At 54.2% G+C, this 41,282-nt stretch carries 13 protein-coding genes, 2 tRNA genes and 1 rRNA gene; 8 read left to right on the top strand and 8 right to left on the bottom strand.

The window, feature by feature from the left end:
- Positions 1–1,752: 1,752 nt before the first annotated feature.
- Both MXE39_RS10450 and MXE39_RS10445 read left to right on the top strand, forming a co-directional pair.
- Positions 1,753–2,967, top strand: a complete 1,215-nt coding sequence (locus MXE39_RS10450; RefSeq protein WP_246978593.1) for an o-succinylbenzoate synthase — start codon at positions 1,753–1,755, stop codon at positions 2,965–2,967.
- Between the two features lie 549 nt (positions 2,968–3,516).
- Positions 3,517–4,689: an AMP-binding protein gene (locus MXE39_RS10445; RefSeq protein WP_246978592.1), complete on the top strand. Its 1,173-nt coding sequence runs from the start codon at positions 3,517–3,519 to the stop codon at positions 4,687–4,689.
- A 286-nt stretch (positions 4,690–4,975) separates the two neighbouring features.
- On the opposite strand, the gene menB is transcribed toward MXE39_RS10445, so the two are convergent.
- From menB to MXE39_RS10425, 4 genes are all read right to left on the bottom strand, one after another.
- Entirely contained in the window at positions 4,976–5,800 is an 825-nt protein-coding gene (gene menB / locus MXE39_RS10440) for a 1,4-dihydroxy-2-naphthoyl-CoA synthase (RefSeq protein WP_246978591.1), read from the bottom strand.
- A 426-nt stretch (positions 5,801–6,226) separates the two neighbouring features.
- Positions 6,227–8,359 carry a 2-succinyl-5-enolpyruvyl-6-hydroxy-3-cyclohexene-1-carboxylate synthase gene (locus tag MXE39_RS10435; RefSeq protein WP_246978590.1) on the bottom strand — a complete coding sequence of 711 codons (2,133 nt, stop codon included), beginning with the start codon at positions 8,357–8,359 and terminating at the stop codon, positions 6,227–6,229.
- Complete coding sequence (locus MXE39_RS10430) at positions 8,360–9,655, bottom strand: chorismate-binding protein (protein ID WP_246978588.1); 1,296 nt, start codon at positions 9,653–9,655, stop codon at positions 8,360–8,362.
- A 467-nt stretch (positions 9,656–10,122) separates the two neighbouring features.
- The gene (locus MXE39_RS10425) at positions 10,123–10,692 is read right to left on the bottom strand and encodes a PaaI family thioesterase (protein ID WP_246978587.1); all 570 of its coding nucleotides are present in this window, start codon (positions 10,690–10,692) and stop codon (positions 10,123–10,125) included.
- A gap of 1,577 nt (positions 10,693–12,269) precedes the next feature.
- Here MXE39_RS10425 and MXE39_RS10420 point away from each other — a divergent pair.
- From MXE39_RS10420 to MXE39_RS10395, 6 genes are all read left to right on the top strand, one after another.
- Positions 12,270–15,104 carry a hypothetical protein gene (locus MXE39_RS10420; RefSeq protein ID WP_246978585.1) on the top strand — a complete coding sequence of 945 codons (2,835 nt, stop codon included), beginning with the start codon at positions 12,270–12,272 and terminating at the stop codon, positions 15,102–15,104.
- Between the two features lie 595 nt (positions 15,105–15,699).
- Positions 15,700–18,120 carry a hypothetical protein gene (locus MXE39_RS10415; RefSeq protein ID WP_246978583.1) on the top strand — a complete coding sequence of 807 codons (2,421 nt, stop codon included), beginning with the start codon at positions 15,700–15,702 and terminating at the stop codon, positions 18,118–18,120.
- 300 nt (positions 18,121–18,420) lie between these two features.
- Positions 18,421–25,629 carry an FtsK/SpoIIIE domain-containing protein gene (locus tag MXE39_RS10410; RefSeq protein WP_246978581.1) on the top strand — a complete coding sequence of 2,403 codons (7,209 nt, stop codon included), beginning with the start codon at positions 18,421–18,423 and terminating at the stop codon, positions 25,627–25,629.
- 396 nt (positions 25,630–26,025) lie between these two features.
- Positions 26,026–28,581 (top strand): hypothetical protein, encoded by a 2,556-nt coding sequence (locus MXE39_RS10405; protein WP_246978580.1) that lies wholly within the window; start codon positions 26,026–26,028, stop codon positions 28,579–28,581.
- Between the two features lie 258 nt (positions 28,582–28,839).
- Positions 28,840–32,595, top strand: coding sequence for a hypothetical protein (locus MXE39_RS10400; RefSeq protein ID WP_246978578.1), 3,756 nt, complete (start codon positions 28,840–28,842; stop codon positions 32,593–32,595).
- A 233-nt stretch (positions 32,596–32,828) separates the two neighbouring features.
- Positions 32,829–39,704, top strand: a complete 6,876-nt coding sequence (locus MXE39_RS10395; protein WP_246978576.1) for a DNA translocase FtsK — start codon at positions 32,829–32,831, stop codon at positions 39,702–39,704.
- A gap of 33 nt (positions 39,705–39,737) precedes the next feature.
- On the opposite strand, the gene MXE39_RS10390 is transcribed toward MXE39_RS10395, so the two are convergent.
- The 4 genes from MXE39_RS10390 to rrf form a co-directional block, all read right to left on the bottom strand.
- On the bottom strand, positions 39,738–40,058 hold the full coding sequence (locus MXE39_RS10390; protein ID WP_247074057.1) for a hypothetical protein: 321 nt from the start codon (positions 40,056–40,058) through the stop codon (positions 39,738–39,740).
- Between the two features lie 924 nt (positions 40,059–40,982).
- Positions 40,983–41,058, bottom strand: a tRNA-Thr gene (locus MXE39_RS10385).
- 14 nt (positions 41,059–41,072) lie between these two features.
- Positions 41,073–41,149, bottom strand: a tRNA-Asp gene (locus tag MXE39_RS10380).
- Positions 41,150–41,163: 14 nt separating this feature from the next.
- A 5S ribosomal RNA gene (gene rrf, locus MXE39_RS10375) occupies positions 41,164–41,279 on the bottom strand.
- Positions 41,280–41,282 lie beyond the last annotated feature (3 nt).

Below are 41,282 nucleotides of genomic sequence, written 5' to 3'. Positions count from 1 at the left end.
TTCAATCTGAGCCATGATCAAACTCTTCACTTTAATGATTCGTTTGAAGTGCAACTGTAACCAGTTGCCAGTATGTTGGCAAAACTCAAAGTTCTTAACTTAAAGAACCCACACAGATTGTCTGTACTTACTGATTTTCAAAGAACTCAAAAGCGCCGGGCTTTTGCAGCTTCACGCCTCAGTGCGTGACAGCGGAGACGTATTTTAATGATTTCCAACCCCACGTCAACAGCTTTTTTAAAAAAAATTTAAACGAAACTTAATATTTTACTGCTTACGGGAGGGGCAAACCCGACAAATATGCGATTTTGTGATACAAATCACACCTCAAAATAATTTTTTCTGATATCCGCTTTGCCTGACATAAAATGGCACATTTGCCATCAAAAAAGTCAGTAATCACCCCTCACCTTTCAAATACCACAGCAGTCTCCTGAATATTCATCATCCCGCCACTGATCTGATCGTTCGCCCCTGTCTGTATAAATCCTGACTTTCTTTGCAGAAGAGCACCGTCCCCCTGGCAGCAGCTGCAGCTGACGCCGCAGCTGCTGCCACAAGGGAGCCCTGCGCACTCCTTGAGCTTTGTGACTGGACTCTGCCCCTCCCTTATCTCTACATGGTGGAACCGCACGCAAAATCTCAACCTGAAGTGCTCCAGTCACTGTCCCATGCTGTCGAGCTTTAATGAAAGGTACTGTCAGCTCAGCCGCCTCTGGTACATCATTACTCCTCACAGATCACCAGTCCGCTCCATTCAACTGACTGAACAGATCAGCAACTCTCTATAAAGCCAGACGTTTCACGATCAGTAAATCTTTATGAAACCGGACGTTTCACGATCAGTAACTCTTTATGAAGCTGGACTTTTTACAGATCAGATGGATGCCACATCTAAGCTGCATTTACAGATCAGCAAACCTCAGTGCTACGTGACAAGTCTCCTGTCAGCGTGCTGCATAACTGACGTGTCTCAACAGATCAGCGCCCCTGTTGCTGCTGTCATACTAAGAGCAGAACCGCACAGCACTGCTTGAAGTAGCATGCTTTTGATTAGTCGTTACGACAGTGCTGACGCATGTGCCTTATTGCCCGATTGCCTGATACCTGTGTTGCCGCGCATTTTTGTCAGCACCTTCCCTGCCTGAACGTCCATATATTGGTTGTACAATGGAACGATACGCCAGAGACAGGTATACCTTTCTCTGCATGAGCTATCCAGACTCATCACTAATCAAGGGCATCGACTGAACACACCGTTCTGCCTGTATCAAAGCTATTGAGCGCAACAAACTGTCTTCAGTATTAACTTGCTGACTGAACCAGGGCAGCCGCCACAGCAGAACTTTTGTTGCTGACCGGAACTACCGTTCTTACCACCATAATGCATACCATGTCAGCCTGTTCTGATTGCTTACCAAGTACGCTTCCCTGCCTGGGTGGTCAGCAATCCGCATTCCCGCCATACGGTCAGCTATGATGTATGCCTTGCGGTTTGCCATACGGTCAGCCATGCTGTATGTCTTGCGGTTTGCCATACGGTCGGCCATGCTGTATGCCTTGCGGTTTGCCATACGGTCTGCCTTGCTTTTGGGGCTGGCAATGACTTTGAGGGTCTAGAGGATGTGGTGGGCCGCGCGGGCTGATGTCCGGGTTGACGGGTGCAGAAACTTAAGGAGTGTTATGAAGGCTCAGGTAATGGGGCATGCATGGTCTGCATGCTGGGACAGTGATAATTTATGGGAGAGACCAATGCAGTCCAAAGCTGATATTTATCGTTATGACCTCAGGTTTAAAGAGCCGGCCATGACCTCTCGTGGTACCTACTATACCCATACTGTATGGTATGTGGTCTTTGAACACGGCAACCGCATGTCCATTGGTGAGTGCGCTCCCCTGCCTGATCTGAGCTCTGATTTCCTTTCCATGGGAGCTGATCTTGATGAGCGTCTTTTTGCATATGAGCGCAAGCTCAAGGAGCTCTTTGCCCCAGTATTCAAAGAGCTGCTGGACTGTAAGACCAATGAAGAGCTGCTGAGCTTTACCCCTGACACTTCAGCTTTCCTCAACTACCCTTCCATGCTCTTTGGCCTTGAGGGCATGCTTGCCCATATGCGTCGCCAGCTCGTTGGCGGTCTTCATGAGGGCCAGGCTGATCTCATGCTCTGGGACACTCCATTTAGCCGCAATGAAGAAGGCATCCTGATTAACGGACTTATCTGGATGGGTGACTTCGAGACCATGGGGCAGCGCATTAAAAACAAGATTGCCGAAGGTTTCCGCTGCATCAAACTCAAGATTGGCGCAATCGACTTTGACCGTGAGCTTGAGCTGCTCTCCTATATACGTGAGCGCTTCTCTCCTGAGGAGCTCGAGTTGCGTGTTGACGCCAATGGTGCTTTTTCAGTTGAGGAGGCTCCAGCTAAACTCGAACAGCTAAGCCATTTCCACCTGCACTCTATCGAGCAGCCAGTCAAGGCTGGCCAGTATCAGCAGATGGCCGAGCTGTGCGCCAGTTCTCCAATTGCTATTGGTCTTGATGAGGAGCTTATTGGTGTTTATGAGCGTGAGCGCAAGATTGAGCTTATCGATACCATCAAGCCTCAGTACCTGATCATAAAACCAAGCCTGCATGGTGGCTTTGCCGGAACCAGAGAATGGATTGAACTTGCCTCTGAGCGCGGTACCGGTTACTGGCTGACCTCCGCTCTTGAGTCAACCATAGGCTTAAACGCACTGGCTCAGTGGTGCTCTACCGAGGAGCTGACCATGCCTCAAGGACTTGGTACCGGTGCTCTGTATACCAATAACCTCAATACCCCAATGTATATTAAGGATGCACGCCTGTTCTGCAATCTCTCCCTGCCTGAGATGAGCAACTACCGCGACTATCTGCATAATCTATTTGCCAGCAGCGCAGCCCGTATCTTCACTACTGAATACAGCTGCTCCCACAGCACTGACTGATAAATGGACCTTCAGCTGCTCCCACTGCACCGACTGATAAAGGGACCTGCAGCTGCCCTCACAACACTGACTGATAAATGGACATTCAGCTGCTCCCAATGCACCGGCTGATAAAGGCAGCTGCAGGCGCTGGAGGGATTGAGCTTTTGCCAAAGCGGATATACCCTCGCAGGTCCAATCAGGACCTGATGTCACCCCCACTGCAGGAGCATAACCAAAAGTCAGTAACATGGTAATGAACTGCAGGTCATCATGTTGCCGATAGCCTGTAGCTGGCTGCATTGGGCTTGAGACGTCAGATCAAGATTATTTTTGCTGTAACCTGCATGGTTGCGCCTTATGGCGGCGGCTGATGCCATCAGGCCGGAAAAATGGCCGGGCTACAGGCTGTATATGCGTTGGATATGGCGGTTGACAGGTTATGCTCAGGCTGTCATGGTGCTGTTGGCAATACAGATAAGCAGGCACCAGCGACCCACGACTGTTCAGGAGTCTGAGCCAGGTCTGGCTTTTTGAATGAAAACTGTACTTCAGGATTGAGAGGTGAATGTGAACTTTGAAACTGATATCAGCAAACAGATTATTTACCTTGGTGATGAGAGCTTTACCGCTGCAGATGCCATAGCCGGACCTGACGGTACCAGCCATCTTGAGCAGCTGATGATTTCCCGCCATGGTGTCAGCTCTTTTGAGCATGACCTTGCTGTCTTCTTAAGACAGTGGTTTGACAGCTCAGACGTCATAAAGGTCAAAACCTCAGGCTCTACCGGTGTTCCCAAGGTAATTATGGTAGAAAAGGAGCGCATGATGAACAGCGCCCGCCTTACCCTGTCTTTCCTTGGCCTCAACAACGGCGACAGTGCTCTTCTGTGCATGCCGCTTGGCTATATTGCCGGAAAGATGATGGTAGTGCGCGCCCTTACCGGAGGACTTAAACTGCTCCTTGTCCCTCCATGCTCCAATCCGGCTGCCGAGCTGCATGATGATACTCATGTAAGCTTTGCCGCCATGATTCCCATGCAGGTAATAAACGGCCTTGCAGACCCTGACAGTGCCCGCCGTCTTAAGGCTGTCGAACATCTGATCATCGGTGGCGGCGCTGTAGAAAGTGATCTGGCCGCACAGCTCGCCTCATTTGAAGGTGCTGTCTGGAGCACCTATGGCATGACAGAAACTCTGTCCCATATTGCCCTGCGCCGCCTGAGCGGACCTGAGGCATCCAGCTGGTATACCCCTTTTGATCAGGTAACCCTTACTGCAGGTGAGGACAACACTCTTATTGTAAATGCCCCTCTGGTCAACAGCTCAGTACTTGAGACCAACGACATTGTCGAGTTCAATGACGCAGGTCAGTTCCGCATTCTCGGACGACGAGACAATGTCATTAACAGCGGTGGCGTAAAGCTTCAGATTGAGGAAATAGAGCAGTGGCTTAACAGCCGTATCAGAGAACTGTCCTCAGAGCATCCACGTCTGCGTGGCTGCCAGAGCATGGTAAGCTCCCGTCCTGATCATCAGTTTGGCTACATTGCTGTTATGCTCTATCAGCTCCCTGATACCGAAGCTGACCTCAATGAAGAAGAGCTGGAGCTGCTCTTTACTGACATACCAAAATACTGGAAGCCTCGTGCTCTGGTAAGAGTGCCACAGCTGCCTTTAACAGGTACAGGCAAACCTGACCGTGTTGCCGCCCGCTCAATGGCTGCTCGCGACGATCAGTAGCTTCCAGTGAGCGCCCCTGCCGCCCTGTCAGCAGACATAATCCTTTACATTTTATAACGCATTTTATAAAGCCCGTCCCCATTTACCGGAACGGGCTTTTTCATTACCTGAATTTGAGTATGACGGGTTACATTGCAGGCAGTCCAGGCAAGCCCAGTCCAGGCTAGCCCATGCCAGGTCTGTCCAGGACAGGCATGGGCAAGCTGGCCTTGCAGGCTGACTGTTATCGGGAGTGGTCAGGTCAAGTGAAAAAAAATGCGCCTCCGCAGAGACGCACTTTTTCCTGTTAAGGGAACTTAGGATACTTGCTCCAGTCAGGCTTGCGCTTTTCAAGGAATGCCTTGCCGCCTTCCTGAGCTTCCTCAGTCATGTAGTAGAGCATGGTGGCATCGCCGGCCAGCTCCTGGATACCTGCCTGACCGTCAAGTTCTGCGTTGAGGCCGGCCTTGATCATACGCAGAGCCAGCGGGCTGTGCTGCATCATGGTCATGGCCCAGTCAACAACCTCATCTTCGAGCTTGTCAAATGGCACGACCTTGTTTACAAGTCCCATCTCCAGAGCTTCCTGAGCGTTGTACTGACGGCACATGAACCAGATTTCACGGGCCTTCTTCTGACCTACCACACGGGCAAGATAGGAAGAACCAAAGCCGGCATCAAAGCTGCCAACACGTGGACCGGTCTGACCGAAAATAGCATTTTCAGAGGCAATTGACAGGTCACATACTACATGCAGTACGTGGCCGCCACCGATGGCAAAACCGTTAACCATGGCAATAACTGGCTTAGGCATGGAGCGGATCTGCTTTTGTACATCAAGTACGTTCAGACGAGGCACACCATCAGTACCAACATAGCCGCCGTGGCCCTTAACATTCATGTCACCACCGGAGCAGAAAGCCTTGTCGCCGGCACCGGTAAGAACGATAACATTGATGTCCTGGCACTCACGGCAGTAGTACAGAGCATCAGAGATCTCGGTAGTGGTAGTTGGGGTAAAGGCGTTGCGGTAGCGTGGACGGTTGATGGTGATCTTGGCAATGCCCTCAAAGAACTCAAAAAGAATATCCTGATATTCTTTGATGGTCTTCCATTCTCTTGTCTGTGACATAAGTTTGGTCTCGTTAAATTAAGGAAATCATGACATTCAGCCCCTTTGCGGGACTGTTCCCTGCTCTTACGCCGGCTGATTGAGCCCTAAGTGCCCTGAATGCTCCCGACCTGCCATGGCAAGGTACAGCCAGGCAGCGTGGTATGGCATGCCTGGTTGCTGACCTGCCATGGCAAGGCACAGCCAGGCAGCGTGGTGTAGCATGCCCGGTTGCCGACCTGCCATGGCAAGGCTCAACAAGGCAGCGTGGCCTGGCATGTCCGGTTGCTGACCGGCCATGATAGCCATGCGTGGCAGCGTGGTGTGGCATGCCCGGTTGCTGACAGCCATGAGGGCAGGACGGCAGACGGACATGCATGGCGCCGCCAGGTCAGGCGCAGCATGGCACGGCCATGCGTGGCCGGGCTGGCTATGGTCTTTCCGTGGTTACTTTACCAGGGCCTCGTAGGCGCGGCGGCGGGCCTCAACGCTGTTGCGGCCCAGAGTGAGCGCATCTGTGGTAGCACGGGTAAAGAACTCTACCATCACAGGTTTGTCGGTCGTATCAAGCGGAGCAATGAGCGCATCAAGGGCGGCATCGACCTCATCATCGCTGCTGATGCTGATGTACTTAAAGCCACGGCTTTCAGCCCAGCCTTTAGCCTGAGAATGATGCTGCGCAGTTACATATTTCTTGCCGGCCTCATCAAGTGACAGACCAGGCAGTGCATGGAAAATCTCGCCGCCACCATTGTTGAGCAGCAGAATACGTACATTGGAACGAACATACTCATTCCACAGGGCATTCATGTCATAGAAGAAACTCAGGTCACCAATGATTATGACATTGAGCCTGCTGCTTGCTGAAGCATAGCCAATGGCAGTGGACAGAGATCCCTCAATACCGTTGACGCCACGGTTGGACAGCACGGTAATGTTGCGGTCCTGATGGCCACGGTTGCCGAAAATCTGAGCATAACGAACTGTTGAGCTGTTAGCCAGATGGACAGTGGTATTGTCCGGCAGACATGACATCAGTCTGTCCAGAGCATTCATGTGGGAGAAATCAAAGCCTGGAGTACACATCACACTCATGAGGTTCCTGGCCAGCGAGGCATAAAGCGCACGGGAACGGGCCAGATCAGGCAGAGTATGACGGGTATTGCGCATCAGGCGGCGTAAAGTCTCCACGGTGGACTTGCATGAAGCCACTGGATTGACTTTGCACTCCTCAGCAGCACCTTCCATAATGGCCTTGAGGTCCACAGGATGGCGCTCTTTTAATATGGCTACAGCACGGTGCAGAACCTTGATGAAACGCTCTCCATCCATCTCTACCACACCAGTTACACACTTGAACAGATCAGCTATGCTGCCATCCGGGCTGACATGCAGGTGATTTGCAGGTCTGTGAGTTCTCAGGAAGCGGCGCAGATTCTTCGAGATGATATGACCACCTACTGTAATAACCAGATCAGGTGGAGTAAGTGCACGGGCATAGGAAACAGAACGCGGAGAGTTTGCCCTGTCCTCGGCAATAAGAGGAGCAGCTACAGAAAGCTCGGAAATAAAAAGATCTACCTGAGTGCATATGCCATGGGCATATTCCACATTGGTAATGGTCTCAGCCAGAACCACCATGGATGAAGAAAGATCGGTCCACAGCTGGTGACTGGTTCCACAGGACAGACCATCAAGGCTCTGTCCTACCACCAGCATGATGCTGCCTGACTGGGCAAGGTAGCCAGCCAGTGCCTGAGCCCAGCTTTCCATAGAGCCGTAATTATTGCAGTCTGAACATGAGGCATCACTGCCTGCCGGAGTCCTGCCGCAATCACCGTGACAGTGGTCTGCGCATCCTGCTGAAGTCATGCATCTGAAGGCATTAAAAGATTCCAGCTGCTTAAGGCGCTCCTGCTCCAGATCCACATCAAGAGGATTCTGATCGTCATATAGACGCTGCTGCAACTCAAGCTGACGGTATGAATTGAGGTCATAACGACGGATAACACGGGCATGAGGCAGCTCAGTTACTGAAAAATCAAAGAAAGGATCAGAAACAGGAACATTGATATGTACCGGACCCTTGCCATGATGATCAAGCTCCAGCAGAGCTTCGTTGACCATACGGTTTACGTACCACTCATCCTCAGGGCTCTGAATCTCAACCAGAGAAACTGACTTCCTGACCAGAGTACGGAATACATCTTCCTGTGGCAGGGTCTGTCCATCCATCTGACCAATCCATGCCTTGGGACGGTCAGCTGAAATGACCAGCAGCGGAATCTGCTGGTAGAAGGCCTCACTTACGGCCGGATGTAAATTAAGCAGCGAAGAGCCAGAAGTAACCACTACAGCCACAGGCTCACGGTTATTTCTTTCCTGTGCCAGACCCAGAGCAAAGAAGCCGGCACTGCGCTCATCAGTGATTGACCAGGTCTCAAACTTTCCTGAGCTCAATATGGTCTGCACCAGCGGGATGTCACGGCTTCCCGGGCATAAAATTACCCTCTTCACGCCATGACTTATCATCAGTGCTACCAGCTGCAGCACGTTCTTCTTTACTGAATAATTTGCCATTTATGCCTCCGAGGCAGGATTGACTATGGCTGAGGTGACGGCACGCATCTTATTGCAGGCCTCTGTAAGCTCTGACTCACATACAGACTGGCGCAGATTACCGCCACCGGCATAACATGAGGCCAGAACACACTGGTTGCTTCCAGGCTCAGGGAAAGTAATTTCCATGCAGCGCAGGTTTACATAAAGCTGACTGTCGCCGCTGAGGTTGAGCGGTCCAAGCATGCCTGCGTAGTAGCGACGGTCAATGCTCTCATGCTCAACAATAAAGGAATAGGCCTCCTGCTTTGGCAGGCCGCAGACGGCTGGGGTTGGATGCAGGCGGCCAATGAGCTCACCAAGACGGCTTTCATCTCTGAAAGTAAAAGCAAAGTCAGTACGAAGATGACGTACCGGACCTGCCATGGTGGTGTAAGGGCCTTCTTCTCTGATGTCCTGAGCATAAGGGGTTATTACTTCCCTGATGTAGTCAGTGACATACTCCTGCTCCTGACGGTCTTTGGTTGACCACTCGCTCAGATCATATGGATCATTTTCATTGCAACAGTCATGGCTTTTGTTAATCATTGTTCCAGCCAGAGACATGGTCTGATAATGCTGATCACGGCCACGCAGCAGAATTTCCGGTGTGGCCCCCAGCCAGGTACCGGTTACCGGAGAGCTTACCAGTGATACCATCATGCGCCTATAGAGTGAGCAGGCATGGTCAAAGGAGGAAAAAGCAAGGAAAGGACGGTACTTTAGTACCTTGCGGGTAGAAAGTACCAGCTTGTCAAAACGGTGGGAATTTAGTGCCTCATGGAAGACCTCAAAGTCACGACGGTACAGAGTCTGCTGCTCTTCCCACAGCTGCTCATGATCCTGAGCAAAACAGCATGGAGCGGTACAGCTGCTGTTGCTGTCGCCTGTGCTCAGGGAGCTCTGACTCTGGCCTGCAGCTGCGTCTTTGGCTGTGGCAGCTGCAGCACTGCCGGCGTAACGCTCAAGCCAGGCGCTGACCTCACTTTCAGCACTCAGGCTCTGCAGATAGCTGCTGATCTGTTCACGTCCCCTGATAAGGTGATCAGGACGCAGCACCATCATTGGTGAGCTGGTGCTGATATTAAATGGAGCCATGAGAAAGCCTGACTTGTCAGCCAGCTCCTCAAAAGATCCAGGAGTAATCAGATCGCCGCCATCCTGAACCATCAGATATGGCTCATCCTCATTGGGCAGTCGATACAGAGCAAAAGACTTTCCAAGGGCAATTGCTGCCTCCAGCACCAAATCATTATCAACAACAACAGCAGAAGACACCTTATCCTCACTAAAGTCTTTTATAAACAGCAATTAATAGACATTACGGACCGCTTTAACGGGGTCTGTCACTTCAACAGCAACACAGCCAGAGGCGGCCACTTTCAGTTAATTCCGGCCTGCCACCACTGCAGACCACGGCATGTCAAAGCACCATGGTGTCCGTACACATGCATGCAGGCACGCCCGTGCACCAGCCGTTACCTGCATTCCGGCCGGCCCCTGAAAAGCTCCCGGCCTGTGCCTGAGCTGCAGCCGACCTGCGCAGCCGCAGCCGGCACGTGCCTCCAGGCAGCAGCCGAGACCTGCGCCTGAAGCAGACAGCAAAGACTCGTCATGGTATCAGGTCCTGGCTTACCACATCGTATGACTGTGACTGATGAAAGGACTGCACGGGCTGCAGGGCTTTTTTGAGCAGCCACAGGTCAGGATGCAAAGCCTGCGGTCTGCATACGCGCATCAGATGATTAACGCTTTTTGATAATGGCGTTGGTGACGCGGGCAGTTGAAATCATCTTGCCATTCTCATCAGTTATATCAATGTTCCACAGATGAGAGGTTGAACCCTTATGCAGGGATGTGCATATGATTTTGAGCTTCTGACCAAGACGGGCCATGGAGACGTGACTTGCTGTCACGTTCATACCTACAGGGTGTTCGCCAGGCTCGCATAAAGCCATGGAAGCCACACCGGCTACAGTCTCAGCCAGCGCAAGAGAGGTACCGCCGTGGAGAATATGGCCTGCAGGAGTTGGTCTGCAGTGCACATAGGCAAGAGTTACCTCAGCATGCACCTGTCCACGCTCAATAAGAGTGAATACAGGGGCCAGTGCTCTTACCAGACAGTCATGCTCACTGTCAGGACCACGGCCATGAAGGGCAGATTCCAGATCAAAATTCTCAAGGCCGGCACCAAAAACACAGCCCCAGTCGGCATCACCAGGACCAGGTCCATCTACACCCGGTGGAGTATAAGCAGGTTCACTGGAGAAGTAACCGCAAGTGCATCCGCCATCCTGGCAATATTCCTGTGACATAGAATCCTTCCTTGTATTTGCTCTGATTAAGCCTTTCTGACCGCCCCACGGTCAATTGCAGGGCCGCCAGGCCGATCCTGCTGATTATAACATGCCCATTGATTGAGCCTTATCTCCTGCAGGACTAACAACACATTCTGTGACATCAGGCATGTCCTTATACGACACATACCACTTAGCCTGCCCGGCCGCCTGACTGCCCATCAGCAGCTGCAGCCGCAGCTGCAACAGCAGCAGCAACCTCCGCTGCACATCCCCATGGAACTTGCTGCCTCAGTCTTAACTCCCTTTGACTGAGTACCACTGGACGCCCGGCCGCCCCTGCAGCTCCGGCCAAGGGCATATCCGGCTCACGGCATCTCCGCCCCACGGCATCTCCGGAGCTCATGGCTGCACTTACCTGGCTCTGCGCCAATTCTGACTATGCTGCCCATTTTACTATCGCTCCCATTATGACTATGGCGCCCATTCTTACCACAGTGCCTCTTTTAACCATTGGGGGCTGGCAGAGCAGGCTGTTCGCCCTGTCTTTATAGAAAACTGCTTTCGGAAGGTGCTGCTGGTGAACACTCACTGACAGGCGCTCTGGATGTTATCGGCTCGTTGTTCTGATCTGAACGCTGGCAGCAAGTTGCGTCCTGCTTCAGGGAACTGTGGAGGCTGGTGTTTGCATATATGACATTTAACTGAATAATAGGTCGTATTGCGGCCCAGTGCAAAATCATGCTTTGAGCGTACAGGAGCCTGACCGATGCCGTGTCAGTGCCGTTTTATGGACAAATTGTGACCAGTGCCAGATTTGCTTACATTCAGAAGGTGAGCCGAAGGCTGTGACCTTCCTGAAGTTATTCTTTGCTGGTACACTAAGTTACAACATATGACCTGAGCCCATCAGCCTGTGACCTGTGCTTTCCTGCCCCTTGTTACCAGGCCTTTGCAAGGCTCCAGTGTCTGCGCCCGCACCGTCTGCCAGGTAAAAGCAAAAAGCCATAACGTTGCATACCTTTGTCTTTATGCCGCTGCACCTGCACCCTCTGCCAAGGTCATGGTGCGCAGCCCTCGACGCTGCAGGAAGGCTGTGAATGTCTCTGCCAGTGCCGGCATATTTGCTGCCGGTGCCAGCATGTTCCTGCTGGCGTATGTGCTGCCTGTAACAGCCCTGGCCATATGTCTGTTTATCCCGGAGCAACGCTCCTTACGATCAAACTCTTTTCGCTTTCAGCTTCCATTTTCATCACATTTGCATCAAGGCCACTTAGTTGTGGTCCTGTTACCTTCTACAGGTGCAAGGCCACTTCACTGTGGTCCTGTTACCTTCTACAGGTTCAAGGCCACTTAGTTGTGGTCCCGTTACCTTCTACAGGTTCAAGGCCACTTCACTGTGGTCCTGCTACCTTCTACAGGTTCAAGGCCACTTAGTTATGGTCCCTTTACCTTCTACAGGCTCAAGGCCACTTCACTGTGGTCCCGTTACCTTCTACAGGTTCAAGGCCACTTAGTTGTGGTCCCGCTACCTTCTACAGGTTTAAGGCCACTTAGTTGTGGTCCCGTTACCTTCTACAGGCTCAAGGTCAATCATGGCTCAAAACTCTCAAGATAAAAATCGTCCGGACAAGCTTCTGAACCATCTGAAGTCCATAGGCCCTTACAAGAACTCCAGCAATCAGCAGGATGAGAAAAGAGCTGAGAACGACAACTACAGGACCCTTGATCCTATTGATATTGCTCTGCCACTCCTTGAGAAGTACCTTCAGATCCTGCGCAGCTGTCTGCAAAACAGACAGTCACGCTTTTTCTTTATCACCGGACATGCCGGTGACGGCAAGACCTACTTCCTGCGCTCAGTGTGTACCGCCCCTGAGCTCTTTGGTCTTAGCGAATCCGCCTGGCGTCTGGTGCTCAATGACAGAGTGATGTCCTTTACTGTCGACGCCGAAGGCAATGCCATTGAGAGCAGCTGTGTATACCTTTCCCCTGACAGCACTGCAGTAAATCACATCACCAGTGTCTGCCTGCCCCATCTGTCCTTAAAGCTCAATATAGTCACTGACCTTTCAGGCATTGATGTCTCCAGTGCAGAGAATCACCTGCTCATCAACATGCTCGAGCAGACCGCTCTGCTGGCCGCTCATGACTGCCCGGCTGACGAGACCGCCGCCGGCTTTGACCGGATCACCGCAAAACTCAGAGCGCAGATGCTGGCAGGTGCCAGTGGGGAGGACGGCAGCTCTTCAGGTGCCGGTGGTGTGTGCGGCAGCTGTGCCGGTGCAGATGGTGTGGGCAGCAGCTGTGCCGGTGCAGATGGTGTGGGTGGCAGCTCTGCCGGTGCCGCTGGTGCGGGTGGACGCGCTACTGGTACCGGGGATAGCGCAGCCGAAGGTGACTGGCAGTTCATGATTACCCTGGTTGCCGGTAACAAGGGACGTATTCTGCGTCTGTTTCAGACCTGCAGAGAGATGGATGACAGCTCCAGCATGTGCAGCATATTCCCTGAGCTTGCTCCTGACATGGATAACGTGGTCAGGAACATTGAGGAGCATATGCTCACTGAGCAGACCTTCAAGAGCTCCTTTATGCAGCTTCTGTCTTTCAGTGACCTTATGGACCGCGATGGCGTGCTCAAAATCATCACTGCCCTGACCGAACATCCGGCATGGGAAAACTGCAGTGCCTGCAAGGCTGTTGAGGACTGCCCGGTGCGGGCCAACCGCAAGGTGCTCATGGATAAAGATGTGCAGAGCAATCTGTGCGATGTCTTTGAGATCATTCATGACGAAGGCATGAAGCTCAACATGCGCCGCATGCAGATACTGCTTAGCAATGCCATTATCGGAAACCGCAACGAGCAGTCCGGCTCCGATCGCTGCTACACCTGCAAGACCTGCTGCAATGACGTTGAAAGCGAGCGCAGGAGCGGCAAAAAAGCCGCCCGACGCAGCTCACCTTTTGACAATCTGCTCGGCCTTAACCTCAGGCGCACCGACATTACCGGTGACTATGTAGACCTGTTCAAAATGCTGCGCCGCATCGGCCCGGGCAGCAACGCTACCCACCTTATCAACAGCTTTATCTTAAGCGGTGCCGACCGCGACTGCAGCCTGAGCGCCGATGCCACCACAGCAGACGCTGCTGGTGCGGTGCCGGGCATCAGTGATGAGCAGTCGATCCGCAGACAGGCTCTGGAGCGGCTGTATGCCCGTACTGTCAGCAATCCTGACTTTGATGTCACTGGCAGTTATGAAGTGCTAAGGCAGGCACTGCAGCAGTGCCGCAAGAATTCAATGGACGATGATGATGCTGCAAATACAGTGGACATCAACAGGGTGGTGAGCGCTCTGCGCCGTCAGCTCTTTTTCACCATGCCAATGCCTGGTGACGGAACACGGCAGGATGTCTTTGGTGAGAGCATCTGGGATCTGAGCGACATCAGATATGGCCGTCAGTACCTGGAGCTCAAACGACATCTGCGCACCAGCTTTGACCTTACTGATGACAGCATGGCCCGCATGGTAAGACAGCTGCTCAATGGCCTTAACTGTGCCTTTACCGCTCTGCCGGTGCTCGACAGCGAAAAGCATGTCTACGTCACCACCAATAACAGAATCAATCCGGCCGCCTACAGCGTGCTGCCTCATCCAGACCGTTATGTTCTGCTCTTTGACGGAACTTCCTCGCAGTTTAACGGGGTTATCAAGCTCATCAACTCCGGCCTGCTTGAGGACAGCCGTGGCCTGCCTGCTTTTGCCTGGTTCAGCGCCGGTGATGAGCCCTATGCCGGCAACAGTACCGCCGGCAGTGCAGGTGCTGCAGATGACGTAAGCGATCAATATCAGGCTCTGGCCCGTGCTCTTGAGAAAGACCAGGATCTTTTGAACACATTTACCTCGGTATTTGCAGGCCACAAGGACAAGAAACGCTTTAAGAACATCTTTGGCGGCGCTCCGGAAAAATTCCCTTTGAGCAAGCAGCTTGAGGAAATGGTTCCTTACTTGAGACGCCGCAGTGAGGACGGGGATCTGACCGACCATGAGGAAAGCTTCCTCACAAGCATTGAAGAGCTTGCAGATCAGGTTTCTCAGTACCAGGCATCCTGTGTCCCGGACAGCCGGGTCTCATACCCGCCTGCGGCCCTCATTAACGGATACAGCCCGGTTCCGGCAGCCAGCATGATTCTGACTCCTTCACTGTTCAGCTACCTGATGTCACTGGGTGCAGGCATGAGTGCAGTTTCCTTTACTCAGGAATGCAGCGATGCCATCAACATCTTCAAGGATCACCTCGACCACAGAATCAGGGAGCTGCGCTGCCTCAGGGCCGGCAAAGACGGCCGCCAGCTCAGCTCCGACAACGATCTGAGCACCCTGCGTTTCTGCGTCATCAACGAACAGGGCAAGCTTACCGCCTCCTCATAACAACCGGCTCTGCATGACCACACGCACGCAACGCTCCACTCCCACGACGCCCGCGCCCGTGACCGAGCCTCTCCAGAACCTTTGCCATGACCAGGCAGTACGGTCTGGCTGCAGTCAAAACCAGTGGGCCGGGCCACTGCCATGACCTGCTGCAAACGGTCTGGCTGCAGTCAAAACCAGTGGGCCGGGCCCCTGCCATGACCTGCTGCAAACGGTCTGGCTGCAGTCAAGACCAGTGGGCCGGGGCCCTGCCATGACCTGCTGCAAACGGTCTGGCTGCAGTCAAAACCAGTGGGCCGGGCCCCTGCCATGACCTGCTGCAAGACGTGCCATGACGGCTATTAACTGCATGACTGCGAGCAACTTTGAGCTCACGGCCTGCAACGCCGATTGCACATTGCCGCATGTTGGCTGGGCTGCCCCGGGTGTGGTGCCAATAACAGGCAAGAGATGCTTATGGCCGACTCGTATAGCCATGAGGCCAGGAGGCCGGGTACTTACTCAGATAACGGGAGTTGCACGCTGCAGCTCTGATAACAGGCAATGCCGCAGTCTGCACAGATGACAAGGGCTTGAGATAACTCAGGAAGACTTTATGACCACCTACTCCTCTCCACAAGAGCGCTTAAGCGCCTGCACCATTACCAGACTTGAGCCCTCTGACCATGATTATGCCGATCGCATTCGACGCGAGGGCGCCAACAAATTTAATCCTGAGGCCGGTGATACGGAGCTCAAGCTGATCCTGCCCTCCACTATGGATCAGGCTGAGGCTATTTTTGATGACAGCGATGCAGGCCGGGCTGCCCTTGATGCCATTGCAGCACTGATCAGAATGCAGGAAGACTGCTTTCTTGGTGAGCGCATGCCATGCTGGCCTGATGACAACCAGGGCGTCAACTATATACTGCGTGGTCAGTATCTGGGTTATGCCCTGCATGAAGATGAGCCCCCTGAGCACATGATGCTCGAACTGCTGCAGGTGCTGGCATCCCAGAATCCTGCTGCTCCTCTCAGTGATCAGTGCTGCAGCCAGTATGGCAGCACCGTCTTTAACAGAGCCCGCCGTCTGCTGCTGCGCCGCATTGTCTTTAACAATCCCTTCACCGGCACCATCTCGATCGGAAACAAAAACGATGAGGCCTGCTGGAAAGAATGGCAGACCCGCTTTAACGAGCACAACCGCTCCACGGGCAAATCCGGCGACAAATCCTCTGAGTTCGACAGCGATGCTGCCAGTACTTCTGAAGACTCTGTATGCATTGATGATGACACCCTGCTCAGACTGCGAAAAGCCTTTACCCAGGATAACGGCGCATCAGGCTTTGCCAGCTTTGCCCGTGCCGTAAGCCTGCTGCGCTGCAGCTCCATTGACCTTAACTCCGACCATGACTGGTCGACACGTTTCCTTTTCCCTTTCGGCATTAGCACCATCTTTACCGAGATCGACAAGAAAGGGATCAGAAAGTCCAATATCATGGCCGGTCAGGGACACATACTCTACACCATGCTGCAGCGCGATTACGCTCTCCAGCAGGCCTCCATGCATGGGTGTAAAAACACTGAATGCCGTACTGGCAACGGTAATGCAGAGGCTGCAGTTTGCGCGACTGACAGTTGCTGTGCAGACCAGCAGGCCTCCATGCATGGGTGTAAAAACACTGAATGCCGTACTGGCAGCGGTAATGCTGAGGCTGCAGTTTGCGCGACTGACAGTTGCTGTGAAGACCAGCAGGCCTCCATGCATGGGTGTAAAAACACTGAATGCCGTACTGGCAACGGCACTGCTGAGGCTGCAGTTTGCGCGACTGACAGTTGCTGTGAAGATGTTGGTCGACACCTTGTTAAGACTTTCTTTGAAGATCAGGATCAGATTGCGCGCTTTGCCATGCTCATCAATGCCAGTGAGTATAAAGTCATTAACGGACAGTCCTGCAGCTGTGATGAGAGCGAGGTGGTCAGAGCATTTCAGAACAGTGCAATTACCTATGAGGACTATAACGAACGCAGCAGCGCTCTGCGTGCTCTGAAAATTCCGGATGGCGGCATTGTTGACAGGACTGATACCCGCTATCTGCCTTACCGCTTCCTGCCGGTCTTTACAAGGCTAAGAGAAGATATTGAGGCCCTGCTGTCATGGGAAATCAACAAGCAGGACATGTTCATGCATTTAAGCCGCATGGTCGCCCTCAACTTTGCTGTCTATCTGCTCGAGCAGCAGCAGAAGATTTGCAATGGCCTGCATGAGTATGAACAGCAGGCTGCCCGTGAGGGCCGATCTGTCAGCCTTACTCAGAAAAAGACAGATGACATCAATCTGGTACTGTGTGCCGAAGATGCCGGTCTGCGTGGCCTTGCCCGCCTCTCTCACAACCGTCTTGATGAAAACAACAAACTGATGTCGATAAGCCGTGATGCCAGTGTGCGCTACCGTCTTAATAACTTCATTGACCTTGCCTGTCCTTTCCTGAGAAAGGATGGCGATCTGAACGACGCCCAGAAAGATCTGCTCTATGTCATTCGTCATGCCTGCTTTAACCGGGGCATCGATGACTTCAACCCGAAAGCTGATGACTTTGATCCGGGAGTGTTCAAAAGCTGCGCAGACTTCATAAAAAACACAGTTGAGGACCTGGATAAACACCGCAGCCACACCAGATACGTCCACCGATCCCTGCTCAAGAACATAGGCATGTGCTCATCAAGCCGCAATGCCAGCAACATGTACTACACCATGACCGACCGCATGCTGCGCACTCTGGTTCTGACAGTACTGGGACAGCGCAAAGCCGCACACATGAAGCTCAGCGACTTTATGAAAACCCTGTATGAGCGCTACCACATCGTCATCGGCCCTGAGCAGTCTTATGACTATCACTCAAGTCCGGATGAAAGCCTCAACATCAGACGAGATGACTTTGACGCCAACGAAAAGCATTTCAAAAACAGCCTGGCCCGTCTCAACATGCTGCTGGTCCTGAGCGACGAGTGCGAGTACATCAGACTTCCATCCTGATGCGGGCCTCAACTCCCCGTCCAGCAGTACCTTTGTGCCACTCAGAGCGCATACGGCCTGAAGCATGGGCCCTGCCCATCAGTCCGGCCATGTTTATGGCTCATACAGCCCGTGCAGGTAAGTGCGCTGACATTTGCCGGGCATCCTGGCTCAGCCGGGCATTGCAGATGCCTGCTCCGGCATGGCCAGGCTGTGCAAGGACGGTCTATGCATGGCCGGGCCGGGTCGGCATGGGTTTGATTGCCGCGATTACCACTGTCTTATTGCTCCTTTTGTTATCCCACCGGGAGATTATCTGTTATGAAACTCACTCCATTCCTGCATACCAGTACCTGTCTTATGGCAGCTGCGCAAGATGATGGCCTCCCGGCAGGCGCTGCTGCGGCAGCTGCTGCGGCAGCCGATGCGGCTGCGGTGACTGCTGCGACAGCCGATGCGACAGCGGTGAATGCTGCGGCAGCAGCCGCAGGGGGTGTGGCTGATCTGAGCGAGCCGGACTGGTCTGAAGATCAGGAAAGGCCGCTAAGTGATCTGTGCCTGCTAAGTCAGCCTATGAGTGAGGCCCTTGAGGCTGTCAGATCCTCATGGGCGCAAAGCCGCAGTGAGCAGGCTCTTGATGCCTGCGCCGGGAATCTCACCTCCGAGCTCATTGCCTTTGCCGGTATGCGCTGTGTGCTCGACTTCCTGCCGGGATCACGTGAGGAGTACTTAAGCGATCGTGGTGGCAACAGCGGCCTTGATATTGTGGTCATGGTCAATCTCAAGGAAGAGTACATAAGACTTATCTGTGACAGACTTGCAGCCATGGGCGCACAGTGCTACAGCTCCATGACTCAGGAGCAGCGTCTTACCGCCCCTGAAATCAGCAACTGGAGTGACAGTGACCGTGCCCGGTGCATCTGTCTTGCCGTCAACAGCCGCAATATCACCAGCGGATCTGATGATCTGCCATGGCTTTGTGAGCTCAGCGCCACTGATGCGCGCAATACCACTGCCGTCGGCCGCAAGCTCCTGTGTGCCGCCCTGTCCACCGAAAACACAGACACCCTTGGTCACAAGAACTGCCGCATAGACAACAAGGCTCTGATGCGCAGCATTGTCGACAATACCTTTGCCTTTGTTCAGGCAAAGGCCGCCGAACTGGAAATAGCCATAGCTGACAGCAAAAACGATGAAAACATCATCACTCAGGTGCTCAATGAGCTCGACCGCTCTGACTATGTCAGCAATCCTTACCATCTGGCCCGCTATGCCTGTGCCGTGATCAGGGGACTGCAGAGTGCCGGCAGCACGGCATCGCTCGAGCAGATCATTGGCCAGAGCCTGCAGGTGCTCTCATTCCCTGCTGACAGCAACATGTTCAGCAAGACCGGAAAGAAGAGCCAGTCATGGCATGGCTCCACCGCTGCCGCCGTGCTCAGGAACCGCAGCAGCTTTAAGGAGGGCCGTGACAGCAAGGGCGAAGATCTCGACTTTCAGGCCATGGCTGAAAACTATCTGAACAACTTCTGGCGCCGCCAGGAGGACAGAGAGCGCCTGACTTATGGAGGCCATGCCCTGATCCGCAACTGGCTTGCCGCCCTGCAGGCCCGGGACAGTGATGCTCTGACCCGGGCTTTTGAGCTGCTGTGCACTCTTGAATGGGAGGATGTGCTGGAAAATCTGCTGGGCAGCAGCGAACGCCGCCAGTCCAGCCAGAAACTGTGGGCCCAGACGGCCAGCCTTATCCGTGACAACATCACTGACGAGTCTGAGAACATTACCGCCGCCGAAGAGGCTGAGATCAAGCCTCTGGCCAATGCCGGCATCAAAAGCCTCAGCGATGAGGACAAGGAAAAGCTTGAGAATTTTTACCTTGCGCACCGCAACCACATCCAGACTGACAGCCGGATCGACAAGGACTGGCAGAAGCGCATCTACAACATCCAGAGCGCCACTGATGACAACTTCATGCTCTCACTGGCCCGTCTGCTCATGCTCAACTTCCCTTGTCAGGACGGTACCTGTATTGAGCGCATTACCCTTAAGCTCAATCTCACCAGCAATCAGATAAGAAACCTCAATGAGCATGCCGGTCACTATTTCAGCATGCGCTTTGGCCCATATCTCAGACGCCTCAAAGAGGAGCTGGGCGACATCTTTGTCATCAGCCTGCCATTTCGCCAGGCTGACAGCACCACCGGCGCGTCCGCCGGCGCTGTCAGCGCAGCCAGTGCCGAGGTCGAGACCGGCAGCCAGCAGCTGCCTGATCCGCTCACTGACTTTGGCGCTTTCATTGCGGCCAGACCGGCAAAGCGCAAAGGAAAAGGCAAATCATCAACGAAAAAGAGCTCCACGCCTGACAATGAGATCAAGTTCTTCCTCATAGTCAAGCTCAGCAACAGCACCAGAGAGGAGAAGCTCTCTTTCTCCTGGAAGATGGACAAGTCCGTGCCCGTTCATCTGAGCACCGATCTGTCATGTCTTACCAGAAGCAAAAGCAAGCGTCTGCTGCGCGGCACCTACCGTCAGCGCATCTTCGGTCAGACTGAAGATGAAATTCTCAGCATGACCCTCAAAAACAAGAGCACCATGCCCGGCAGCAGCAGCATGTTCTCAGGCGCTTATGCCGTTGATCTGAGCCGTCAGGCCCAGGATCTTTTTGAGGTGCTCAGAGGCCGGGCTGCCGATGCCGACAGCTCTCTGACTGAGAGGATTACTGCTCTCAAAGAGCAGTGGGAAGCCTTTACCAGTGAGTATATGGACTGTCTTAAGATCATGAGCAAGTGCCAGCTGCGCTATGAACATGCTTACGCTTTGTCAGTAAGCTATGCCCTGCTCCAGCACAGCATTCATGATGTCATTGCCGACTCAAGTACCTTAAGCTCCTGCATTGATCCCCTGCACAAGCTGCTCAGAGCACTGCTGCAGGTGGGCATGGCCTATCCTGAGGGCAGCGATGGTCTGAGTGCCGTGGCAACTCCTTTTACCGTAGAGAGCATGCGTGGCTTTACCGCCCGCATGGAGCGCCTGTGCGACCTCATTGTCAGCAAAGTCAGAAACAGCAGCTCGGCCTGGCAGGCCCGCCGCTGCATGGACATCCTGTCTGCAGAAATCAACTCGCCTGATGCCCCTGATCTGTGCGCCCTGCGCGACGATCAGCGCGGACAGCTGCTGGTTGCCTCCGAGTACACCTCAGGCTATACGGTCTACCGCCCGTTGCGTGCTGCTTACGCCATGAGCAGGAGCGGAGCTGCTGTCATGCCTGCAGGTTCGTCAGCGCCAGTGCCTCCATCAGTATGCACCGATGAGGTCATCAGCTTTATCGACAGTTATGTCAAAGGACGTCCTTTTACCCCTGAGCTCTTTACTGTCATGGTCAGAGACTGCCCTGACATTGAGCTGGCGGAGCTGCTTTACCAGCGCCTGAGAGACTTCAAGGGTCTCAAGGGCACACGTTTCCATCTGCTCTTTGTCAGCGACATCAGATACTCGCAGAAGATCTACAGCTGCTTTGAGATGCTGCGCAGCAGCCGTCAGCTGCAGGGCATCACCAGCTCTGACCGGGTACAGGTAAGCGTACTACCTGTGGTCAACAGCGATGATGCCACCGGCACTTACAGCTGCTTTTTCAACCGCAATGCCCTGGAGAGCGGTCTTATCAGTGCTCAGAGCACCATGTCAGGCTATGACATGAGCCGCATTGCTGACCTGGGTGTGCTCTTTTACAGCTTTGATGCCCGCGCCCGCACTGATTTCGTCAGAACCCGCCTGCCGGCCATTGCTGACAACAGCGCCGTTGCCGCCTCTTCAGTAAGCCGCAATATCTTTGATCAGTCATCAGAGGCCCGCGTTCGCCGCTGTGCCGTGAGCAATGTGCTCACAGCCGAGCGCATCCGCCTGTGCAACTCCCTTGCATTGCTCAGCGAAAACCAGGTAAGCCTGGACGAGTGCCGCCGCCTCGACCGCCACATCCGCGCCCACGCTGCCGCCGGCACAGCCGGCACAGCCGGCATGGGCGGCAATGGCGGCGTCAGCAGCGCCCGCGCCGGCGGCCCTGGCGACAACAACGAGCTCTTTGAGGTGACCCTTCCGTTCATGACCCTCAAGGATCCTGATGAGAACCTGCTCGATGAGGTGCACAGCAAGGCCGAGGTTGCAGCCTTTATCGATGAGCTGCCATGCCGCAGCATTCTCCGTCAGAAGGACAGGCATCTGGTCTACTACCGTCATCTGCGCAACCATAATGTCCACTTCCTGGTGTCCTCCACAGCTGAGCGTGCCTGGACCAGTCACTGGCTCCAGGATCTGTACGCCAGCCTGTATCCTGATGCCCGTGGCCACATGTTAAGGGCCCGTGACTTTGTGGATGTCATCAGACTCAGGGCTGCCGACATATCAGGCAGCATATTGCTGCGTGCTGAAAACCGCTGGAAAAACACCATGGAAATGGCCGGTACGGTCATGGCACGCTTCATATCCGAGCCCGTGCTCAGACAGCATGCCGCAAAATATGGCCATAACATGGCCGTGGATCCTGTTGAGGCCATGGATCATCCCGTGTTCCTCTCTCTTGATGACTACGCTCACATCTTTGCTCTCAACGGTCAGCAGCGCGCCGACATCCTGGCCCTGCAGATCTTCTGCCTGCCCGGCAGCACTGCCGCAGCTGACGCAGCCGGTGCCGGCGCGGCCGTCAGCGGCGCCGATGGTACTCAGGCCGGACCGGGCCGCCGCCGGCAGTATCTGCTGGCCGTGCAGGTCATTGAGTCCAAGTTCCTCAGTCAAAATGATCCTGAGGCCCGCAAGAAGTCCATCAGGCAGGCCAGTGAAACAGCCAACATGTTCTACTCGGCCTTTGAGAAGGGCACGGCTGACCGCATGCAGCTGCTCACCCGCCTTACCAGCATGATTGCCGACAACTGCAACGCCCGCTCCAGCGCTTTGAGTGACAGCCTCAAGCAGGTCATTCATGAAATCAACCAGGGGCATGTGCTGGTGGATGTCAGCGGCATTTCCGCAGTCTGCGAGTGCAACAGCGATGCAGGGCACAACACCTCCACGGCCAGAGTTGAGGCCGGCCATAAGGACAATGCCTTCGAGGTGCTGCAGATTGTGTTGAACCGCTCAGATGTCAAAAAGATCTTCAGCGACCTGTGTCAGTGGCACCGCGATACCGGCCACCAGACAGAGTCAGGTCGCCGCTTTGAGCTGCCGGACCTTGAGCTGCGCATGCCCGATGACAGCATCGATCGCCTGTCAGCCCTGGGCCGCCATTACACCATCAAGGACCACCCTGCCATTGACCTGAGCATCCCGCTCACCCCGGCCGCCTCAGCTGCAGCTGAAGCTGCCGTTGCCGCCGCCCGCGCATCAGCTACAGCTTCAGCCGCTGCAGATACCTCTAAGGCCGAGTCAGGTTCAGCCACGGCTGCGGCAACAACCTCAGTCACAGACAGTACTACTGCTGCAGCCAACAGCAGCGTTACTCATAACGATCAGGAGCCTGAACTCACTCCTGGCAACCACGCTGGCGCTGCTGCCGGTTCAAATACGGGCTCAGGCGCTGATGCTGATGCCTGCTCTGGCCATGATGTGCCTGGTCGTAACGACACGGTCATGGAAATCACTGATGATCTCAGTGTTGGCCAGAATGAACTCAGGGCCGGCGTGCTCAGTGAACAGGACAACGGTCATAATTCTGTCCTGAGCGCTGTCGGCATGGGCAACAGTGAGCCTGGTGCGCCGGCTCAGTTCATTGGTCTGCAGAACCATGCCTACAATCAGATCTCAGGAGCCACGCTCTCGGCCGCTTCGCTCAACGAAGACCTGACCGGCCTGCACAATGAGCAGCTTGAAAGACTGCGCAGGCTGGGCCTGAGCTCAGGTGACGGCGCTCCTTCCGGTGCAGGCGCAGGCGCTGGTGCAGGCACAAACGCCATGATTAATGACATTGACCTTGATTCGGGAGTGGGTCCTCACAGCGGCAGCAGCGACGGTGGGGGCATGTACTGCGATATCGACCTTGCAGCTCCAGGAAAGACCAGGGCTCAGGCCAATCTGGAGGCTGTGCTCAAGGCAAAGGAGAACGGGGCTGCGGTCATCCCGCCTCTGGCTCCAGGATTTGAGGAAAAGCAGCCTGCAGCTGACGACAGCGGCGGCGCGGCCGACCGTGGCCATGGTAATAACCATGACGCCGCCGCAGGCGGGGCCGGACAGAGCGCGGCTGAGCTGCTTACGGAGCCTGAGCGCCTGGCCCTGGTCAGGTTCTGGAGCGAGCATCCACTCATTGATGATTATGTGCGCCACGTGGAGCGGGATGTGACTGTTGAGCAGGACGGGCTTGAGCGTCAGGAGGGGCTTAATCATGCTGTGGCAGCCCTGGTCGAGTGCATGCACAAGGCCGGACTGCCTGCTGATGTCATGAGCAGTACCCTGACTCCTAACGGTGCCTGTGTGCGCCTTAGCGGCCATGACGATCTGAGCAGCAGGAAGATCCTCGACCTGAGTGAAAAGCTGTATACAGGTGATGCCGGCATCAAGCTCATTGCTGTACGCAGTGTGCAGCATGCCTATGAGCTCAATATCAGCTGGCCGGGCAATGAACGCCGTCCTGTGCCTTATCTGTCCCTGCTGCGAAGCCGCAGACTCAATGTGGATAACTTCAGCTGGCAGGGCCATACCTGCACTGGTTTTAACAGCTGCTATCTCATAGGTCTTAGCGACAACGACGGCGCCCCTGTTTATCTTGATCTCCGAGGCGTTTCCCCGCATACCCTGATAGGCGGTGCCACCAAGTCAGGCAAGTCCACCCTGCTCAATGCCCTCATCATGGACATGGTGCTGACCAATACCCCTGAGGAGCTGCAGCTTTATCTGGTAGACCCAAAGGGCGGAGCCGAGCTTGATGACTTTGCTGACCTGCCACATACCCAGTCAGTGCTGGTAAGCCCTGATGAATACGGCCCGGCATTCAGTCACATTATTGATGAGATGGAAAGCCGCCTTAAGCTCATGAGATCGCTGACCAAAGAGATCAAGCAGCAGCAGGGCTCATGCTCATCCATACGCGACATAGATGAATACAACGCCCGGGCCTGCGAGCATGGCCGTAACCGCATGCCGCGCATAGTGCTGGTAATTGATGAGTTTGCAGAAATCACCAGCGGCGAAATGGCAAAGGCCTTTGAGGACATGCTCACCCGCCTGTCCAACAAAGCCCGTGCCGCCGGCATCCACCTGCTGCTGTGCACCCAGCGCCCCGACAGCAAGGTTATGAACGGCCGCATCAAGAGCAATGTGGGCAACCGCATCTGCCTCAAGGTCAACGGCCAGCACGATACCGGCATCATTCTGAGCTCAAACGATTACGACGCCCGCACTCTCATGGGCTACGGCCACATGATTGCCATTGTGGACAGCCGCGACGGCGTCATTGCCCAGTCTCCGTTCATCGACCGCCGCACCGCCACAGATCTGATCGCGCTCATCACCCGCGAGTACCAGCTGCGCCAGCAGCCCACCAGGTAACAGTCAGCGCCCGCTCAGCTGTGCTGCGCAGGTACAAAGCAAGGCAGTGCTGTCATGGAGTGACGGCGCTGGACGGCAACATTCCATTTAAAAAGGCAGCTCCCTGGAGCTGCCTTTGATTTTCGGGCGTGACCGATCAAAGGACAGTTATTGTCATACTCAATCTTCCACATGCGGTCAAATCACTCGAGATAATGTGAGCTGGTCTCGTTTTGGATACTGAGCTTCTGCCATGGACGGCCTGTTTACACGCTTTTCTGCTACAATTAGACAGTCTGCCGATACGTAAAAGTATGCGGCCTGCCAGGATCTGCGCTGCAGAATCCTGCCTGCTGCTCTGCCTGTACTGCTGTTTTACAGCATAGTGTTCATCTCAACTATCGTAAGGAAGTTTTTATGGCCAACAAAGCCGCCGACAAATTCCTGAGCTACCTCAAGGACTACGGTCCTTATGTCAGCAGTAATGCACAGTATGATGAACATGTACGCAACTCAGCACGTCTCAATGGCATCAGACCTTTCTTATTTGAGATGCCCCGCCAGAACAGCTATCGCGATCAGATAGCCGCCTGCGTTCAGCAGGGCCGCTCCCAGATTTTCATCCTCAACGGTCAGGCCGGTGACGGCAAGACCCACTTCATGCGCCGCCTGTGCACCGACGCTCAGCTGTTCGGCCTTACTCCCGACACCTGGGATCTGTCCATCTCGGGCGTCTGGCGTGTGCTTCCTGTTGATGCCCAGGGTAATGCCCTGACCACTCCGTGCGTCACCTCCGATAACTTCGAGCTCACCGACAGCTCAGTCTGTGCCGCCGTCAAGCGCAGCAGCGATGACCGTACCTTCCGCGCCTGCACCATCATCATCCCGGCCGGCCAGAACCGCCCGCGCCCGGTCAGACTGGTAACAGTAAGCGATCTGTCTACTGTTGAGTCAAAAGAGGACATGGCCCTGATTGTCTCGACCCTGGAGACCTGCGCCCGTGAGTATGGCGCTGCAGACGCTGCAGGCGCCGGCGCGTCAGCTGACAGGGCAGCCGGTGCTGACGGCGCCGGGGACTATGTCACCATTGGACTGATTGCCGGCAACAATGGTCGTATTCTCAAGCTTTTCCAGGACTGTGAAAGTTATATCCGCAGCCGCGATGCCGGGCTGCGCCAGTCACTGAGCACTCTGGCTGCAGACATGGAAAAGCACATGCTGACCCGACGTGTCTTTTCCTGTGACTTCCTTACCCTGCTGACCATGACTGACTGCCTTGATCGTCAGGCCGTCAGAAATATTTTCCTGAGCGTGCTTGATCATGAGGGCTGGGAAAAGTGCGAAGGCTGTGAGGCCTGCAGCAAGTGTGCTGTTTACTCCAACCGCCGTGTCCTGCGTACGGATCGCATTATCAACAAGTTCTGCGACGTTTTTGAGCTGGCCCGTGACAATGGCATCAACTTCACCGTACGCAACATCCTGATGATTGTTGCCAACGGCGTGGTGGGCAACAGCGACTCCAAGCGCTACTACAGCTGCACCAAGGCCCTCAATGACGCTCTGGGCAGGAACAAAAAGGAACTGAGCGATCGCCGCACCTCTCCTTTTGACAATCTGCTGGGCCGCAACATGACCAAAACCAGACGTCAGGAGGCCGAAGATGAACTTGCCATTTATGACAACTCGGCCACAGAGCTGCCGGTCTTCAAACTGCTCGAGCTCTTTGCTGTAGGCAAGACCGGGTGCCGCACCGCCGACAGCTTCATCCTCAAGGGCAATCTCCCAGGCAGTCCGGCAGCGGCCGCTCACAGGGCTCTGATAACCTCATGTGATGAAGTGGGCATGCTCAAAAAGCTCAATGACTGCATTGATGAGATTCGCGACCACATCAACAGCGATGGCAGCAGCGCAGCTACCCTCACTCAGCAGAGGACCATGCACGGCTGCATGCAGGCCCTGCGCCGCCAGCTGTTCTTTGTCATGCCTGAAGCCCCGAACGCCCTGTTCAATGAATGGGACATGACTGCAATCAGTTATGGCTCTGCTTACCTTAAGACCAAGCAGCTTCTGAGAACCACCTTCAATCTTGATGACGAGTCCATTGCTCCTTCTGTGGGGCAGCTTATCAACGGACTTAACCGCGCCTTTACCTCACTGCCGGTAATCAACAGTGACAAGAAGGTCTTCATCACCTCCAACAACAGAATCAATCCGGCCGCCTACAGCGTTCTTCCTGATTTCAACCGCTATCAGATTGCCTTTGATGGCAGCCCTGAAAACTTCAGCAATGTCATCAAGCTGGTTCACTCCGGCCTGGTCAAGGACAGCCGTGCCATTCCGGCTCTGGTCTACTACCGCTCCAGCGCCACCGCCCGGCAAAATACAGATGCTTCTGATCCACGTAATGAAGCCATACTCAAGGCATTTAACGCCAGCAGCCGCCTGCAGCAGCATCTTAAGAACGAACTTGATAATACCCCTGGTTACTACGACGGCAGGCTCAATGGCGACCGCCACCAGGCACCTCTTATCATGCAGATTGATGCATGGATGAGCAAAATGAAAGATCTGAAAAACTTGGAGATGCTCTCTGGTGATGCATTGCTCGATTATGAGGAGCTCAGTGAACTGATGCGCAAGGCCGGTCAGAACTCCTCGAGTGTCATTGCCAGCGATCTCATCTCATATCCTGAGAATGTCACTTCATCAGGCCGTGAGCCCGATGCCGCTGCCTGGCTCATTCTGACTCCAAGGCTGTTCAACTACCTCATGGCTCTGGGGTCAGGACAGAGTGCTGTTTCCTTTACCCCGGAATGTGCAGATGAGGTCAGCCTGTTCAAGGACCGTATCGACTATCTGATTACCACTGCATCCCAGGCCGCCAGTGACCAGAGTGCTTCCTCAGACAGAAAGCTGCGCCTTGGCAATCTGAGGTTCTGCAGTCTCGATACTCAGGGACGTATCACCAACTGACCTTAAGGCTTATCACGGCGAAAATACCAGTCACTGTCAACTCAGTCCAGGCATACGTCCCACAGCATTGCTTGACGAAGAGTCGACAGCTGCCGGTACTTCCATGACCAGTTCTGACCTGCAGTCAGTCAAGCCTCCATCAGACAAAATATTTCAGCTCAGGCATGGCAGCAAGCTCTTCCCTGCCTGATTGTGCAGTCCCGCCCTTCTCACAGTGACGGACGGGGGCAGCTTAACCGGCAAGAAAGAATTTCAACAATGAACATCCTCAGCAGATTATTTGGTGACAGCGGCAAAGACAAAAAGTCCGAGCAGAATAAAGCTGGTACAGGTGTGCCTGCAACTGACAGCCGCAAGGATTCATCTTTACTGCAGCCTCAGGTGAATCTCAACAATGAAGCTGTACGCAGTGCTGTGGAGAAAATGCGCAGCTTTGAGGAGCACCGTGGCCTTAACACTCTGCCTCAGGCATCTTCACGCCCGGCGGACAGCGCCCCCCATACAGACGGACATTTACAGCTCCAGCAGCAGGCTCTTAACAGGGCTGAACAGGGACTGAGGAAGATGGACGGATCCACTGGCGAGCGCCAGGACACCATGGCCGTGTCCCGTGCCCGGGAGCGCCTCAACCAGATGCAGCAGTCCTCCCAGGCCCGCACCACCGCCACAGCCCCGGCTGCAGCCGACCCGGCAGCCGCAGCAAGCCAGACCGCGCCGTCTGCCCCTGCTGCCGGCGCATCACAGGCACCAGCGGCCGCTGCTGCCCGCCCAGCTATTTCAGGTACAGTATCAGAATCTGCAGGCACTGTTGTAACCGCCCGTCCTGCCACTGCAACTTCATCAGCAGCTGCAGGTACAGCCACACAATCAAATGCAGGCGCTGCTGCAGCCGCCCGGACAGCCAGCACGACTGCACCGGCGGGCCCAGCTGCTGCAGGCACATCATCCGATGCAGCCCGTCCTGCCACTGCAACTTCATCAGCAGCTGCAGGTACAGCCACACAATCAAATGCAGGTGCTGTTGCAGCCTCCCGCCCAGCCAGCACGACTGCACCGGCGGGCCCAGCTGCTGCAGGCACATCAGCCGCTGCAGCCCGTCCTGCCACTGCAACTTCATCAGCAGCTGCAGGTACAGCCACACAATCAAATGCAGGTGCTGTTGCAGCCTCCCGTCCAGCCAGCACGACTGCACCGGCGGGCCCAGCTGCTGCAGGCACATCAGCCGCTGCAGCCCGTCCTGCCACTGCAACTTCATCAGCGGCTGCAGGCACAACCTCACAGTCAACTACAGCTACAGCTGCATGCGCTGCCTCCGCTGCACAGTCAAATACAGGCACAGCTGCACAGCCTGCAGCCGCAGCCAAAACCTCAAACAAGCTGCATTTGCGTCATAATCATGATGGTTCACGTACAGCCTCAATGGCATCTTTAATAGCTGCCAAAAAGGCCGCAGACACTCAACAAGTGAGCAGCAATGCTGCTAAGGCTGCCGCCGCTTCAACTTCATCAGCTGCAACAAGCGCAGCTGAATCTAATGATGATGCTGCAAAGCCATCAGCCCGTCATCAAGTCAGCAGCAAGCCTTCTGAATCAGCAGCCGCTTCAACTGCATCGTCTGCATCAGCTCAATCAACAGCATCGGCTGCAGCAAGCGCTGCCGGTTCTAATGATGCTGCCTCAAAGCAATCAGCCAGTCATCAAGTCAGCAGCAAGCCTGCTCAACCTGCAGCTCAGTCAGACAGGTCATCACAGGCAGTGGCCAGTAATGCATCAGCAGCCTCCGGCTCTGCTGTTGCCGGGGCTTCGGCTTCCGCCGCTGCTGCAGTGCCTGGCAGGGCTGCTGCGAGATCTGCTCAGTCAGGTGCTTCAGTGCGTCCTGGCAGAGAGCAGGATAAAGACTCTGACGGCCATGGTGATAATGATGGGAGCCTGAAGGGGCTGAAGCCTGGTGACTTCAGGCCGGTTTATGTTAAGGAAGATGACGATCTTGAGGCCATGCGCAGGCAGCTCTCTGACGGCCAGCTGATTGTCCCGGCTGATCTTACTCAGGCCCACATGCTCTTTGGACATGATGCTCAGTCCATCAAAAATGCCCTCAAGCCTTATATGCGCTATATCGACCTGTGTGAAGACAGGTTCCTTGGTGAGCGCTACAGCGGTTCTCCTTGCAGATCAGGCAATCTTTTTGTGCTCGAAGACCGCTATATGAGCCACGGCTTTCATTTCTCTGAAATGCCTGAGCACACCTTGATTGAGTTTTTCCAGGTACTGGCATCTCGTAATCCAGCCGATCCTTTAAGTCGATGTGGCGAAGATGAGTTCGGGCGTGTCTGGGCAGTCAAACTCAAGCGCCTGATGCTGCGCCGCATACTCTTTAACAACCCTGTTCTTAATACCGTCAATGCCGCAGGAGATCTGTCTCAAGGGCAGGAATGGGAGGTATGGCGAGAGGGATTCAACCGTCACAACAATACCGCTTACGATAATAAAGCAGCTTTGTTTGAGATTACCGATGAGATGCTGGAGCAGCTCAAGAAAGAGTTTGGCAGCTTTACCAACTTCCAGAAGGCTGTCGATCTGCTGCGCTACAGCTCCACTGACTATGAAACCAATCGTCAGTGGTGTACCCGCTTTGTCTTTACCTACGGTCTGAACACCATCTTCAATGAGATTGTGACCGATGGTTCCTTAAAGAACAACATCATGGGCGGTCAGGGACATCTTGTCTATGCCATGCTCCAGCGCGGCTGTTCACTTATTACTGCCCAGGATCCGGACAGCAAACTTGCAGATACCGGAAGAGTGCTGTTTGAGCGCTTCTTCAACGAAGATCCTGTAGATGAGCTGGCCGCCCGTATCAACCGCTGTGCTGTGGTCAATACCGAAGAGCGCAAGGGCTCGGCCGATGAGAACATATTCCTTTTCAATCTTCAGAAATTCGCAGCTGAATGTCAGGATGGCAACGCAGCCGTAGCCCGTGCCCGTGCTGAGGCCATAAACGAGAACTACTGCGGTGAAAGCGTATTCTGCCGCCCTGTTTCCTACCTGCCTTACAAGGATCTCAAGCTCTTTGGCAACCTGCTTGAAGACGTGAACTCCCTGCTTTCACTGCAGCTGAGCAAGCAGGATCTCTTCCTTGCCTTAAGCCAGATCTGCACCCTCTATCTGCTGGTCTTCCTTACTGAGCAGCAGCAGAAAATGTGTAACTGTCTGCGCGACTATGAAGACACGCTTAAGAGTGAGTCCGGACGTGGAGCCAGCACTCAGCGTCAGGTAATGGATATCAATATGGTGATCTGTCCTGAGGATGCAGATCTTCCGGCCATCAAGCGCCTGTCCATGGATCGCGTCCGTGAGAACAACAATCTGTTAAGTCAGAGCCAGGAAGCTTATGTGCGTCATCGTATGAACAGGGCAGTTGACCTGGCTGCGCCATTCCTGCGCCGCAAGAGTGCTCTTAAGAGTGATGAGCAGAAGTTTCTCAAGCATCTGCTGCTGGCCGTGTTCGACTTTGACTACAAAGCTGTTGACGATGAGGACAATGAAAAAGCCCGTAAGGACAAGCAGAACGCTCTGCGTAAGATTGACCGCTCGCTGGACAATTGCGACAAACTAATTGATACCATGTGCGATGTAGTCATAAATCGCGATGTGCATATGCATGGCATACACCTTCGCATGTTGCAGGCAATCGGCCTTGGCATAGGCAAAAGCAATCCTGGTTTAACTCAATACAGCATGAGTGACAGCCTGACCAAAACTCTGGTCATGACCGTGCTTGGAGATCGTGAGTACATGAAGCTCAGTGACTTCATGAACATCCTTTACGAGCGCTGGCATATTGTTATTGGTCCACGTGAGGCCTATCAGTATCACGACAGCAACCGTATGGAAAACAACATCAACAAAAAGGACTTCGAGCTCAACGAGGCACTGTTTAAAAAGACCCTGCACCGTCTGAACATGCTCATCCGCCTGAGCGACCTGTGCGATTACATCAAGAAGCCATGGTAATGGCTGATACATGGTATAGACCAGCACGTCAGGTATGGTTTGACCATGGCCATTGCTGGAGCATTGGCTCATGATGAGTCATATACTCATGATACTGAATCAGTCTGATTGTATGCTGATGAGGTCCTTGGAGCCTGCACTCTATGAATTCCAGGAAGCAACATACCGTAAGCATTTGTAAAAGCTGATTACTTTCCCTGTCTGCCCTATCAACTCTTTTTCAGGTTACCCCCATGAAAGCAAGCTCAATGTTATGCACTGCCCCAAAGTTTCGTTCCGCTCATGAAAGGGAAGCTGCAGCAGCTGTTACCGCTCAGGATGATCTGACTGTGCTCACTCATGAAGAAAAGACCGCGCTCGAAAATCTGCGCAAGTCGGTACTTGCTGAGCATAACGAGCATAAGGCCATGGCCGACAGGCTGATTGCCATAGCCGGTGCCGCAAAGGTGACTGAGCTGCTGCCGACTACATACAGGCAGTATATGAGTGCCAGCAACAATGGCGAGCAGGGCCTTGGAATCATAGTTCTTGATAACCTGGACAGCCATACCATCAGGCTGATCTGCGACCGTATCCTGGAGCTGCAGCTATCAGGTGCAGTACCTGCTTTTGCTTCAGGTCAGGGCGGTGATGATGAAGATGAGAGCGTACAGGAAGCGGACAGCTCTGAGAGCAGCTGGAATCCGGCCTCGATCATTGATATGAGGATTAACCGCTCGCTCATGAAAAACGAGTCGGACAATCTGGTCTACCTGAGCAACACTACAGCTGCAGATGCCCGTAATTCCTTTGTTCCGGGCAAAATCATTCTCTGTGCTGCCACCATTGAGGAAACCCGCGACACCATAGGCAATGCCGTCAAAATCGACAGCAACAGTCTTATCGAGGGCATTGTGGATCATGTCACCGACTTCATGACTGTCTGCTCAGCCCAGTACGGTCTTCCGGTATACAGCTGTCAGAAAGGCCCGGATCCTCTCAAGACAGTGCTGAGCCTGCTGTGCAAGTCATCTGACATCAGCGTCAATCCATACACTCTTGCCATATGGGCCTGCGCTGTGTGGAGGAACATGGAGGGCGGCAAGGAGATCATCGACCTGCGCCGTGCCATGGGCCGCAGCCTCAATGTCTTTTCACTGCCATCAGACAGCTGTCTGTTTACTGTCTCCAACCTCGACAAGTGCACAAAGACCAGTTATAGCCGCCGCCTCAACGAAATGCTCAAGTCAAGAAGCTCGCTGAGAACCGGCAATATCACCATCAGTCGCAAAACTCAGCAGCTGAAGTTCAAAACGGTAGCTGAAAACTATCTCAATAACTTCGTCAATGATGATGAAGGCAATGCATCTCTGAGCTCCACAGAGCATGCCATTATCAGAAACTATCTGAGCGCCCTGAGCCACTTCGAGCAGGAAAGCTACAGCAATGCTTTTGCCCTGCTGTGCCGTATTGACTGGGACACCTGTCTTGAAGCTCTGTTCCAGCCGAAGAACAAAAAGGCCGACAAGAAGACTCTCTGGGAGCAGACAGTTGATCACTTCAACGCTCACAGAATCAGTGAAGACGAAAACATAACTGATGAGGAGCGCGAAGAGGTAGCAGGCCTTGCTGACCAGACAGCCAAAAGTCTGAGCAAAGAGGATCAGGCTGTCCTATATCAGTTCTACCGCAGCCACCGCCGCATCATTGAGAAGAAATCGACGCTGGAAAACAAATGGCGCAAGCTGATTTTCGGCACAGGCACCTACAGTGACAGCAATTTCATGCTCTCTCTGACCAGCTGCATTCTCAATCTGCAGCTCACCCAGGATCAGAGCATTGAACGCATTGAGCTGACGCTTGATGTCTCCAATGACGATATGATGGCTTTTAACTATGAGGCTGCATCATATTTCAGCATGCGCTTCGGTCCTTACCTTGCCCGCCTGCAGCGTGTGCTGCCGGGCCGTTTCTTCGTGACCGGACCGGGCATTACCCTGCCTGAGCCACAGCTGGCTTCAGGTGCCGGCTCCTCAGCCCCTTCCGACCAGGACAGTCCTGTAAGTCCTGTTATCAACTATGAGGCCTTCCTGCGGGCACATGAAGCATCTGATGATGAGGCTGACTCACGCTCACAGAGCACTGCCGCCAAAGCACTGCAGCTGAAATTCCAGGTCAACATTACCCTCAGCGGTACCGCCTCCAAAGAAAGGTACCAGATTACATGGTCCGCAGATAAGGACAACCCGCTGCGCTTTACCCATGATCTCGACGCTATTCTCAACTATGGCCGCCTGCTGGCCGGATCCTATGAGCAGCGCCTGTACGGTCTGTCGAGCACCGAAAAGCTGGTCATGACCTTAAAGTCCGGCAGTGCCTTTGCCGGCTATCAGGACGGTCTTGCCCTGTTCAGACCTGATGACAGTCACAACCTCAGTGAAGAGGCCAACCGCATCTTCAACAGACTCAAGACTGAGCATGCCTCCTCATACCCTGGTATCAATGACCAAGTTGAGAAGCTGCGTGAAGAGTGGGACAACTTTACTGATCGCTACTTTGAATGCCTGCAGTCGCTGCGCGACAGCGCTCTGCTTTATGATCAGGCACTGGAACTGTCACGCTGCTACGCCCTGCTCCAGGGGCATATTATGGCCCTGGGCTATGACAAAAATGCCGATAACAATCTGCGCTCTGCCATGCGTGCTCTGAGCTCTGTACTGCTGCAGACCGGCATGGCATGGCCGGTCAACCACACCGGTACGGCCATAGCATCGCCATTCAGCGTGGAGAGCATGCGTGGCTTTACTGCCCGCATGGAGCGCCTGACCTCGCTTATAGTCAGAAGAGTGTTAAATCAGACTGATGTATGTGAGCCTGACATGTTTATGGATACGCTCAGTGCCGATATCAACTATGTCGACGCCCCTGAGCTGTGCCTTGCTGATCCGGCTGAAAGCACAGGCAGCCGCTACCCGCTGATTGCCTGTGAAAACTACATGGGCTATACGCTCTACAATGAGCTGTCCAGATCCGGACATGATTTCAGCCCGCTCATCAGTGCTGAACACAGCATCACCGAGATTATCAGCTTCATCAGCACCTACATAAGCTCCCAGCCTTATCCTCCTGAAAGCTTTACCATCATGGTAAATGAGTGCCGCTTCCCGGATCTGGCTACCGAGTTGTACCGCAAGCTGCTGGCTGCCAAAGGTCTGAGCAAAATGAGCTTCAGGATCCTCTTTGTCAACCGCGACATGCAGCTCTCCCAGGAGCTGTACCGTACCTTTGAGCGCCTGCGTACCACTCCTGAGTTTGTCCGCCTTGACCTTGAGCACCGCATCAATATCAGCGTTCTTGCCTATATCAGGGATCAGAATGCCACCGGCACCCTGGTCAACTATCTGAATTCTCATACCCTCAGCCAGGATGTGATGACTCAGATCTACAAAGACATGGCCAATGCCTCAGGCGGCAGTGCCTCTGCAGGCAATAGTACCTTTGTCGGCTCCAGTGACGGCCATGGGGCATCAGCCGATGGCAATTCCTGTGCAGACTACTGCGCTGAAACTGCGGCTGACTTTACCCGTATTGCTGATGTGGCCCTGCTTTTCCACGTCTTTGACGGCCATTCTTCTGTCAAGATGCAGAGCTCACGACTGCCGGTGCTGACCGACGAGATCAATGCCCAGCCATCTCTTATCAACCGCAACAGCTCCTCAGACAGCTCAGGTACCACTGCCAGCCGCTATATCATCAATCAGATGCAGACAGCCGAACGCATAGTATGGTTCAACTCCATACTCTTTGCTGAAGACCAGCAGTCTGATGCCGACAGGAGCGCCCAGACCTGTCAGAAGCTGATGGCCTACATTGACAGCCGCAGCCATGACAATGCCACCTTTGAATCGGACCTGCCTTTCCGCTATCTGTCAGATGTCAGCGAGAAAGGCCACAATCATCAGAGTCTGGATGACTTCATCAACAGCGTTCACGAGCGCAGCGAAGTCGTGGCCTTCATGGATGAGCTGCAGTGCCGCAGCATTGTTGAAAAAGACCACCGCCGCCTCGTTTACTACAGCCGCCTCAAGCACAGCGACATCAACTTCATGGTGTCATCTGCCGCTCCGCGCAGCCATACCGACCGCTGGCTCACAGGTATCTACGACAATCTGTGCAGCGACCGCAAGGACGACTGTAAGACCTTTATCGATGCTGCCCGCCGTGATGCTTCAGCAATATCAGGCAGCATTGTGCTGCGCGCTGAAAGCCGCCGTCATAACACCATGGAGCTGACAGGCAATGTCATGTCCCGTTTCCTGGGCGCACAGATCTTTGCCCGCTTCCAGCATGAGTACGGTCTGCAGACCGTAAATTCCATGCCGCGCCCGGTCTTCCTGTCTCTTGATGACTACATGTCAGTGCTCACCGTAAGAAAGGGCATGCTTGCCGACATTCTGGGCATGCAGATCTTCGAGTACCCTCAGGCCGATGCCCAGTCAGACGGCAATGCAGACATCGCCCCTGACAACGACCCTGACATCGCCCTGGCCACATCTGAGCAGGCCACCGACGGTATGCCACGCAACCGCTATGTGCTGGCCATTCAGATCCTGGAGTCCAAGTTCCTGCAGCAGTTCTCCCGCACTGATGCCAACAAGTCAGCCCGTCAGGCCCGCGTTTCCACTGAGATGTTAAGCGAGCCGTTTAATGGCAATCATGCTGACCGCCATCAGTGGCTGGCCCGTCTTACCGGCATGATTACCGACAACTGCAGAGTAGCCACCAAGGCCGACTCGGCCGAGCTTGCTGAGATCATCAACATCATCAACGAAGGCCATGTCGACATTCACGTCAGCGGTCTGTCCCTGGTATTTGCCTGCAACAGCGACAGCAAGGGCTCTGATACCAATGACATTGCTTCTGCTGCTGCCATACCTGACTTCAGCGACAAGTCAGGCGACGGCCGCCGCATCATTCAGCTGTGCCTGCACCGCAATGCCATCAAAAAGATGTTTGATGCCTACATTGACCAGCAGCGCAGCACTCATGGCTCAGGCAACCAGGGCAGCGATGGCGCTACAGACTGCCGCGTACTCGACAACCTGCTTGCCCGTGCCGAGATGTCAGATCTCAACCAGTATCTGACCCGCAACGGCCCCCAGATCATCAGCCTCAACCCTCAGGGCACCCTGGACCTGACCACCAGCCCATGGCCTCAGCAGCCGCAACATCCTCAGCCGCTGTCCCGGCAGCCCCAGCAGCCTGTCGCCACTGAACCTGAGGTAAAGCCTGAGGTTCAGCAACAGACACAGCCCCAGCCCCAGCAGCCTGCTGCACCCGAGGTAAAGACTGAGACTCCAAAGCAGCCCCAGCCACCGGTCACCCCAGCACCTGAAGCAAAGCCAGAGGTTCAGCAACAGACACAGCCGCAGCAGCCTGCCGCTCCTGCACCTGAGGTAAAGCCTGAGGATACACAGCAGCCAAGAACTCCGGGAGCACCTGTATATGAGGCTACGCAGCAGGAGTTTCCTCCAGTCACACACGGGCCTGGTACAAATCCTGAGGCTGCTAAACAGCCGCAGGGCCAGGCTGCGGCCAGTCAGGATGATGAGACTGTGGTTTATGCTGAGCCACGTTCCCTGCCCATGATCACTGTACCAAGGCGCTCTTATGGCAGCTGGAGACCGGTGGCGGACAATCTGTCACACTCTTCAGACTCTGCATATGACAACGAGGATGACATCCGCAATAACATCGATATCATCAACCAGGCCATATCAGGCTATAAGGTCAAAGCTCATGTGGTTAATCATGAAACAGGCCCGGTCATTACCCGATACGATCTGGAGCTGAGCAGTGATACCAAGAGCAAGAGAATCACCGAACTTGCCAACGATATTGCCCGTCAGCTTACTGTTGCCTCAATACGTGTTGTGCCTGTAGTTGAAGGCACTCCTCACGTTGGCCTTGAGGTTCCCAACAAAAAGCGTATCAGCCTGCACCTTGGCGATCTGGTACACAGCAATGAGTTCCAGAACTGCCGCATGGAGCTGCCTGTATGCTTCGGTGTATCAGTAACCGGCTCGCCGATAATGGTTGACCTGGCAGATGCGCCACACCTGATACTGGCAGGCACTACCGGCTCAGGCAAGTCTGCAGGTCTTAACAACATGCTGCTCTCCCTGCTGCTCAAGCGCTCACCGGCACAACTGCGCATGCTGTTAATTGATCCTAAACAGCTGGAGCTGTCCTTATACAGGGACCTGCCTCATCTGCTGGTTCCGGTAATTACTGATGACATAGAGAAGAACACCATCAAGGCCCTTAGCTGGTGTGTCGATGAAATGGAGCGCCGCTTCAAGCTGATGTCATTGGTGGGTGTCAGGAAGATCAGTGAGTTCAATGAACTGGTGGAACGCAGACGTAATGAGGGCAATCCTGTTAAGGATCCGCTCTGGACAGCCTCGCAGTCTCCAGAGCCTCAGCTGCTCGAGCCGCTGCCTAATATCCTTATAGTCATTGAGGAGTTTGCCGACCTTATGGCTCAGAGCAGCAAGAAAAAGAAGGATGAGGTCAGTGTTGAGAGCCTGCTTGGCCGTCTTGGTCAAAAGTCACGTGCTGCCGGTTTCAACATGATTCTGGCTACTCAGACTCCTCGTGTTGAAGTCATTAACGGCACTATCAGAAGCAATTTCCCATCACGTATTGCTTTCACCGTTCAAAGTGGCATGGACTCCAAAGTCATCCTCAATGAGACCGGAGCCGAAAATCTTCTGGGCAAGGGCGACATGCTCTACAAGATGTCCGGCAGTGCCGTGGCCTTACGCGCCCACGGCAGCTTTGTCTCAAACGAAGATGTCCATTACGTAGTTAATGCATGGAAGGAGCGCTGCGGCACAGCCGAGTATGTTGACGGCCTGCTCGATAAGAACTATGCAAAGCCTGAGATCCCTCTCAGTTCCGGCATGGACCAGGACTATGCCCGGGCCCATGCGATGGTCAAAAACTGGCAGAAGGAGAACCTCTATTCTCCGCAGGTATCTGATCTCCAGCAGTCTCTGGGTATTGACTTCTCAAAGGCCAATCGAATCTATAACAGGCTGAAGGAAAACGGCGTCCTGCGCACTTAAAAGGAAAGGCAGCCCCGAGGGGCTGCCTTTCCTTTATGTGCGGTTGTCTGGTGCAGTCAGGCCGGCAGCCAGACTCAGCGCAGCTCTGAGCAGCGCATCCGCGCTGATCTGCGACAAGCTGGCTGCACCTGACGTCAGCAGCCAGGCACACTGACCATACGGTATTGACCGCTGGCGGGACTGAGCCCTGTAGGAACTGAGTATACTGAGGGCCAGCTCATCGAGATTGTCTGTACCTCTGATGTACCTGGCTCCCGCCTCACGAACCAGCATATGGTTACCTGCTATTACTTCGGCTTTGTCAGTGCTCTCATCTGAGTACTTGACGACAAAAAGCGGCTTGCCTGAGTTCACACAGCTCCTTGCCGCATGCATGTTACCGCCTGTTACTCCGGTCTGAATGACCACATTGGCCAGAGCAAGAGCGCCTGAAGGCGAGCGCAGGCCCCCAGAGTGTATCTGGTGACCGGCGCACCCAAATCATACTCAGAGAGCAGCAGTCCACCATTTAGCACTATCTCCTGAGCAAGCCTGCGGTTTTGAGGCGGAAATACAGTATCGCGCCCATGGCCCACAAATGTGGCCGTACGCCCGCCTGCTTTAAGAGCGCCTCTGTGGGTACTGGTGTCACAGCCCATGGACATACCGGAAATAATGCAAAAGCATATGCGCGCAAACTCAGCAGCCAGATAATGGCAGGCCCTTTGAACTGTCAGGCTGCAGCTTCTGCTGCCAATGAGCGCTATACCCGGCAGCTTCATAGCACTGAGCTCGCCCCGGAAGAAAAGCAGCACCGGTGCATAATCCCGGACTCCATATTATGTGCTGACCTGCCTGAGCAGTTCGGGAAATGCCGGCTCATAGCATGAAAGGATGTCTGCTCATAGCATGATAAGATGCCAGCCCCACTGGCCTGCGCCCTCTGGACATCAGCATCAGCCGCCACGAGCGCCTTGTCCGTGTCTGCTGCTGTTACTGCTCGCTTTCAAGGGCTATAAGGACTGCTCACCCTGATTGAACATGCGGAGAGTAGCGGCCGTCCGTTGAAAATGCAGGCCCCAGAAACGCAAAAACCACCTTGCGGTGGTCTGTTCATGGGCCGGAGTGGACGTTCAGGTCCTGCTACTGGCCGTTAGCCTGCATGATGGGCTGGGCCGTGCAGGCGGAGCCTGCGCGGGCCGGCTGCGGCGGCGCAGACGCTGCAGCCGGGGCTGACGGCGTTCTGCTTTTGCAGGGGCCAGAAACGAAAAAACCACCTTGCGGTGGTCAGTTTAAAAGTGGTGCTGATACCGAGAATCGAACTCGGGACCTCACCCTTACCAAGGGTGCGCTCTACCAACTGAGCCATATCAGCACATCGAAGATAAATGGCGGAACGGACGGGAATCGAACCCGCGACCTCCTGCGTGACAGGCAGGCATTCTAACCGGCTGAACTACCGCTCCGCATTTAAAATTAAGTCTGGCGATGACCTACTCTCACACAATCGTACGTTGCACTACCATCGGCGTTACTGCATTTCACTTCTGTGTTCGGAATGGGGACAGGTGGGACTACAGCACTATGGTCGCCAGACAA

It is taken from the genome of Anaerobiospirillum sp. NML120511, from assembly GCF_023050955.1.
In the GTDB taxonomy this organism is placed as follows: domain Bacteria; phylum Pseudomonadota; class Gammaproteobacteria; order Enterobacterales; family Succinivibrionaceae; genus Anaerobiospirillum.
Note: the sequence above shows the minus strand (reverse complement) of the source record. Positions and strands in the feature narration are given on the sequence as shown.

Bases quoted from the DNA above. Each gene is read 5' to 3' on its own strand.
- MXE39_RS10450 (WP_246978593.1), top strand. From the start codon at position 1,753: ATGCAGTCCAAAGCTGATATTTATCGTTATGACCTCAGGTTTAAAGAG.
- menB (WP_246978591.1), bottom strand. From the start codon at position 5,800: ATGTCACAGACAAGAGAATGGAAGACCATCAAAGAATATCAGGATATT.
- MXE39_RS10435 (WP_246978590.1), bottom strand. From the start codon at position 8,359: ATGGCAAATTATTCAGTAAAGAAGAACGTGCTGCAGCTGGTAGCACTG.
- MXE39_RS10425 (WP_246978587.1), bottom strand. From the start codon at position 10,692: ATGTCACAGGAATATTGCCAGGATGGCGGATGCACTTGCGGTTACTTC.
- MXE39_RS10420 (WP_246978585.1), top strand. From the start codon at position 12,270: ATGGCTCAAAACTCTCAAGATAAAAATCGTCCGGACAAGCTTCTGAAC.
- MXE39_RS10415 (WP_246978583.1), top strand. From the start codon at position 15,700: ATGACCACCTACTCCTCTCCACAAGAGCGCTTAAGCGCCTGCACCATT.
- MXE39_RS10410 (WP_246978581.1), top strand. From the start codon at position 18,421: ATGAAACTCACTCCATTCCTGCATACCAGTACCTGTCTTATGGCAGCT.
- MXE39_RS10405 (WP_246978580.1), top strand. From the start codon at position 26,026: ATGGCCAACAAAGCCGCCGACAAATTCCTGAGCTACCTCAAGGACTAC.
- MXE39_RS10400 (WP_246978578.1), top strand. From the start codon at position 28,840: ATGAACATCCTCAGCAGATTATTTGGTGACAGCGGCAAAGACAAAAAG.
- MXE39_RS10395 (WP_246978576.1), top strand. From the start codon at position 32,829: ATGAAAGCAAGCTCAATGTTATGCACTGCCCCAAAGTTTCGTTCCGCT.